Below are 57,671 nucleotides of genomic sequence, written 5' to 3' on the forward strand. Positions count from 1 at the left end.
GGCTGCAACACATACACCGCACCCTGTTCGGCGATATCTACGACTGGGCTGGTGAGCTGCGCAGCGTCAACATCCAGAAAGGCGACACCCTGTTCTGCACCCCGGAACGCATCCCGCCGGAAGCGACGAAAATCATCCAGTCCATGGAACAGGCCAACTGGTATGTCGGTGCGAGCCAGGCCGAACTGGTGCAGTTGATTGCCGAGGCTTATGGCGACCTCAATGTCATCCACCCTTTTCGTGAAGGCAACGGCCGGGCGCAGCGGATTTTATTCGAGCAGATCATTGTGAATGCCGGTTTTTCAGTGAACTGGTGGCTGGTGAAACACGCGGCGTGGATACCGGCGAACATTGATGCGGTGGCGTGTGATTATCGGGGGCTGGAGGCGATTTTTGAGCGGTGTATCAGTAAACCAGTCAGTGCTTGATCGAATCACCACCTGTTAAACCATCTGTTTATTGCTCGAAATAACGCTCACTTCTAAGGTTTGGCCCATCGCTGCCAATTCAGCGATCGGGTTTGGTCACTCGAAAACAGCACACATAAGTGCCACTACCTGCCTTGCGAACGTCTATCGTCTCGTAATGCACTGCTATGGCGGCTGTGTGTGGGACGTCTTCGGACGTGTCGGAGTGCTGTTTCCGGCTGGCCAACCCGCGCACAGTCCGCCACCCACCGTTTGGCCACGGTGATGTCGGTTACCTAACAGCAAACCGAGTACCTTCAAATGCAAATACCTGAAACGATGGATCGCTATCGTCAGCTACGCACCAATTTCACCGACACTCACCCTCTCATCATCGACACCGAAGCCACCGCCGAAGACATCCAGTCCGCCGCACACCAGCGCATCCGCGCTGCCTCCGACTTACTGGAAACCTTCACCTGCCTGACCTACGAACACGCTGACCTCAACGATATTTCCCACATCATTAACGCCTTGTACCTGCTCGTGCAGGATGGCTGTGATCTGCTGGAAGCGGCGCAACACGTTCAACTGCAACCGGCAGCCGATAACCCACCACAACCAAGCCAGCCACTGAGCTAAACCTGTGGGAGCTGGCTTGCCTGCGATAGCGGTATATCAGGCTATATTTCTGCACCTGACACACCGCAATCGCGGGCGAGCCCGACTCCCACATTGAATGGGTGTTGACCAAAAAATCACTGTCAAACCGAAAATGTCGGACAGCCCTGTGGGAAGCCGCTAAATACAGCGTAGTCCTCTTCCTAAACTGCTTAAAACAACTGCTCCGCCCTCTACATAACCCCCCTTCGCATGACCGAAACTAGCGCCCTCTCAACTGCCCCGGCAAAAATCCGTGAACCTCGAAAGGACTCAATACATCGGCCACTACGGCGTCACCTTCATAGTGATTCGCCTTACCGTTTTACCCACCCACAAGCACGTTTTGGCAAACCTTTGTTTGTTAGAATCGGGGACTTCGGCAAACGAAGTCCGCTATCGACTGGTGGATCTCTACGAAAAGATGTTCGCCCGTGATTTGCCTTGCAAGATGACAGTCGCGATCTCCAAACCCCTGAGCCGACAACAAGCTGATCTGCTCAACGAGCGCGGGTCCATCGTCACCTTACTGTTGGCTGGGGCCTTCAGCGTTCCCATTCACCCGCTTTCGAAACCTGTAGCACGCGTTGTCGGCGTCACAGTGGGTCTAATCACCAAAAACATCATTATTGACATGCTCTACCAAGCCGTCAAAGCCAAACGCTGGAACACACAGGCACTCGAAGCAAGGAGATTTCAAGCGTCATGAATATCGTCCTGCAAATAGCCTGTTTCTTCGGTTTTTACCTTGTACTGCATTACCAAATCACTGACGCTATTCTGAGAAAACGCCTTGCAGTCACATGCCTCATAACCGGCCTAGCATTGACGTTCTTATTACCCTACGTGGCAGTAATCCTCAGAATGCCCTTCCTCCCTATCTTCGTATTCTTGATAGGCTTGGCACTCTTCATCACCCGCAACAAATACCGACTAAAACGCAACCCTCTCCCTCACCCACTCCCGCGTGCGCCCACCATGAACCTGGCCCCCAACTTCCCCGAAGACCCCGCGATGCAGCAGCTTCTGCAATTGCTGCACGAAGAAATCGGCCTGCCGAAACACAAGACCCTTCGCCTCGACACCTCAATCAACTTCGACCTTGGTTGCGACCGCGCCGAGGCCAAGCAATTCATGGAGGCGTTGGAGCAGGATTTTGCGGTCGACCTGGGCGACTACGACGCTTATCGTTACTTCCAGCCGCCGGTGTTTGATGTGTTCTTGAAGCACCGCGCCAAAGGGCGTGGCGATAAGGTGCCACTGACTATTGGCATGCTCTACCTGGCCATCAAAACTCACAGCTGGGACACGCAAACCCTGGAAAACCTCAGCTGAACCCAAGAACGCTGAGCGTCAAATGTGGGAGCGGGCTTGCTCGCGAAAGCGGTGGATCAGTGAGAAATACTCTGCCTGACACACCGCTTTCGCGAGCAAGCCCGCTCCCACATGGGTTATGCGCTAACCTGGCGAATCGTTTACATAACGAGGACCTTACATGGACGTAATAATGGGCCTGCTGGCCGCCCTGCTCTGGGGCGGCACGGATTTCCTCGTGGGTCTCAATGCCCGCGCCGTGGGCGTTAAACGCGCGGTGTACTTCGGCCAGGCCCTCGGCTTTTTGATCATGACCGTGCTGCTGGTCATCTTCCCGGCGTTCCTTTTCAAATCCCTGAATACCCCGTTGAGCGTCTGGCTCATGGGCATTACGGCCGCACTGCTCACCGTCTCCGGGGCCCTTGCGCTGTCCAAGGCCTTCGCCCTGGGCAAAGCCGCCATCGTCGCGCCACTGGTGACCTCTTACGGCGTGGTCACCACGCTACTGTCCTGGGCCAGCGGCGAACACATCAGCCTGATCCAGCTCGGTTGCATCGGCCTGTGCGTCATCGGCGTGATCCTCTCCAGCCTTCACAAGGACAACGGCGTGCCCCACAACAACCCGCGCCTGTCCATCGCCTACGCCATGCTTGCAGCAACGCTGTACGGCACCAGTTTCTGGCTGCAGGGCCGCTACACGCTGCCCGCGCTGGGGCCGGTTACCATGTTGTGGCTGGGTTACCTGGTGGGCCTGTGCGTACTGGTGGTGATGGTGCTGAAGATCAAGGACGGCCTGAAGATTCCGCCACTGAAAAACTGCGCCACGTTGACCGGTGCGAGTTTGATGAACCTGGGCGGGTTCTCGGCATTTTCGTGGGGGGCGATGGCCGGGTCGGTGTCGGTGGTGACGGTGATCAGCACGCTGTCGGGCGGAATCGCGGCGATGCTGGGGTTTGTGTTTTTCAAGGAGCGGTTGTCGGCGGTGCAGGTCTTGGGGGTGGCGTTAGTGCTGGTCGGTGCGGTGGTTTTGCACATCGCCGACTAACGCTTGCGCACAAAAAAGCCGCCCACGAGGGGCGGCTTTTTTACAACAACCGAACCTTACAACTTAGGCCCGGCCGCCTTGATCGCATCGCTCACGTCAAACTTTTTGAAGTTCTCGGTGAACAGACCCGCCAGGGCTTTCGCCGCTTCGTCGAAGGCCGCTTTGTCGGCCCAGGTGTTGCGTGGGTTCAACAGGCCAGTCTCAACGCCCGGCACCGTCAATGGCACGTCGAGGTTGATGGTGTCGAGGTGTTCGGTTTCAGCACCGATCAACGCGCCGCTCTGGATCGCTGCGATAACGCCGCGAGTGGTCGGGATGTTGAAGCGCTTGCCAACGCCGTAGCCACCGCCGGTCCAGCCGGTGTTGACCAGGTAGACCTTGGAGCCGAAGCCGCGGATGCGCTTGATCAGCAGCTCAGCGTATTCGCCAGCTGGACGTGGGAAGAACGGCGCGCCGAAGCAGGTGGAGAAGGTCGACTTGATGCCGCTGCCGGAACCCATTTCAGTCGAGCCCACCAGTGCGGTGTAGCCGGACAGGAAGTGGTAGGCCGCTTGTTCTTCGCTGAGGATCGACACTGGGGGCAGTACGCCAGTCAGGTCGCAGGTCAGGAAGATGACTGCGTTTGGCTCGCCGCCCAGGTTCTTCTCGGAACGCTTGGCAACGTGCTCCAGCGGGTAGGCCGCGCGGCTGTTCTGAGTCAGGCTGACATCGGTGTAGTCGGCGTGCTTGGCATCGTCGATCACCACGTTTTCCAGCACGGCGCCGTGCTTGATGGCTTTCCAGATGACGGGCTCGTTCTTCTCGGAGAGGTCGATGCACTTGGCATAGCAACCGCCTTCGATGTTGAACACTACGCCTTCGCCCCAGCCGTGTTCGTCGTCACCGATCAGGTAACGGCTTTCGTCGGCCGACAAGGTAGTTTTACCGGTGCCCGACAGACCGAAGAACAGGGTCACGTCGCCTGCTTCGCCGATGTTGGCGGCGCAGTGCATCGGCAGCACGTCGGCGGCCGGCAGCAGGAAGTTCTGCACCGAGAACATGGCTTTTTTCATTTCACCGGCGTAACGCATGCCGGCGATCAGCACTTTCTTCTGGGCGAAGTTGAGGATGACGCAACCGTCGGAGTTGGTGCCGTCACGCTCTGGCACGCACTCGAAGTTGGCCACGTTAAGCACTTGCCACTCGTCACGACCCGCCGGGTTGTACTGGGCTGGGTTGATGAACAGGCAACGACCGAACAGGTTCTGCCAGGCAGTCTGGGTGGTCATTTTCACGGCCAGGTAGTGGTCTTCTGCAGCCCCTACGTGAACGTGGGAAACGAAATGCTCTTGCGCGTTGTTGAAAGCCTCGACGCGAGCCCACAGGGCATCGAACTTGTCGGCCGGGAACTTGCGGTTGATCGGGCCCCAGGCGATTGCGTCCTGGGTGGAAGGCTCTTCCACGATGAAACGGTCGACCGGAGAACGGCCGGTACGGTGACCGGTTTCTACGACCAGCGCGCCAGTATCGGCAAGCACGCCTTCACCGCGCTGCAGGGCTTCTTTAACCAGATCGTCAACACTCAGATCGGTGTATACGGCGTTATTGGCTTGCGTCATGAGGTTCCCCGTCGGCCTATGGCCGAGTGCTCCAAACGTTTTGTAGTAGAAAGTTGCGCACTACTACCGCGAAAAAAGTGGGCCGGATTATGCCAGAAAAGCCCAAAAAAAGTAGGGCCCTCCCGTCAGAACTGCGCTAATCCGGCGTTTGTCAGGTGATTTACCTGTGCTTAAACGTTTTAGTGGCGGGTGTCAGAAGGGGTATCGATGCCTGCGCCAGCGAATAATTGGGCGACATCGGCGGCATCGAACAGGTAGCGCTGGTTGCAGAACTGGCAGTCGATCTCGATATTGCCGCCGTGCTCCACTACCAGATTCTGCGCATCTTCCAGGCCCAGGCTGACCAAGGCATTGGCCGAGCGCTCACGGGAGCAACTGCAACGGAAGCGCAGGCCCTGTGCGTCGAACAGGCGCACGGCCTCTTCGTGGTAAAGGCGGTGCAGGATGGTTTCGTTGTCCAGGCCCAGCAGCTCTTCAGCGGTCAGGGTACCGGCCAGGGCGGTCAGCTTGCGCCAGCTGTCGGTGCGCTCGTCGTCGTCCTTGATGCGGTCGGCGGGCAGTTGCTGCAGCAACAGGCCACGGGCGCGCTTGCCGTCGGCATTGAGCCAGAACTTGGTGCCGACTTGCTGGGACATCACAAAATAGTTGGTGAAGCAGTCCGACAGGGTCTCGCCGTCGAGGTCGACAATGCCCTGGTAACGCTGGCCTTCCGTCGGGTCAACGGTGATCGCCAGCACGCCGTTGGCCATCAGGTCGGACAGGGTGGCGTCCGGCGCGATCAGGTCGGCGTCGTAACGGGCCAGGCCACGGATTTCACGCTCGCTGGAACATTCGATCATCAGCATCGGCACCGGGCCTTCGGAGCGGGCCTGCAGAATCAGCAAACCGTCGAACTTCATGGTGCCCACCAGCAGCGACGCCGCCGCCATCAACTCTCCGAGCAGTTGCGCGACCGGCTCCGGATAGGGGTGCTTGGCAAGGACTTCGGCATAGCTGCGCTCCAGCGAGACCAGTTCGCCGCGGGCGTCGTTCTCGTCGAAGATGAAGCGTTGGGTGAAGTCGGTATCCGGTAGATCAGTCATAGGTCTGGTATCTGAATTGATGACAAATTAATTACAAGGTTTATAGAATTAAACGCTTTAGCACCATTTTGGTGCGGTTTTCTAGAGCAGTGAGGGACAGTTTATGAACAATCCGGGTTTGTTCCAAGCCAAGTGGAACCTCGGGGGATGGGCCTTTTGCAATCTACTCGCTATCGGGCTGCTGTGTTTTTGGCTGTGGCCCACGGGGCAGATGCTGTGTGTGGTATTCGACGAATGGCTGTTTCATCTGTTCAACGACCCGCTGGCAAGCAATTCAGTGTGGTTGCATGTGTGGGCTGTTGCCAGTTTGCGGCCATTCGACGCGGTAGTCGGGGTGATTTTGCTGATGCTGCTGATACGCGGTGACTGGGTGTTCAAGGCCGTTCAAGTACGCCAGGCATTTTTTGGCTTTTTCGGTATTTTGCTGCTGTTGCTGTTTATCCGCATGCTCTTTTCCAAACTGGTGGCGCAGATGGGCTGGCAGCACAGCAGCCCGTCGATGGTGATCGCTGGCGCGGTTCATATGAGTGACTATTTCCCCGGCCTGGAGAAAACCTGGGAGTTGAAGGACCGTTCCAGCCAGAGCTTCCCGGGCGATCATGCTTCGGTGTTGTTGATCTGGGGCCTGTTCATGACGGTGTTTGCCAAGCGCATCGGCCAGGTGCTGGTGATCTGGGGCCTGGCGCTGTTGTTCATGATGCCGCGATTGGTGGCGGGCGCGCATTGGGGACAGGACGATTACATCGGCGGAGTGCTACTGGCGTTGTTGGCGCTGGGCTGGGGGTATTACACGCCGTTTGCAGCGAAGGTATCGGACGCTTTGTTGCGGCTGACGGCACCGATCTTCGGGTTGCTGGGTAAGCTGCCAGTAGTCGGGCGATTGAGCGTCATACGCACAGCCGCCTGAAGCAGTCGATTCAGGTAGGAGCTGGCTTGCCGGCGATAGCGGCGAGTCAGTGACTGGGAGACTGGCTGACCTGACGCTAGCGCAGGCAAGCCAGCGCCCCCGTTTGATCGCCATGTTGCTGGAGATTTGCACGATCAATCATCATTGCCGCTGCCGCGAAATTTGAACAAATCGCGACGCTGCTTCTTGCTCGGTTTGCCATCCGTGGTCATGCCGGTAGCCCCCGCCTTGCGCATGGCCGCTGCTTTTTCGCGCTTGGCGATGCTGGCTTCGGTTTCGGTGTACAGCGCCTGCGCTTCGGGTGCTCCACGGCGCACGACGGAAAGCGCCTGCACGACGACGGTCTTTTCATCAAAGCCCACACGAATCTGCAGTTCATCACCGACGCGCGGCTCCTTGCCAGGCTTGCAGCGTTCACCGCGATGGTGCACCTTGCCACTCTCAATGGCGGCCTTGGCCAAGGCACGGGTTTTAAAGAAACGCGCGGCCCACAGCCACTTGTCCAAACGGACCTTTTCTTCCTCTTCCTGCTTTTGAGCCACTTGAATTCCTCGCTCTGAAAAATGTCGCAACTTTACCGTTGAAGTCCTTCGACGCATAAACCCCCACGCTCGCCTAAGATACGCCAGGCACCAACCCTGTTTTTGCGAGGATACGCCGTGACCGACTTTCCCACTTCACTCACCTCGCCCAACCAAGGTTGCGTAGGCTGCCAGCAAAGCGAACCCTTGGGTTTTGATTTTTCGTTCGCCTATCAGCCTATCGTAGACCTTCGGGATCATTCGATCTTCGCCCACGAAGCCTTAGTGCGAGGCACCAGCGGCGAAGGGGCGTTGTCAGTGCTGAGTCAGGTCAACGCAAGCAACCGTTATCGCTTCGACCAACGCTGCCGCACCCAGGCGATCGCCGGCGCCTCCGCCTTGGGGATGCAAACCAATCTTTCGATCAATTTCATGCCCAATGCCGTTTACCGACCGGAGCTGTGCATTCGCAGCACCCTTGAGGCGGCCCGCGCGCATAATTTCCCAGTGAATCAGCTGATTTTCGAAACGCTGGAAAGCGAGCATGTAGATAACTATCGCCATTTGACCAATATTCTGCGTGAATACCGCGAATTCGGCTTCAAGACCGCCATCGACGATTTCGGCGCGGGCTATTCGGGGCTGAACCTGCTGGCTGATTTCCAACCTGACTTGATCAAACTCGACATGGCGCTGATTCGCGATGTCGATCAGGATCGTGTCCGCCAGGTAATCGTCCAGGGGATTGTCACAATCTGTGAGCAGTTGGGCGTTACTGTCATTGCCGAAGGTATCGAAAGTGCCGGCGAGCGTGACTTCCTGTCCGACTGCGGAATATTTCTGATGCAGGGTTATTGGTTCGCCAAGCCTGCATTCAAAGCCCTGGCCGAGGTTTCACCCAAGGCCTGGGCGAACTGACCGGTTACCCATATTGAAGACATTTGACCATTTGACCGTTGTCGGTCTGCGTGAGTGGGTGGCGCTTCCCGACCTGGGAGTGGCTGGCCTGCGCGCGAAGATCGACACCGGTGCCAGCACCTCGAGCCTGCACGCGACCGAGATCGAGCCGTTTGAGCGCGACGGAGAGAAGTGGGTGCGCTTTACCGCGCACTTGGGCAGCGTGGTGCAACTGCGTCACCGCCGTTGCGAGGCGCCGCTGGTGACGATGAAAACCATCAAGAGCTCCAACGGCCACGCGCAGGTGCGCTATGTAATCAGCACCACCCTGGCGATGGGTGATCGGGTATGGCGGGTGGAGTTCACCCTCGCCTGCCGCAAGGCCATGCGTTACCGCCTGCTGCTGGGCTCCAAGGCGTTGATTGACGGCCATCTGGTGGTCAATCCCGGCGTCAAGTACGTTCAAGACAAGCCGGTGTTCCCGGTCTCTACTATTTCTGCCCCAGGTGCTGCATGAAGATTGCTGTGCTGTCGCGAAACCCGCGTCTGTATTCCACCCGCCGCCTGGTCGAGGCCGGCACCGAACGTGGCCATGAAATGGTGGTGATCGACACGTTACGTGCCTATATGAACATTGCCAGCCACAAGCCGCAGATCCACTACCGGGGCAAGCCGCTGGAAGGCTTCGATGCGGTGATCCCACGGATCGGCGCCTCGGTGACGTTCTATGGCTGCGCGGTGTTGCGCCAGTTCGAAATGATGGGGGTCTCGCCCCTCAATGAATCGGTGGCCATCGCCCGCTCGCGGGACAAGCTGCGCTCGCTGCAGTTGCTGTCGCGTCGCGGGATCGGCCTGCCGGTGACCGGTTTTGCCCACTCCCCCGATGACATCCCCGACCTGATCGAAATGGTCAACGGCGCGCCACTGGTGATCAAGGTGCTCGAAGGCACCCAGGGCATCGGCGTGGTGCTGTGCGAAACCGCAACCGCAGCCGAGTCGGTGATCGAGGCCTTCATGGGCCTCAAACAGAACATCATGGTGCAGGAATACATCAAGGAAGCCGGCGGTGCGGATATCCGTTGCTTCGTGGTGGGCGACAAGGTGATTGCGGCGATGAAACGCCAGGCCAAGCCAGGGGAATTCCGTTCCAACCTGCACCGTGGCGGCAGTGCCAGCCTGATCAAGATCACCCCGGAAGAACGTATGACTGCGCTGCGGGCAGCCAAGGTGATGGGGTTGAGCGTAGCGGGTGTGGATATCTTGCGTTCCAACCACGGGCCATTGGTGATGGAAGTGAATTCATCGCCGGGCCTGGAAGGGATCGAGACCACCACCGGGAAGGATGTGGCGGGGATCATCATTCAGCATCTGGAGAAGAGTGGTGGGCCGAATATGACCAGGACCAAGGGCAAGGGCTGATACGCAAAAAGCTTTGGTACCCTTTAAAAACAAATGGGGAGCTGGCGAGCCAGCGCCCACATTTGATTTGAGTTGTTTGTCAGACCGCGTCTCTTGGCAGCATCAGGCCAAGCGGCAACCGCACCCGCGCCTCCAGGCCACCCTCTTCCCGGTTGCGCAACTCAACATTGCCGCCATGCATCGAAGCAATCCGACGCACAATAGCCAACCCCAACCCCGTACCTTTACCACCCCTTGCACGGTCGCCACGGGTGAACGGGTTGAAAATACCTTCCAGTTCCGCCGGGTCGATACCCGTACCTCGGTCCATCACACTCAACACCACATAAGGCGCGGTGCTGTCGCCGGACACATACGCGGCCACTTCGACATCCGAACCTGCGTGATGCAAGGCGTTGCCGATCAAGTTGTTCAGCAGACGCTTCATGGATATGCGACGCAACGCAAACGGCTGGATCGGCTCCAGGCGCATGCGCACTTGCTCGCCGTTCTGGTTGTAGGGCGCCACCACTTCACGCACCAGTTCCGTCAGGTCGACCTCTTCGACCACCTCATCACGGCCATCACGGATAAACGCGAGGAACTGGTCAAGAATCGCGTCCATGTCCTCGATATCGCGCACCATGTCATCGGTCAGGTCGGAATGATTGCCCATCAACTCCAGGGACAGGCGCAAGCGCGTCAGCGGTGTGCGCAGGTCATGGGACACTCCCGCCAGCATCAGCTCGCGTTCGCGACCGGCCTGTTCGACATCTTCCGCCATCTGGTTGAAGGCGCCGTACACCTCGGTCATCTCACTGGGCGTGTCGCTGATCGGCAGGCGCACGCTACGCCCTTGTCCCAGTTGGCGGGCGGCAAATACCAGGCGTTTGAGGGGTTGGTTGAGCTGGCGCACAAAAATCCACGCGGACGCCGTTGAAAGCAAACCGATCGCCAGGAACCAGCCCAGCACGTTCCAGATCTTCTGCCCTCGCAGCGGATGCGGGTACAGTGGCACTTTCAGCCAATCCTGCCCCAGGCTAGGCGCACGCACCCATAACGCGGGTGACACATGCATACGCAGCCGCACCTCGGTGTCTTCACCCAGTTCGGCCTGCATCTGGCGTTGGTAAATCTCACTGTAGGGCCAATGCTGCTCGCCTTCCGGCACACCTGCCCCGGCGACGCGAACCAGGGTGGCAGCCTTGGCGATCTTCTCGCGGTTCTCGGGGTCGGCAGCCCAATAGGCGCGCAGTGTCAGGGCAACACCGTGGCTGTATTGTCGATCGACCAGCACGTCTTCGTTCATCAACAGATAAACCAGCGTCAGCGCCTTGGAAAACAGAACGACGATCAGCACCAGCCAAAGGGTGCGGGAAAAGAAACTTTGCGGGAACCACAGCGGGGTTTTCATAGGAGACAGCTAGACACCTTGCAAGAACGAGCGGCGCTCGCAGAATTGCAGACGCCGGGCATCCCGTCGACCCTCATGGAGTCAAACGCCAGGATGCCCGCCCCTGCAAATCATCGGTCACTTGGTTGCAGTGCCATCCGGCACAAACACATAACCCACGCCCCACACCGTCTGGATGTAACGCGGCTTGGACGGGTCCGGCTCGATCATTCGGCGCAGACGGGAGATCTGCACGTCGATGGAGCGCTCCAGGGCGTCCCATTCCCGGCCACGGGCCAGGTTCATAAGCTTGTCGCGGGTCAGCGGCTGGCGAGCATTCATCACCAAGGCCTTGAGCACAGCGAATTCGCCGGTGGTGAGCATGTGCACTTCTTCGCCACGCTTGAGCTCACGGGTCGCCAGCGACAGTTCGTAGTCGCCAAAAGTGACGCTTTCGTCTTCGCTGCCCGGCGCACCCGGAACCGGAGCTGCCTGGCGACGGAGTACGGCTTTGACCCGGGCCATCAACTCGTCAGGGTTGAACGGCTTGGCCAGGTAGTCATCAGCACCCAGTTCAAGGCCCTTGATGCGGCTCAGCTCATCGCCCTTGGCGGTAAGCATGATGATTGGAATCTGATTGTTCGCGCCGCGCAGGCGTTTGCAGGCGGTGAGGCCGTCTTCGCCGGGCAACATCAGGTCGAGCACGACCAGATTGAATACTTCGCGCCCCAACAGGCGGTCCATCTGCTCGGTATTCGGCACCGCGCGTGCACGGTAGCCCTTGGAGTTGAAAAAACGCTCCAGCAGGCTGCTCAGCCCCGGATCGTCGTCAACGATGAGAATTTTTTCGCCTTCAGCAGTTTGTGCAGTGCTGCTCATTAGATGCTCCTCTTATCTCGGCGCGCATTATGGCGTAGCTGCCGTTATACGCACCGTGTGCATTGTTAGCAGATTTTTCCTCCACCGCCAGCGAACCCGCGTCCTACAACCACTGGCGCAGTACCCCCCAAGGGCAGAACGCTGGTTATAATGCGGCGCCTTCGTGCAGGGCACTGTCAGACTTTACTGTTTACTGCCTCAGCAGTTTTTTCAGCGGCGGGCAGCAATTTCCCGATTTCGCGGGTCAATAGGCAGCCTATCGACCCAGGCAGCGGCGCCGGTAGGGCCGCTCAACCAGCCTCGCAACGCCTTGTTTTCCGGGCCTGCGAGCTGCTTTCAGAATTTCAGGTGGTTTTATGGACAGCATCAACAGCCGCATTGCCGAGGAACTCGGTGTACGCCCACAACAGGTCGAAGCGGCCGTCGCTCTACTGGATGAAGGCTCCACGGTGCCTTTCATCGCCCGCTACCGTAAAGAAGTGACCGGCAGCCTCGACGACATCCAATTGCGTCACCTGGAAGAGCGCCTGCGTTACCTGCGAGAACTCGACGAACGGCGCATCAGCATCCTCGCCAGCATCGAGGAGCAAGGCAAGTTGACGCCGCAATTGGAACGCGACATCAAGCTCGCCGACACCAAGACTCGCCTCGAAGACCTTTACCTGCCGTACAAACAGAAACGCCGCACCAAGGGCCAGATCGCCCTGGAAGCCGGCCTGGGCGACCTGGCTGACGGCCTGTTCAACGACCCGTCGCTGACCCCGGAAACCGAAGCCGCACGCTTTATCGACGCCGAAAAAGGTGTCGCCGACGTCAAGGCTGCCCTCGAAGGCGCCAAATATATCCTCATGGAGCGTTTCGCCGAAAACGCCAGCCTGCTGGAAAAACTGCGCTCCTACCTCAAGCAGGAAGCCATCCTCAGCGCCCGCGTCATCGCCGGCAAAGAGGAAGAAGGCGCCAAGTTCCGCGATTACTTCGAACACGATGAACCGCTGAAAAGTATGCCGTCCCACCGTGCACTCGCCATTTTCCGTGGTCGCAACGAAGGCATTCTCAGTTCCGCGCTGAAAGTCGGCGACGAGCTGCCGGGCACCATGCACCCGTGCGAAGGCATGATCGGTCAACAATTCGGCATCCAGAATCAGAACCGTCCTGCGGACAAGTGGCTCGGTGAAGTCGTGCGCTGGACCTGGAAGGTCAAGCTCTACACCCACCTGGAAACCGACCTGCTCGGCGAGCTGCGCGACGGCGCCGAAACCGAGGCGATCAACGTCTTCGCCCACAACCTGCACGACTTGCTGCTGGCCGCGCCAGCCGGCCCGCGCGCCACACTGGGCCTCGACCCGGGCCTGCGCACCGGTTGCAAGGTTGCCGTGGTCGACGCCACGGGCAAGCTGCTGGACCACGCCACCGTGTACCCGCATGTGCCGCACAACAAGTGGGACCAGACCCTGGCGATCCTGGCCGCGCTGTGCGCCAAGCACGCCGTGGACCTGATCGCCATCGGCAACGGCACCGCCAGCCGTGAAACCGACAAGCTGGCCGCCGAACTGATCAAAAAATACCCAGCCATGAAGATGACCAAAGTCATGGTCTCCGAGGCCGGCGCTTCGGTGTACTCGGCCTCGGAGCTGGCCTCCAAGGAATTCCCGGACCTCGACGTATCGATCCGTGGCGCGGTTTCCATTGCTCGCCGCCTGCAAGACCCGCTGGCCGAGTTGGTGAAAATCGACCCTAAATCCATTGGTGTCGGCCAATACCAGCACGACGTGTCGCAGCTGAAACTGGCACGCGGCCTGGATGCGGTGGTGGAAGACTGCGTAAACGCCGTGGGTGTGGACGTGAACACTGCCTCCGTGGCGCTGCTGGCGCGCATCTCCGGCCTCAACACCACCCTGGCGCAGAACATCGTTACCCACCGCGACGAGAATGGCGCGTTCAAAACCCGTGCGGCACTGAAAAAAGTCGCACGCCTGGGTGAAAAAACCTTTGAACAGGCCGCTGGCTTCCTACGCGTGATGAACGGCGATAACCCGCTGGATGCCTCCGCAGTTCACCCGGAAGCCTACCCGCTGGTGCAGCGCATTGCCGCCGAGACCGACCGCGACATCCGCTCGCTGATCGGCGACGCCGCGTTCCTCAAGCGCCTGGACCCGAAGAAGTACACCGACGAAACCTTCGGCGTGCCGACCATCACCGACATTCTGCAAGAGCTGGAAAAACCAGGCCGCGACCCGCGTCCCGGGTTCAAGACGGCCGAGTTCCAGGACGGCGTCGAAGACCTCAAGGACTTGCAACTGGGCATGATCCTCGAAGGTGTGGTGACCAACGTGACCAACTTCGGTGCCTTTGTGGACATCGGCGTGCATCAGGACGGTTTGGTGCATATCTCTGCGCTTTCGGAGAAGTTCATCAAGGACCCTCGCGAAGCGGTGAAAGCCGGTGACGTGGTGAAGGTCAAGGTCATGGAAGTCGATATCCCGCGCAAACGCGTCGGCCTGTCGATGCGCATGAGCGACACCCCCGGCGAGAAAATCGACGGCGCCCGTGGTGCACGCCCAGGCTCGGCGCCGCGCCCGTCGCAGAACAACGCGCCGCGCAAGGAAACCGCCACGGCCGCGCCGAGCAACAACGCCATGGCGTCACTGTTCGCCAATGCCAAGCAGTTGAAGAAACGTTGATGGAAATTCCAGCCGGTTTGACCCAGAGCGCCTTCAGCGAGCTGATCGGCTGCCGCCTGCAACGCCTTGAAGAAGGCGTTGCCGAGGTGGCCCTGACCCTGGAGCCGCACCTGCGCAACCGCGCGGGCAAGCTCCATGGCGGGGCGATTTTCAGTTTGGTCGATATCACCATGGGGCTGGCCTGCTCCAGTTCCCATGGTTTCGACCAGCAGAGTGCAACCATCGAGTGCAAAATCAACTACATCCGCGCCGTGTCTGACGGCGACGTGCTGTGCACCAGCCGGGTGATTCACGCCGGTCGACGCACGTTGGTGGTCGAGGCGGACGTGTACCAGGACGACAAACTGGTCGCAAAAGCACAAGGCACCTTCGCTGTCCTCTAGCTCCCCGCCCTCGATTTGAGTTAATTTCGGCGCTGCGACAACAGCGTCGGAATTTTCTTGCTGCGCTATAGCCCAATTCATGGAGTGAAGTAGGCTTTTTCAAAAGCGGGTCAAATCGACTCAAAACCAGGCGATAACGCCAGTTTTAACTTCACCCTTGTAGACCGTCCTGCCCACCCCCATATTGGGGCGACTGACGCGTGAAGGAATCCAACTTGAGCGAACTTCTCAACCGCCGCCTGGCCTTGCTCGGCAAGCGCGAACACCTCTCCCTGCTAGAGCAGTGCTTGCACGGCATCGAGCGCGAATGCCTGCGCGTCACGGATGAGGGTCGCCTGGCACAAACGCCGCACCCTGAAGCCCTGGGCGCTGCGTTGACCAACGAATTGATCACCACCGACTACTCGGAATCGCTGCTGGAGTTCATCACTCCCGCCCTGCCCAACCCGGCCGATACCCTGAGCAGCCTGGACAAGATCCATCGTTTTGCCTACAGCAAACTCGGCAACGAGTACCTGTGGAGCCCTTCGATGCCGTGCCCGTTGCCGGCCGAGGAAGATATTCCGATTGCCTACTACGGCACCTCGAATATCGGACAACTCAAGTACGTGTACCGCAAGGGCCTGGCCCTGCGTTACGGCAAGACCATGCAGTGCATCGCCGGCATTCACTACAACTTTTCCCTGCCGGAACAGTTGTGGCCGTTGCTCAAGGAGACTGAAGGTTTCGTCGGCACCGACCGCGACTACCAGTCCACCGCGTATATCGCGCTGATCCGTAACTTCCGTCGCTACAGCTGGCTGTTGATGTACCTGTTTGGTGCCTCACCGGCACTGGACGCCGGCTTCCTGCGCGGTCGCTCGCACCAGCTGGAGGCGTTGGACGCCGACACGCTGTACCTGCCCTACGCCACCAGCCTGCGCATGAGCGACCTGGGTTACCAGAGCAACGCCCAGGCGGGCCTGACGCCGTGCTACAACGATCTGAGCAGCTACACCGACAGCCTGCGTGAAGCGGTGGCAACGCCCTACGCACCTTACGTCGAAGTCGGCACCCATAAGGACGGTGAGTGGGTTCAGCTCAACACCAACATCCTGCAGATCGAAAACGAGTACTACTCCAACATTCGCCCCAAGCGCGTGACCTACACCGGCGAACGGCCGATCCAGGCGCTGATGGCCCGTGGCATTCAGTACATCGAAGTGCGTTGCCTGGACATCAACCCGTTCCTGCCGATGGGTATCGACCTGCCGGAATCGCGCTTCCTCGACGCGTTCCTGCTGTACTGCGCGTTGAACGACAGCCCGCTGTTCGCCAACAACGAGTGCGGCAATGCCACCTCCAACTTCCTCAGTGTGGTCAAGGAAGGTCGTCGCCCAGGCCTGCAGTTGCAGCGTCAGGGCCAGCCCGTGGACATGAAGGAATGGGCCACGGAGCTGCTGGAGCAGATTGCGCCGTTGGCCGCGTTGCTTGACGAGAGCCACGGTATCCAGGAACACAGCCAGGCACTGGACGCTCAGTTGGCGAAGGTCAAAGACCCCTCTCTGACGCCATCGGCCCAGGTACTGGCGGCGATGGCCGAGCGCAAAGAGAGTTTTGCGCAGTTCTCCCTGCACCAAAGCGAGGTGCATGCCGCGTACTTCCGTAAAGAGCCGTTGCCGGCTGCAGAGCAGGCACGTTTTGAGGAACTGGCGCGTACGTCGCTGGCGCAACAGGCGGAACTGGAGCAGAACGAAGTGGGCGACTTTGATGTGTTTGTCGGGTCGTACCAGGCGAGCATCCTGGCGATCAGCAACTAAAAAGCCGAGCTCAATCCCTCATGGGAATGGGCTTTATGTGGGAGGGGGCTTGCTCCCGATAGCGGATTATCAGTCATCTATCATTGACTGGCCCACCGCCATCGGAAGCAAGCCCCTCCCGCATTTGCCCGCTTTTGACTGAAGAGCGTCTTTCACCTTTCTCCTCATAAGCTAATTCGAAAATGTTATTTATTTTCGGATTCTTAGATCATTTAGTCTCCTCACTCGCCGACCCTCGGCCGCCTGATTGAGGAGCTTCCCCTTGAAACTGCATTTCCCTCTCCGCCTCCTGGCGGCGTTGTCCCTGGCCGGTGCCAGCCTGTTTGCACAGGCGGCGGATGTGACCATCGCTTACCAGACCACCGTGGACCCGGCCAAAGTCGCCCAGGCCGACGGCGCGTATGAAAAAGCCACCCATGCCAAGATCGACTGGCGCAAATTCGACAATGGCGCCGACATCATCGCCGCCATCGCCTCCGGCGACGTGCAGATCGGCTACCTCGGTTCCAGCCCGCTGACCGCTGCCGTCACCCGCAAAGTACCGGTGGAAACCTTCCTCGTGGCCACCCAGATCGGCGGCGCCGAAGCCCTGGTGGCGCGCAATGGTTCGGGGATCAAGAGCCCGCAGGACCTGGTCGGCAAAAAAATCGCCGTGCCGTTCGTATCCACCGGCCACTACAGCCTGTTGGCCGCGCTGAAGCACTGGAACATCGACCCGTCGAAAGTCACGATCCTCAACCTCGCGCCACCGGCGATCATCGCCGCCTGGAAGCGCGGTGATATCGACGCGACCTACGTTTGGGACCCCGCCCTGGGCGTGGCCAAGGAAAACGGCAAGGTGCTGATCACCTCCGGCGAATTGGCCAAGTTCGGCGCGCCGACCTTCGATGCGTGGATCGTGCGTAAAGACTTCGCCGAGAAACACCCGGAAATCGTCAGCGCCTTCGCCAAAGTCACGTTGGATGCCTACGCCGCGTATCGCAAAGACCCACAAGCCTGGCTCGCCGACACAGGCAACGTCGACAAACTGGTGAAGCTCTCCGGCGCCAAGGCCAGCGATATCCCGCTGCTGCTGCAAGGCAACGTTTACCCGCTGGCCGCTGACCAGGTGACGCTGCTGGGCGCACCGACCACCAAAGCGGTGACCGATACCGCCGCGTTCCTCAAGGAACAAGGCAAGGTCGACGCCGTGCTGCCGGACTACGCGCCTTACATCAGCGCCAAGTTCATCACTCACTGATTCGGGAGTTCATTGCGATGGCCTTGCTACAACTGGAGCGCATCAGCGCACAGTACCCAGGCGCCACAGAACCGGTACTGTCTGACATCTCACTCGACCTTGGGCCTCAGCAATTGCTGGTGGCTCTCGGGCCGTCCGGTAGTGGCAAGACCTCGCTATTGAACCTGATTGCCGGTTTCGTCGAACCTTCTGCCGGGCGCATCACCCTCGATGGCGTGCCAGTCAAAGGCCCCAGCGCCGAACGTGGCGTGGTGTTCCAGGACGACGCCCTGCTGCCGTGGCAGGACGTGCTGGCCAACGTTGGCTTCGGTCTCGAACTGGCCGGCGTACCCAAGGCGCAACGTGAAGTGCGCGCCCGGGAGATGCTCGCCCTGGTCGACCTCGCCGGTTTCGACAGCCGCCGCATCTGGCAACTCTCCGGCGGCCAGAAGCAGCGTGTGGGCCTGGCCCGCGCCCTGGCGGCCGACCCTCGCGTGTTGCTGATGGATGAACCCTTCGGCGCGCTGGATGCCTTCACGCGCGAACAGATGCAGGAGTTGCTGCTGCAAGTCTGGCGGCGCACGGCCAAACCGGTATTCCTGATTACTCACGACATCGAAGAAGCGGTCTTTCTCGCCACCGATTTGATCCTGTTGGCGCCCAACCCGGGCCAGATAGTCGAACGCCTGCACCTGGACTTCGGCCAACGCTACGCCGCCGGTGAATCGGCCCGGGCGATCAAGTCCGACCCGCGCTTTATCGAAACCCGTGAGCACGTGCTGGGCAAAGTGTTCTCCCAACGGCAGGTGTCCGCATGAGCAGCTACGAACTCCCCGCCACGGCCGCGAAGCCCGTGGCTCACGCGGTTATCCCGGTACGCCGCAGCCTGAGCATGCGTTGGATCAGCGTGCTGACGCTGGTCACCTTGCTGGCGATCTGGTGGGCCGTGACCGCTACCGGTTTGATCGAACCCTTGTTCCTGCCACCACCGTCTGCCGTGCTGCAAAAAGGCTGGCTGCTGGCGACCACGGGCTACATGGACTCCACATTGTGGCAGCACCTGGGCGCGAGCTTGAGCCGTATCGGCCTGGGCCTGGGCTTTGCGGTGCTGACCGCCGTGCCGGTCGGCATTGCCATCGGCTCCAACCGAATTGCCCGCGGCATTCTCGACCCATTGATCGAGTTCTACCGGCCGATTCCGCCGTTGGCCTACTTGCCGTTAATTGTGATCTGGTGCGGCATCGGCGAACTGTCCAAGGTGCTGCTGATTTACCTGGCGATCTTCGCGCCCATCGCCATCGCCACCGCGACCGGCGTGCGCACGGTCGACCCGGCCAAGCTGCGTGCCGCGCAGTCGTTGGGCGCGACCCGTGCCCAGTTGATTCGCCATGTGATCCTGCCGAGCGCCCTGCCCGACATCCTCACGGGTGTGCGCATCGGCCTGGGTGTGGGCTGGTCGACGTTGGTCGCCGCCGAGCTGATCGCCGCCACCAGCGGCCTGGGCTTTATGGTGCAGTCGGCGGCGCAGTTTCTGGTCACTGACGTGGTGGTGCTGGGGATTCTGGTGATCGCCTTGATCGCCTTCGCCATGGAAATGGGCCTGCGTGCCCTGCAACGCAAATGGGTGCCTTGGCATGGCCAGGCACACTGAGTGAGAACAGCATGAGCAGCCTGACCGTTACCCCATTAAGCACCGCCCTGGGCGCCCAGATCAGTGGCGTCGATATCACCCAGCCGCTGAATATTGAACAGCGCAACGCCATCGAACAGGCGTTGCTTACCCACTCGGTGCTGTTCTTCCGCGACCAAGCCATCACGCCGCAGCAACAGGCACGCTTCGCGGCCAATTTTGGTGACCTGCATATTCACCCGATCTACCCCAACGTGCCGGAACAGCCCGAAGTGCTGATCCTCGACACCGCGGTGACCGATGTGCGTGATAACGCCGTGTGGCATACCGACGTGACCTTCCTGCCCACCCCTGCCCTCGGTGCGGTGCTCAGCGCCAAGCTGCTGCCGGCGTTTGGCGGCGACACGTTGTGGGCCAGTGGCATTGCGGCGTACGAGGCGTTGTCGGCACCGCTCAAGCGCCTGCTCGATGGCCTGACGGCGACTCACGATTTCACTAAATCCTTCCCGCTGGAACGCTTTGGCAATACGGCTGAAGACTTGGCGCGCTGGGAAGAAACCCGCAAGAAGAACCCGCCGCTGTCGCACCCGGTGGTGCGTACACACCCGGTGAGCGGGCGTAAGTCGCTGTTTGTCAGTGATGGGTTTACCACCCGGATCAACGAACTGGAACCGGCGGAAAGCGAGGCGATTTTGAAACTGCTGTTCGCCCACGCAACACGGCCGGAATTCACCATTCGGTGGCGCTGGCAGGAGAATGACGTGGCCTTCTGGGATAACCGCGTAACCCAGCATTACGCGGTGGATGACTACCGGCCGCAGCGGAGGGTGATGCATCGGGCGACGATTCTGGGCGATGTGCCGTTCTAAGCCAAGCACGCCATCAGCATCACTGAAGATCAAAATGTGTGGGCTGGCTTGCCTGGGATAGCGCCGGGTCAGCCGATACAGTCATCGACTGACGCACCGTCATCGCGGGCAAGCCCGGCTCCCACAGGAACCGCGCACGCCGGCTGATTTCGCCACACAGAAGATCAAAATGTGGGAGCTGGCTTGCCTGCGATAGCGCCGGGTCAGCCAACACATTCATCGACTGACACACCGCCATCGCGGGCAAGACCGGCTCCCACAGGAACCAGGCACATCGGCTGACTTCGCCACACAGAAGATCAAAATGTGGGAGCTGGCTTGCCTGCGATAGCGCCGGGTCAGCCGATACAGTCATCGACCGACACACCGCCATCGCGGGCAAGCCCGGCTCCCACAGGAACCGCGCACGCCGGCTGATTTCGCCACACAGAAAATCAAAAATGTGGGAGCTGGCTTGCCTGCGATAGCGCCGGGTCAGCCAATACACTCATCGACTGACACACCGCCATCGCGGGCAAGCCCGGCTCCCACAGGAACCGCGCACGCCGGATGATTTCGCCACACAGAAGAGCAAAAATGTGGGAGCTGGCTTGCCTGCGATAGCGCCGGGTCAGCCGATACACTCATCGACTGACACACCGCCATCGCGGGCAAGCCCGGCTCCCACAGGAACCGCGCACGCCGGCTGACTTCGCCACACAGAAGATCAAAAATGTGGGAGCTGGCTTGCCTGCGATAGCGCCGGGTCAGCCAACACATTCATCGACTGACACACCGCCATCGCGGGCAAGCCCGGCTCCCACAGGAACCGCGCACACCGGATGATTTCGCCCCACAGAAGATCAAAAATGTGGGAGCTGGTTTACCTGCGATAGCGCCGGGTCAGCCAACACATTCATCGACTGACACACCGCCATCGCGGGCAAGCCCGGCTCCCACAGTGACTGAGTCGTAGCGTGTGAATTTGCCACGCTGAAGACCAAAAAATGTGGGAGCGGGCTTGCTCGCGAAAGCGGTGGGCCAGTCACCTATGTACTGACTGATACGCGCATTCGCGAGCAAGCCTGCTCCCACATTTGATTTACAGCGTGGCGAATAAATTTGGCAATTCAGATCACTGTGGAAGCCAGGCTTTGCCGCTCCCACAGTGACCGGGTTATGCCAGTTTATTCAGCGGTGGATGGCTTCTCCCAAAGGTTAATCCCACCTTCCAGCGCAAACCGATCAATCTCCGCCAGTTCTTCGGCACTGAAGCTCAAGTTCTTCAACGCCCCGACGTTCTCGATGATTTGCTCTGGCCGGCTCGCACCGATCAGCGCACTGGTCACCCGTGGGTCACGCAGGGTCCAGGCCAATGCCAATTGCGCCAGGCTCTGGCCACGGCGCTTGGCGATTTCATTCAACGCGCGCACGTGGGCGATGTTGGCTTCGGACAAGTGCTTGGCCTGCAACGAGCCGCCACCCGGGCGATTGACCCGCGCATCCGCCGGTACGCCGTTGAGGTACTTGTCGGTCAGCAAACCCTGGGCCAGCGGCGTGAACGCGATCACTCCGGCGCCAAGTTCTTCGGTGGTGTCCAGCAGGTCTTTTTCCACCCAGCGGTTGAGCAGGTTGTACGCCGGCTGATGGATCAGCAACGGTACTTTCCACTCCTTGAGCAGCGCCGCGATTTCGCGGGTTTTCACGCCGGAATAAGACGAGATACCGATGTACAACGCCTTGCCTTGTTGCACGGCCGTGGCCAGGGCGCTGGCGGTTTCTTCCAGCGGGGTGTCGGCGTCGAAACGGTGCGAGTAAAAAATATCCACGTAGTCAACGCCCAGGCGCTGCAGGCTCTGATCCAGGCTCGCCAGCACGTATTTGCGCGAGCCGCCGCCCTGGCCGTAGGGGCCGGGCCACATGTCCCAACCAGCTTTGCTGGAGATGATCAGTTCGTCGCGGTAATGCTTGAAGTCTTCGCGCAGCAAACGGCCGAAGTTGATCTCGGCGCTGCCATAAGGCGGGCCGTAGTTGTTGGCCAGGTCGAAGTGGTTGATACCCAGGTCGAACGCGGTGCGCAGCAAGGCGCGCTGGGTGTCGATCGGGGTGCTGTCGCCAAAGTTGTGCCACAGCCCCAGGGACAGTGCAGGCAGCACCAATCCACTGCGGCCTACGCGGCGATACGGAATAGATTCATAGCGGTTTTCGGCAGCAATGTAAGTCATCGAATCCTCTCTTGAACTTGGGACAAATAAGGCCCAGGAATAACGATATTCCCAGGCCTTTTAAGCAGCTGAATCGCTTAAGTCTGCCCTTCCGTTTTACAGCAATTTCCTACCAGAGTGGAACGACATAGCTGACATAGAAGCGGTTTTCATCTTGCACGGTAGCGCCGGTAATGTCCGGACTCGCATGCGCGTTTTTCCAGGTCACGCCCAGGCCTTTGAGGGTGCCGGTCGGTACTTGGTAAGCCACGGCAATGTTGCGTTCCCATTCGCTGGTATCGCCCTGGGCCGTGCGGATGTCATCGCCATGGGCGTAGGCGGCGGAGAAGGTCAGGCCGGTGAGGCCGAGCTTGCCGAAGTCATATTTGTACTGAGCCAGCCAGGTGCGTTCGCCGGCGTGCTGGAATTTGTTCAACTGCATGTTGGTCAGCGCCGGGGTGTCGGCACCTGAACCCGGGCCTTGGCGTGCGTCACCGCTGTTCAGGCCGGCGTCGAGGTAAGGGAAGTCGCTGTCGCCGCTGTTTTTCTGGATACCGAGGCCGACGGTGTGGCCGTCCAGGCTGTAACTCTCAAGCAAGCTGGCGGTGGTTTGGTTGATGCGGCCTTTGCTGGTGCCATCGCCGTAGAGGCCAGCACCGGCAAAGTCTTTATCGCCATCGGCGTTAGCCCCCACACCCAGGCTGCGGAACACGCGCACGTCGGTGTCGATTGCGCCCACAGACAAGGCGTCATGACGCTTGGCGCCGAGGAAGAACTGCTGGTAGTAATCCTCAAGGTTGGAGTACCACAGGCTGACGGTAGTGTTCTGTATACCGGTGTAATCGGCACCACCGAACAAGAAGCGATCGCTCTCTTTGGTGCCACCTGCGGTAATCATCCCCTGGTCGCCGGTTTCGTTACGGATCTTGGTCTTGAAGATATCGCCGCCGGTGAAGGTGAAGTCGCTGAGGTCCTTGGAGACCAGTTGCACACCGGTGTTGGTCTGCTGGTAAAGGCGGCCGTCGGTGTTGGCCAATACCGGGTTGTTGCCGTAGAGCGTGCCGAGGCGCAGTTCATCTTTGGCGAAGCGCATTTTGAATGTTGGGCTCAGCACGCCGAACTGGTCGGCCGACTTGCCGTCATCCAGCGGGAACATGCTGCCGGGGTAGCGGCCCTGGTGGTCCTTGTCATTCAGGTCGCCACCGGAATCCAGTTTCAAACCGTAGAACGCTTGCAGGTCCAGGCCAAAACCTACCGGGCCTTCGGTGTAGCCGGACTTGAAGTTGAACTCGAAACCCTGGCCCCAATCGCGCACGCTGTGGGCCTTGGCGCTGCTGTTCACCACATCACGCCCTTGCTGGTTGAGGTAGCGGTTGAGCAAGGTCACATCGGCGTGGCTGTCGTCGATAAAATCGGCATGGGCGGACAGCATAAAGCTCGCCATGGCGGCACCCACCATAGGGCTTATTAACGTCTTCATTGTTACCGGTCTCCGTCACTGTTCTGAAATGAAAGCGTCAAACGCTTCACACAATTACGCAGTGGCCAGATGACAGTTCCGCGTCAAAACGCGGTGTTCACCAATGAAATTAAATTTAAGAAAGCCCCGTGGGACGGGGCTTTGCGGGCTTTTTTGCGGGAGTTGGCTTGCCCGCGAGGCAGGCAACTCGGTGTATCTCAAACACCGAGCTGATGCGGTCGCGGACAAGCCCGCCCCCACAGGGGACTAGCGCACCAGGTGCAAAAACTGCAGGTGTCGCTCGTACTGGTCGAGGATGTCGTTGATGATCTGCTCCTTGGTGTAGCCCACCAGATCGTAGTCCTGGCTGCCCTCACTCAGGTGCACTTCCGCCCGGTAATAGCGACGGTTGTTGATCTCTTTCGACCCCATGCCGCCCCGGGCAAACGACGGCGTGAAGTAGCCGCGCATCTGCACTTGGTAGACGAATGGGTGCTCCTCGCCATGGCCGATTTCCAGGCTGACACTGTCATTGGACGGGTCAGGCTGAGTGACCACGTTCAAGCCTTTCTCGACAAATACCGCCGTCACTTCCTCGATCGCCGGGCGCACCGTTGATTCAAGGAAGCGGTACACCTCATCCCGCGAAGGGAAGTGCACGGCCTGGCTCAAACGCTGGCGCCAGCCGCCTCGGCCCTTGCGTGAGGCCGATACGGGTGCCAATGAATGCAACTGAGCAATCTGCTTCTGCGATTCGAGATGGAAAGCCTTGTGCAGCCCCCACATCATCAACAGCAGGATCAGCGAGAACGGCAACGAGGTCAGTACCACTGCGGATTTCAGCGAGTCGATACTGCCGGCAAATAGCAAGGCACTGGTGACCAGCGCGGTCATTGCGCCCCAGAACACACGCAGCCACTTCGGCCCGTCTTCATCGGCATTGCCGCCTTTGGACGACAGGGTCGACAGCACCACGGTGCCGGAGTCGGCCGAGGTGACGAAGAACACGAAGCTGATAAACACCGTGACGGCGATCACGGTCTTGCTCCACGGATAGGTTTCCAGCAGCAAGTAGAGGCTCATCGACGGGTCGTCGATGGCCGACTGGCCGAGGGCGGTCAACCCGTGGTTGAGTACCTGGTCGATGGCGCTGTTGCCGAAGATCGACATCCACGCCAGGGTAAAGCCCAGCGGAATCAGCAGTACGCCAAACACGAATTCGCGGATGGTACGGCCGCGGGAAATGCGCGCGATAAACAGGCCCACGAATGGCGACCATGCAATCCACCAGGCCCAGTAGAACACCGTCCAACCGCCCAGCCAGTCACTGGGTTTGTCGTAGGCGTACACATCGAAGCTCTTGGTCGGCAACGCGCCGAGGTAGTCACCGATGTTCTGGATCAGCGTGTTGAGCAAGTGCTGGGTGGGCCCGGCGAACAACACAAACAGCAGCAGCGCGCAGGCCAGCAGCATGTTGATGTCGGACATCACCCGCACACCCTTGTCGACACCGGCCACGGCCACGAGGATCGCCGCGCCCATCATCAGGGTGATCAGGCCGACCTGAATCCACTGGGTGTGGGCAACGCCGAACAGGTAGTCGAGCCCTGAGTTGAGGTGCAGCACACCAAAGCCCATGTCGGCACCCAGGCCGAACACCGTGGCGATGATGCCGAAGCCATCCACCGCGTAACCGATGGGGCCATTGATGCGCTTGCCGATCAGCGGGTACAGCGCCGAGCGTAGCGCCAGCGGCAGGTTATGCCGGTAGGCGAAATACGCCAGGGCCATGCCGACAAAGGCGAACACGCCCCAGCCGTGCAAGCCCCAGTGCAGAAACAGGATCTGCATGGCCTGGCGGGCGGCGTCGGCGTTCATCGGTGCGCCCTGGGGCGGTTGCACCAGGTGCGTCAGCGGCTCCGAGACGCAAAAGAAAAACAGCGTGATGCTGATCCCGGCGGCAAACAGCATGCCGGCCCAGGACAAGTAACTGAATTCGGGCTCGTCGTGGTCGGCACCGAGTTTTATCTTGCCGTAGCCTGATAGCGCGGTGACCACCACGAAGACCAGATACAGGGTCATCGCCAGCATGTAGTACCAGCCGACCGTATTGGCCGCCCAGTTTTGCGCCGCCAGCAGCCAGGCACCGGCCTGTTGCGGGATAGCGATGACCGTGATGCCGAACAGCAGGATGAAGCTTGCGGCAAAGTAGAAAACGGGCGCATTCATGCGCACCAGGCCGCTGGGTGGGGTGGACGATGCACTCATGAACGATGCACCCCGAAGGTGTGGGATGTGGCTGTAAATAACGGACTCAGCAAAGGTAAGCCTCCTGTTGTGAGCGGGCAGCGAACCACCGGGTTTAACTTGAACGAACATTCAAGTTAAACATGGATAGGCGGTTTTGGACTAATCGCAAGGCTGAGCGGTAGATAGTTCCTACACTAGCTCAAGGATTGGTATGACGGCTGGTGATGGCAAAACGTTCAGCGATCATTGAGTGAAAATCTACCCAAAGCTGGAATGCAGTCCACTGTGGGAGCTGGCTTGTCTGCAATAGCGGTGGTCAGACATACCGCCATCGCAGGCAAGCCAGCTCCCACAGGGGTTCAGTGACAAGCTCTGGCTCAGTCGCTACTTCTGCGCCCCATCCTCATGCTGCAGATTCGCCTGCGTTATGTTCGCCCCGGCCGGCACGCTGCGGGTCAGCCACACATTGCCGCCAATCGTCGAGCCCTTGCCGATGGTGATGCGCCCCAGGATCGTCGCCCCGGCATAGATCACCACATCGTCCTCAACAATCGGATGGCGTGGATGGCCCTTCTGCAATTGCCCATCCTCATCCGCCGGGAAGCGCTTGGCGCCCAACGTCACGGCCTGGTAGATACGCACGCGCTCGCCGATGATCGCGGTTTCGCCAATCACCACGCCCGTGCCATGGTCGATAAAGAAACTCGGGCCAATCTGCGCGCCCGGGTGAATGTCGATGCCGGTCGCCGAGTGAGCAATCTCCGCGCTGATCCGCGCCAACAACGGCAAGCCGGCGCGATACAAATGGTGCGCCAGGCGATGGTGAATCACCGCCAGAATTCCCGGATAGCACAGCAGCACTTCATCCACACTGCGCGCGGCCGGGTCGCCGTGATAGGCGGCCAGCACGTCGGTGTCCAACAGGCTGCGCAGGGACGGCAAGGCCAGGGCGAAATCCTGGATCAGGCGGATGGCCAGTGCGTCGACCTCACCATCGTCTTGGCCGCCTTGGCGGGCGGCATAACGCAGCTCCAGGCGCGCCTGGCCGAGCAAGGCATTCAAGGCGACGTCGAGGGTATGGCCGACGTAAAAATCTTCGCTTTCTTCACGCAGGTCCACCGGCCCCAGGCGCATTGGAAATAACGCACCACACAGCGCTTCGAGAATCTGCGCCACCGCCTCGCGCGACGGCAACTCGCGGCCGCCATGCTCGCCACTCAAGCGGCCATTGCGCGTGCGCCACTGGTCCCGGGCGCTGCGCAGCTGGCCGACGATGGTCTGCAATTGCCAATGACTGGAACGCTCACTCACGGTAGGACCTTTGGTAGTGGGAAGCTGCAAGCTACACGCGGCAAGTAAATGCGGCTTGGCTTTTACTTGAGGCTTATCACTTGGAGCTGGTAGCTGAAATTTTCGCCTACTTTACTTCATGCCAAGGAAGCAGCCTTAAGAACCAATCATGCCGAGCAAATAACCAAAGCTTATAAGCGATTGGCGGGTTGCCCGTTGAAAAGTGCCTGCCTATAGTCGCCCCATCACTTAGCCACTGTGCGTAGCCATGATCAAACAACAGCTCGACCGTTTTAACCGCCTGGAACTGCTGGGCGGCGCCACTGCCCTGGAAAAACTCGAGCGGCTGTCGGCCTGGCTGGGCAGGGATATCTACGTCAAACGCGATGACACCACGCCGCTGGCCATGGGCGGCAACAAGCTGCGCAAACTTGAATACCTGGCGGCCGATGCCCTCGCGCAGGGTGCCGACACACTGGTGACCGCCGGTGCCATTCAGTCCAACCATGTACGCCAAACCGCCGCGCTGGCCGCCAAGCTCGGCCTGGGTTGCGTTGCACTGCTGGAAAACCCCACCGGCACCGAAGACCCCAATTACCTGGGCAACGGCAACCGCCTGCTGCTGGAGCTGTTCGACGCCAACGTCGAATTGGTCGAGAACCTCGACAACGTCGACGACCAGCTCAACGCCCTCGCCGACCGCCTGCGCAGCAACGGCAAGAAGCCGTACCTGGTGCCGATCGGCGGCTCCAATGCCCTGGGTGCCTTGGGTTATGTGCGCGCCGGGCTGGAGCTGGCCGGGCAGATCGAAGACAGCGGGATTGAATTCTCCGCCGTTGTGCTGGCCTCGGGCAGCGCGGGTACCCACAGCGGCCTGGCGCTGGCATTGAGTGAAGTGCTGCCGAATTTGCCGGTCATCGGCGTCACCGTGTCACGCACCGATGAAGCCCAGCGCCCGAAAGTACAAGGCCTGGCCGAACGCACCGCCGAGTTGCTCGGCATGGAAATCCCCGAAGCATTCAAAGTCATTCTGTGGGACGAATATTTCGGCCCGCGCTACGGCGAACCGAACGCCGGCACCCTGGCCGCGGTCAAGCTATTGGCCAGCCAGGAAGGCCTGCTGCTGGACCCGGTCTACACGGGCAAGGCCATGGCCGGCTTGCTCGATGGTATCGGGCGTCAGCGGTTTGAGGACGGTCCGATTATTTTCCTGCATACCGGCGGGGCGCCGGCGTTGTTTGCCTATGGCGCAGCGTTTAACTGAACGAATACAGATCGAAAGGTGGGAGCGGGCTTGCCCGCGATAGCGGTGTATCAGTGAACATATTTGCAAACTGACACTGCGCTATCGCGGGCAAGCCCGCTCCCACATTAGACCAACGATATATTCCTCAATCGAATAACAAATTATATTTATATTATTTTCAAGTCTTAAAAACTCGCTTTATAGTCGCGCCGAAGGCGAAGACGCGCTTCGCGCTTTAAGGCAGGATACGACTACCGCGTCACCTGCTTCGCTCAACATAAAAACACAGGGGCTCTTCATGACTATTTCTGTATTGCGTCGCACATTGCTGGTTGGCACATTGGGCCTGACTCTTGGGGCCGGTTGGTTGGGCCAGGCAGTTGCCGGCGAGCAACTGGACACCATCAAGAAGGCGGGCGAGATCAAGATCGGCCTGGAAGGCACCTACCCGCCCTTCAGCTTTGTCGATGAAAGCGGCAAGCTCAGCGGTTTCGAAGTCGAGCTGTCCGAAGCGCTGGCCAAGGAGCTGGGCGTCAAGGTCAAGCTGCAAGCCACGCCGTGGGACGGCATCCTCGCCGCCCTGGAATCCAAGCGCCTGGACGCCGTGGTCAACCAGGTGACCATCTCCGAAGAGCGCAAGAAAAAGTATGACTTCTCCAAGCCCTACACCGTTTCCGGTATCCAGGCGCTGGTGCTGAAGAAAAACGTCGACACCATCAAAACCGCCGACGACCTGGCCGGCAAGAAAGTCGGTGTAGGCCTGGGCACCAACTACGAGCAATGGCTCAAGGACAACCAACCCAAAGCCATCATCAAGACTTACAACGATGACCCAACCAAGTTCCAGGACCTGCGCATCGGCCGCATCGACGCCATCCTGATCGACCGCCTGGCAGCCCTGGAATACGCCAAAAAAGCCCCGGACACTGCCGCTGCTGGCGATGCCTTCTCCCGTCAGGAAGCCGGTATTGCCCTGCGCAAAGGCGAGCCTGAACTGCTCGACGCCGTGAACAAGGCTCTCGACAAGCTGCGCGCCGACGGCACCTTGAAGAAGCTGTCCGAGAAATACTTCAACGCTGACGTCACTCAATAATGGAAGCCGGTTTCCAACTCGCGCTGGACTCCGCGCCCTTTCTGCTCAAGGGCGCGTATTACACGGTGATTCTTAGCCTCGGCGGAATGTTTTTCGGCTTGCTGCTGGGCTTCGGCCTGGCCTTGATGCGCTTGTCGCGCTTCAAGCTATTGAGCTGGACTGCCCGTGTCTACGTGTCGTTCTTTCGCGGCACGCCCTTGCTGGTGCAGCTGTTCCTGATCTACTACGGCTTACCGCAAGTGGGCATCGAGCTGGATCCGATCCCGGCCGCCATGATCGGCTTTTCGCTGAACATGGCCGCCTATGCCTGTGAAATCCTGCGCGCCGCGATCAGCTCCATCGAGCGCGGCCAGTGGGAGGCGGCTGCCAGTATCGGCATGACCCGCGCGCAGACCCTGCGCCGGGCCATCCTGCCGCAGGCCATGCGCACGGCCTTGCCGCCGCTGGGCAACAGCTTTATTTCGCTGGTCAAGGACACGGCGCTGGCCGCCACCATCCAGGTGCCCGAGCTGTTCCGCCAGGCTCAGTTGGTGTCTGCGCGCACCTTCGAAATCTTCACCATGTACCTCTCCGCCGCCCTGATCTACTGGATCCTGGCAAGCATCCTGGCGCATTTTCAAAATCGCCTGGAAGACCGGGTCAACCGGCATGACCTGGAGTCTTGAAGCATGATCGTGGTTGAAAAACTGACCAAACAATTCAAGGGTCAGGTGGTGCTCAACGGGATCGACCTTGAGGTCAAGGAAGGCGAAGTCGTCGCCATCATTGGCCCCAGCGGTTCCGGTAAAACCACCTTCCTGCGCTGCCTGAATTTCCTCGAAGAACCCACCAGTGGTCGCATCAAGGTGGGTGACATCGAGATCGACAGCAGCAAACCGCTTAACCAGCAACAAGGCCTGGTGCGGCGTTTGCGCCAGCACGTGGGTTTTGTGTTCCAGAACTTCAATCTGTTCCCCCACCGCACCGCGCTGGAAAACGTCATCGAAGGCCCGATCGTGGTCAAGAAGATGCCGCGCGAAGCGGCGATCGCATTGGGCCGCAAGCTGCTGGCCAGGGTCGGCCTGGCGGGTAAGGAAGATGCGTACCCGCGCCGCTTGTCCGGTGGCCAGCAACAGCGCGTAGCGATTGCCCGTGCATTGGCCATGGAGCCGGAGGTGATTCTGTTTGACGAACCCACCTCGGCCCTCGACCCGGAGCTGGTCGGCGAAGTGCTGGCGACCATCCGCAGCCTGGCCGAAGAAAACCGCACCATGGTCATTGTCACCCACGAAATGAGCTTCGCCCGGGATGTGGCCAACCGGGTGATCTTCTTCGACAAAGGCGTGATCGTGGAACAGGGCGAAGCCAAGGCATTGTTTGCCAACCCCAAGGAAGAACGGACCAAGCAGTTCCTGAGCAAATTTTTAGCCCACTGACAGTCCGTGTGGGGGCTGGCTTGCCTGCGACAGCATCACCGCGGTGTGACGGATAAACCAGGGTGCCTGCATCGCAGGCAAGCCAGTTCCCACATGACAGTGTTCCTACATAAAATCCTCATTCCAATCAGTAAAAGTCCCCGCGACACCCTGCTTAAAATCCCCCTCCCCGTCAGCTTGTTCTGAATCTGCGCCAACCCGCCGTTTAGCCCTTTGCCGCCATTGACGGCCGCTGGCCAACCCTCTTATCTAGCGCCCAGAGGATTGGATCCTATCCCGGCTATTCACTGAATCGTTCCTTTCGGCACCCTGCGCACAACCGCGCCACGGGTGCCGGAACGATTGCTGCTGGCTGCATCAAGGAGATTACGTATGACGCGCACCGCAACCCAGAACCTGCTCGCCGCCCCGACCCTGCCCCAGGCTAATCGGCACGGCATCAACGCCTTCGCCGCCGCCCACTTGCAGGTAGATATCGCGCCCTTCCCCGGCATGGAGGAAGGCGACCTGATCGAACTGTTCTGGAACAACTGCTTCGCCGACTCGCGTCGGATTACCGCGTGCAAGGTCGGCACATCGACCCGCCTGCGCGTCCCGGAAAGTTTTATCCAGGATGGCACGGCACGGGTTCACTACCAGGTCCTGCACGTCGGCCACGGCCCGGCACGCTCGGCCATCACCCAGGTGGGGGTGAAGACCTGCTATCCGGGTGGCCTGCCGTCTGCGCTCTCGGGCGACGAAAACCAGAACCTCGCCCCCGTGTGCCTGCCCGAAACCATTCGACGTCACGGCGTCAACAGCAGCCAGGTACGACGAGGTATCCCGCTGACCATCGAGCCTTACCTGAACATGGCCACGGGCGACGCCATTACCTTGCGCTGGGGGGACGCGCGCCTCGACCTGCCGCAAATCCAGGCCGAAGGCGTCGGCCTGCCGGTACAGGTGTGGGTGCCTTCGGCGGTGATTGTCGACGCGGGCGACGACAGCCGCCTGGACGTGACGTACTGCATTCTCGATCGCGTCGGCAATAATTCGCGCTGGGCACCGATGCGCACCTTGAACATCGCCGCCGGCGTGCCACAGGCGCCGACCCGCCCGGCCAGGGCCGCGTCGACTTATCAACCGCGCCAGCCCGGTTCTCCCTGCGAGCCTGGGTGACAGCCCTTCTATGCATATTCCTAAAAGTTAGTTTATTAAAAAATTTAACACGCTTAGGGTATATGCACCGGACCACCGGACATCTCTGATTTTTCTGTTTTATTTCATTGAATGCGAGGTCGGTATGGTCAGAATTACCCCGGTGCATAACGCCAGGCATTACGTGCAGCCAAGGAGCGGCGCTGATGTCTAACTTGGCTCTAACACCCCCCCAGAGTGATCTGGACGTAGCCCCATTGCTGTTGCCGGCCGCTGTGCTGCGCAACGACGCCGAGGCGTTGAGCGCCGCGTTTGAGCTGGCCCAGGCTGCGCGCCTGCAAGCGGCCAAGCGCGACCAGCAGCGCAAGCTGCCATGGGCGCAGCTCGAGCAGTTCACCCGCAGCGGGCTCGGCAGTATTTCCATTCCCCGTGAATACGGCGGCCCACAGGTATCGTTCGTGACCCTGGCTGAAGTCTTCGCGATCATCAGCGCGGCGGACCCGGCCCTCGGGCAGATTCCACAGAACCATTTCGGCATCCTGTACCTGTTGCAGGGCACCGCCACCGAACGCCAGAAAAAGCAGCTGTTCCAAAGCGTCCTCGACGGTTGGCGCATCGGCAATGGCGGCCCGGAACGCGGCACCAAAAACACACTGGAGCTTAAAGCGCGCCTCACCGCCGAAGGCGACGGCTACGTGGTCAGCGGCCAGAAGTTCTACTCCACCGGCGCTTTGTTCGCCCATTGGGTCGCAGTAAAAGCATTGAATGATGACGGCAAACAGGTCATGGCATTTGTACGCCGTGGCACTGAAGGGCTGCGCATCGTCGATGACTGGTCGGGCTTTGGCCAACGCACCACGGCCAGCGGCACGGTGCTGCTTGATCGCGTGTCGGTGGACGCAGAGCTGGTGATTGAAAACTGGCGTCTGGGCGAAAGCCCAAACATTCAGGGCGCCATCTCGCAACTGATCCAGGCCGCCATCGACGCCGGCATCGCCCGGGGCGCCCTCGACGACACCATCGCCTTCGTGCGTGAACGCTCGCGCCCGTGGATCGACGCCAAGGTCGAGCGCGCCAGCGATGACCTGTATGTGATTGCCGATATCGGCAAGCTGAAAATCGAACTGCACGCCGCCGAAGCACTGCTGCGCAAGGCCGGCAAGGTGCTGGACGAGGTCAGCGCGGCGCCAATCACCGCGCAATCCGCCGCCAGGGCATCGATTGCCGTGGCCGAGGCGAAAGTGCTGACCACCGAAGTGTCGCTGCTGGTCAGCGAAAAGCTCTTCGAGCTGGCCGGCAGCCGCGCCACCCTCGCCGAATTCAACCTCGACCGCCACTGGCGCAACGCCCGCGTGCATACCCTGCACGACCCGGTGCGTTGGAAGTATCACGCCATCGGCGCCTATCGCTTGAACGGCACCTTACCTGCTCGTCACTCCTGGATTTAACCGACCAGAACACTTTTCCACGAGCTTCTGGAGAACACCTATGACTTTCTCTACAAACGTCGCGGTTATCACCAGCGACGAACAAGCCCTCATTGTCGCCAGCGACCTTGCGGAAGACTTCCGCCGCGACAGCGCCCAGCGCGACCGTGAGCGCCGCCTGCCCTTGCCCGAACTGGACGTGTTCTCCCGCTCCGGCCTGTGGGGCATAAGCGTGCCGAAGGAACACGGCGGTGCCGGCGTCTCCAATGTCACCCTGGCCAAGGTCATTGCGCTGATCGCCCAAGCCGACGCTTCATTGGGCCAGATCCCGCAAAACCATTTCTATGCCCTTGAAGTGCTGCGCGTCAACGGCAGCCCCGCGCAGCAGCAACGCCTGTACGCCGAAGTGCTCGCCGGCCAGCGTTTCGGCAACGCCCTGGCGGAGCTGGGCACAAAGACCGCTCACGACCGCGTGACCTCTATCACCCGCGACGGCGACGGTTTTCGCATCAGCGGCCGCAAGTTCTACGCCACCGGCGCAATCTACGCCCAACGCATCCCGACGTCGGTGGTGGATGAGCACGGCGTGCAGCAACTGGCGTTTGTGCGCCGCGACAGCGAAGGCCTGACGGTGATTGACGACTGGAGTGGCTTCGGCCAGCGCACCACCGGCAGCGGCTCCGTCGTGTTCGATAACGTGTGGGTCGCCGCCCAGGACGTGATCCCGTTCCAGAGCGCTTTCGAGCGCCCGACCACCGTCGGCCCACTGGCACAGATTCTTCACGCCGCCATCGACACCGGCATCGCGCGCGCCGCCTTCGAAGATGCGCTGCACTTTGTGCGCACCAAGACCCGCCCGTGGATCGACGCCGGCAACGACAAGGCCACCGAAGACCCGCTCACCCTGAAGAGCTTCGGCCACCTGAGCATTCGCCTGCACGCCACCGAAGCTTTGCTGGAGCGCTCCGGCGAAGTTCTCGACCGCGCCCAGGCCGACAGCACTGCCGAGACCGTCGCGGCGGCCTCCATCGCCGTCGCCGAAGTGCGCGCCCTGAGCACGGAAATTTCCCTGGCCGCCGGCAGCACCCTGTTCGAACTGGCCGGCAGCCAGGCGACCCTGGCCGAACACGGCCTCGACCGCCACTGGCGCAACGCCCGCGTGCACACCCTGCATGACCCGGTGCGCTGGAAGTACCACGCGGTGGGCAATTACTACCTCAACGATGAAAACCCGCCACTGCGGGGGACCATCTGATGAGCCTGCCGGTAAAAACAAAGAAAAAAATCCTGCTCAATGCCTTCAACATGAACTGCATCGGGCATATCAACCACGGCCTGTGGACGCATCCACGGGACACCTCGACGCAGTATAAAACCGTCGAGTACTGGACCGAACTGGCGCAGACCCTGGAGCGTGGGTTGTTCGACGGCCTGTTCATCGCCGACATCGTCGGCGTGTACGACGTTTACCAGAACTCTATCGACGTGCCGCTCAAGGAGTCGATCCAACTGCCGGTCAACGACCCGCTGCTGCTGGTCTCGGCCATGGCGGCGGTGACTAAAAACCTCGGCTTCGGCCTCACCGCCAACCTCACCTACGAGCCGCCGTACCTGTTCGCCCGGCGCATGTCCACGCTCGATCACCTGAGCCGTGGCCGGGTCGGCTGGAACATCGTCACCGGTTACCTCGACAGCGCTGCCAAGGCCATGGGCCTCACGGAACAGGTCGAGCATGACCGGCGCTACGACCAGGCCGACGAATACCTTGAGGTGCTGTACAAACTCTGGGAAGGCAGCTGGGAAGACGACGCGGTCATCAATGATCCGCAGCAAAGGGTCTACGCGCAGCCGGGCAAGGTGCACAAGGTCGAGCACCATGGCGAGTTCTATCAGGTGGAGGGTTATCACCTGTGCGAGCCGTCGCCACAGCGCACGCCGGTGCTGTTCCAGGCCGGCAGTTCGGACCGTGGCCTGCTGTTCGCCGGGCGACATGCCGAGTGCGTGTTCATCAGCGGGCAGAACAAGGCGGCGACCAAGGTCCAGGTGGACAAGGTACGCGCCAGCGCCGTCGAAGCCGGACGCAACCCGGATGACATCAAGGTGTTCATGGGCCTCAACGTGATTGTTGGCGCCACGCAAGAGCTGGCCTGGGCCAAGCACGCCGAGTACCTGAGCTACGCCAGCCCTGAAGCCGGCGTGGCGCATTTTTCGGCGTCGACGGCGATTGATTTTTCCCAATACGCGATCGATGAACCGATCCAGTACGTGAAAAGCAACGCGATTCAGTCGGCCACCAAGAACCTGCAAAACAACGACTGGACCCGGCGCAAATTGCTCGAGCAACACGCCCTCGGCGGTCGCTACATCACCTTGGTCGGCTCGCCCGAGCACGTGGCTGATGAGCTGGAGTCCTGGATCAGCGAGACCGGGCTGGATGGCTTCAACCTGACGCGCATTGTGACGCCGGAAAGCTATGTCGACTTTATCGACCTGGTGGTGCCGGAGTTGCAGCGGCGCGGGTCGTACAAGACCGCTTACGAGACCGGCACCTTGCGCGAAAAAGTCTTCCAGGGCACGGCTCGTCTACCTGAACAACACACCGGTTCCACCTACCGACACTGAATTAGAAGTGTGGGAGCTGGCTTGCCTGCGATAGCGGTGGGCCAGCAAAGAAAATATCCCTGACAGACCGCTATCGCAGGCAAGCCAGCTCCCACAGTTGACCACATTGTTCTTACAGACACCTTATGACTGGAAACCGATCATGAAAAAGACACTGCTCACTCACCCAGTCAAAGCACTGGCCCTGGCCCTCGGTTTATTCAGCTCGGCGGTGTTTGCTGCCGATGCGCCGCTGAAAGTCGGCACCACCGCCGCGTTCGCGATCCCGCTGGAAGCCGCCGTGGCAGAAGCCGGCAAGCAAGGCCTGAAAGTCGAGCTAGTGGAATTCACCGACTGGATCGCCCCCAATGTCAGCCTGGCCGCCGGCGATATCGACGTGAACTACTTCCAACACATCCCGTTCCTGGAAAACGCCAAGGCCGCCGCCGGCTTCAAGCTGGAGCCGTATGCGCCAGGCATCATCAACAACGTCGGGCTGTATTCGAAGAAGTACAAAAGCTTTAACGACCTGCCCCAAGGGGCCAGCGTGGCGATTGCCAACGACCCGATCAACAGTGGTCGCGGCCTGCAACTGCTGGCCAAGGCCGGCTTGATCACGCTGAAGCCGGGTGTGGGCTACAAGGCCACCGAAGAAGACATCATCGCCAACCCGAAGAAGATCAAAATCCTGCAGGTAGAAGCCGTGCAACTGGTGCGCGCCTATGACGACGCCGACCTGGTGCAGGGTTATCCGGCGTATATCCGCCTGTCCAAGACCTTCGATGCCGAGTCGGCGCTGCTGTTCGACGGCCTCGACCACCCGGAATACGTGATCCAGTTTGTCGTCCAGCCCAAGAGCAAAACCGATCCGCGTGTGATCAAGTTCGTCGACATCTACCAGCACTCGCCGGTGGTGCGCGCAGCCCTGGATAAATCCCTCGGCAAGCTCTACCAAGTCGGCTGGGAAGGCTGAATATGAGCGCCGCCAACACACAACTGCGCGACCTGGGTTTACCGCCCAGGGACGCCGAGCAGACAGAACTGCACCCCGACTTGAACCGCGCCCATGTGCGTTTTATCAACCTGGGCAAAACCTATGACGGCACCGTGCATGCCTTGCAAGGCATCGATCTGGCGATCCAGCGCGGTGAAGTGTTCGGCATCATCGGCCGCAGCGGCGCCGGCAAGTCCTCGCTGATCCGAACCATCAATCGCCTGGAGCAACCCAGCAGCGGCCGGGTGCTGATTGATCAGGTGGACATCGGTGAGTACGACGAAGACCGTCTGGTGGCGTTGCGTCGGCGTATCGGCATGATCTTCCAGCACTTCAACCTGATGTCGGCCAAGACCGTGTGGCAGAACGTCGAGTTGCCGCTGAAAGTAGCCGGAGTGCCCAAGCTGCAACGCGAGCAAAAGGTCCGCGAACTGCTGGAACTGGTGGGCCTCAAGGACAAGCACAAGGCCTACCCGGCGCAGCTCTCCGGCGGGCAGAAACAGCGCGTGGGCATCGCCCGCTCGCTGGTGCACGACCCGCAGATTCTGCTGTGCGACGAAGCCACCTCGGCGCTCGACCCGGAAACCACGCAATCGATCCTCGGCCTGCTGCGTGAAATCAACCGGCGCCTGGGGCTGACCATTGTGTTGATCACCCATGAAATGGCGGTGATTCGCGAAATCTGCGACCGCGTGGTGGTGCTGGAACACGGCCGCATCGTGGAGCAAGGCCCGGTGTGGCAAGTGTTCGGCAACCCGCAGCACGAGGTCAGCAAAACCCTGCTGGCACCGTTGCAACACGGGCTGCCGGATGAGCTGCAACGCCGCTTGCAGCTCACCCGGACATCCGCCGACGCGGCACTGGTGCTGCGCTTGCAGTTCACCGGCAGCGCCAGCGACGAACCCGACCTGGCCGCGTTGTTCAACGCCCTCGGCGGGCGCGTGCGCTTGCTGCAAGGCGGTGTGGAACGAATTCAGGGCCATGCCCTGGGGCAGTTGCTGCTGGCGGTGAATGGCTCGCCCCACAACGCCGAAGAACTGCGCAATCGCGCCGGGCGTTGGGCGCAACAGGTGGAGGTGCTGGGCTATGTGGTTTGATCGTTTATTGCAGGGCGCCATCGACACCTTGTTGATGGTCGGCGTGTCGTCACTGATTGCGTTGCTGGTGGGCATTCCGCTGGCGGTGTTTCTGGTCACCAGCGATAAGGGCGGGATCTACCAGGCACCCGCGCTGAACCGAGTGCTGGGGGCGTTCGTCAATCTGTTCCGCTCCATTCCGTTTTTGATCCTGATGGTGGCGCTGATCCCGTTTACCCGGCTGATCGTCGGCACCACCTATGGTGTATGGGCGGCCGTGGTGCCGCTGACCATCGCCGCCACGCCATTCTTTGCACGAATCGCCGAGGTCAGTTTGCGTGAAGTCGACCACGGTTTGATCGAAGCCGCACAAGCCATGGGCTGCCGACGCTGGCACATCATCTGGCACGTGCTGTTACCGGAAGCGCTGCCGGGAATCGTCGGCGGATTTACGATTACGCTGGTGACGATGATCAACTCCTCGGCCATGGCTGGCGCAATCGGCGCAGGCGGCCTGGGTGATATTGCCTACCGCTATGGCTACCAGCGGTTTGATACGCAGATCATGCTGACGGTGATCGTGCTGCTGGTGATTCTGGTGGCCGTGATTCAGCTGGGTGGCGATCGCCTGGCGCGGGTGCTCAACAAGCGGTGAGGTATAGTCGGGCTATCTCAGTACCCGGTATACCCCGTCATGACCCTTAAGCCCGACGACCTCGACCAGATCACATCCACCACGCTCGGCCACTACAACCAGGTGGCCGAAGACTTCCGTGAAGGCACCCGCGATCACGATGTGAGCCAGAACATCGACGCCTTGCTGCGGCATATCCTGGGCACGCCACCGTTTACCCTGCTGGATTTCGGCTGCGGGCCGGGGCGGGATCTGCAGACGTTTACACGCATGGGGCACATTGCAGTGGGGCTTGATGGCTCCGAACGTTTTGCGCAGATGGCCCGCGAAGACAGTGGTTGTGAGGTGTTGCAACAGGATTTCCTGAAGCTGGATTTGCCTGCCGGGCGATTTGATGGGGTGTTTGCCAATGCGGTGTTGTTTCATATTCCCAAGCAGGAATTACCGCGCATTCTCAAACAGCTGCATGGCGCCTTGAAACAGGGCGGCGTGCTGTTCAGCTCCAACCCTCGCGGTGAAAACCAGGAAGGCTGGAATGGGCCTCGGTACGGGTCTTACCACGACCTGGAGGCATGGCAAGGTTTGCTGACGGCGGCCGGGTTTGTGGAGCTGGAGCATTACTACCGGCCAGCCGGGCTGCCACGGGAACAGCAGCCTTGGCTGGCGAGCGTGTGGCGCAAATTATAGATTTTTGTTGCCTGGGCTGACGCCTTCGCGAGCAAGCCCGCTCCCACATTTTGAAATGCATTCCCCCGTGGGAGCTGGCTTGCCTGCGATAGCGGTTTGACCGGCAGCGCTACTGCACCTGATACACCACCGGTTTTTCCCCCACCAACATTGCCGTCACACTGCGTGCGGGGTAGCCCTGGTTCTCCTCGGCAGCAAAATTCACCACTAACCGCGTGCCATCGGCAAACGTGGTCTGCTGCACCTGCTTGTCCGCCGTCAGCCAGCGAAAATCGGTCATCGCCTGAGTCGCCAGGCGTTGATGCAACGGCCGGAAAAACCGGTCCTGACGCTGGATCACCGGCAGCCGCTCCTTAAGCGTCGCCGCGCTCAGGTGATACAGCGGCGGCACGTTGTACAGCAGTTGAGTCAGCTCGTTTGCAGCCCGCACATTGCTCAGCTTCAGGCTATCGAACAGCCAGTGGTGGGTGGTGATGACCGAACCGTGGAACACCGCCTGATACAACGGCAAACGCATCGTCGGCTCGAAGTACACCGTACGAAACGGCTCCTTCAACGGCACGGGCTTGAAGAACACCGCGGGTTGCTCCGGCGGGTACCAGTTGCCCACGTAATAGGGCGACTGCTTGTCCTGAGTCATCGCGTCGTCACCCCAGCCGATCACGGGTGTCTGCATCCCATGGGCGAACAGGATGCCCTGTGCCGTGATTGCGTTGCCGTCTTCGGAGCCGGCGGGCAGCTTGAGCGCGGTGTTGATCCAGCGAGACGCGTCGATATTGCCCTCGGCGTTTTGCGCCTGGGTCATTGGGGCGCCGGTACGATAGCTATCGAAGACCATGCTGGTGGCATAGGCATCAAGGAACCAGGCGTTGAAACCTGCCTTGGCGTGCACGGCCTTCACTCGGGCTTCCAGCAACGGCCGTACGCAGCGCGGATCGGTGTAGTGGCCCGATTGCTGGAAGCCGGTCTTGAGCTTGCCGTCCTTCAACACGATGGCACAGTCGCGGTAAGCCTTGCTGCCCAGGTGGGCGGTGGTCCAGTCCGGGTTTTCGATGGTGGATAACGCCGTTTCATAGGAATCGTACGGTGCCATGAGGTAACCGGCGTTGACGCCCGCCTGAATCGCTTCGGGATGCCACAGGCCACCTTCCCAACCGTCGCCCAAGGCCAGCAGCAGGCGTGGGAGCCCAGCGTCTTGCAGCGACTTCAGGGTCTTGGCCGAGAGCGTGCTGCCCCAGGTTTCAGGGCCGTCACGCAGCGCGCCGCTGAACGCCGTCGCCAGCTCACGGCGCAGTGCGCCATAGCCATCAGCGAGCTTGAGCATGTCCGGCTCCTCGGTAGCCTGCCAGGTTTGCCGGGCCTTTTTATTGATTGCCGCGTTGAGGCCACGCAACAGCACCGTCTTTTGATAGCGGTCCAACGCAGCGGACTGCGCCAGCACTTGCGTGGCCTCTTTATCCAGCAAGCCCTTGAGTTCGTGGCCGCGCAGCACTTTCACCAGCAGCGGCCAATCACGCACATCATCCGCCCCCAACAGCTCATTACCCCACAGATAGACATGGCTGGCCCGCAGCAGCTTTTGCGCTTCAGGCGTTTGCCGCAGCTTGTCCGTCAACGGTTCATAACGCCCCTGCTCCACCAGCCACTGGCGATAGCGCTTGGCACCGGCCAATGGGTCGGCGTCGCCCAGGTGCAGGCGCAGGGTCATCGGCGCGCTGGGGTCCAGTGCCGTGAATGCATGGGATGCCAGCAGCGCCAGGCCCTTTCCGTCGGCTTGCCACAACAGACGATTGTTATAGGGGTTGGTCAGCAACCAGCTCAGCGTGAAGCGCCCGTGATCCACGCCCCATAACGGCAGGCTCAGATCCTGCGTGGTGTTGAGCTCACCCTGTTCGAGCAAAAACGCGTTCCAGACGGGGTTACCCGCCGGCACGTAGTGCCCTTCGGCCAAGGGCCACATCAACCCTTGGCCCATGGCCTCGGCGGGTTGGCGCAGCAGGGGCAATTCACCCGGCTCGCGGGCGCTGATGGTCAAGGCAAGGTCACGCTGCTCAAGGCGAGCCGTCAGACGATAGGCGCCGCTGTCCCATTGCCAGGTGGCCTGTTCAGCCTCTGCCTGCATATCGCTGACAACATGCGCCGCCACGCCGCTGGAGGCTTGCACAAGCGCCTCACCCGCCGGCGTAACGCGCAGCGCCAACGTGGCGGGATCGAGTTCCACGCGCCACAGGGCGTTTTCCAGCACCGTACCCGCAAACGTCAGCGGAGACAGCAACAGGCAACAAACCAACACAAGAGGGCGCATGGCACAGGTCTTCCAAACGGGATCGGGCCCGAAGGGTAAAACACTTGGCGCCGGGCAAATGTAGGGAAAGTGTTTCCAGGAGCCTTCCTACACCCTCGCAGGAAGGCCCCGATGGTCAGGCCTGATGGTCTTTCGGCTCGCGAATTTTGTACCAGGCCACGTAAAGCGCCGGCAGGAACAGCAACGTCAGCAACGTGGCGATAATGATGCCGCCAATCATCGCGTACGCCATCGGCCCCCAGAACACTTCCCGCGCAATCGGGATCATGCCCAGACTCGCCGCCGCCGCAGTCAGCAGGATCGGTCGGCGACGGTGCTCGGTGGCTTCCACCACCGCATCCCACGGCGTGTAGCCGTCGCGCTCGTAGGCGTCGATCTGCGTCACCAGAATCACCGAGTTGCGGATGATGATGCCGATCAGCGCGAGGATGCCGAGGATCGCCACAAACCCCATAGGCGTGCCCGTGGGGATCAGTGCCAGCACCACACCAATCAGGCCGAGCGGCGCGACACTCGCCACCAGGAACATCTTCTGCACGCTGTGCAACTGGATCATCAGGAAGGTGGCCATCAAAAACAGCATCAACGGCACCACTTTGGCAATCGGGCCCTGGGCCTTGCCGCTTTCTTCCACAGTGCCGCCGGTGGCGACCTTGTAACCCACCGGCAAACCGGCGCTGAATTTCTCGATCGTCGGCGCCAGCTGTTTAACCAGGTCGGTCGGCTGCATCTCATCGCGCACCGATGCCTTGATCGTGATCGTCGGCTTGCGGTCGCGGCGCCATACCAACGGTTGTTCAAGCTCATAGCGCACGGTGGCAAAGGCCAGCAGTGGAATCGAGGTGCCGTTGGGTGTGACGATCTGCAGGTTCTGCAAGGTTTCCGGCGTGCCGCGTTCGGCATCTTCGGCGCGGCCGACCACGTTGATCAGGTAGATATCGTCGTGCACCTGGGTGACCGAGGCGCCGCTGACCACGCTGTTCATCAACTGCGCCACGTCTTCCGACGACAGCCCCAGTTGCCGCGCCTTGTCCTGGGCGATGTCCACGCGCAGCACTTTGCCCGGCTCGTTCCAGTCGTAGATGATCTCGCCCAAGTGGGTGTTCTGATCCAGCAACGTTGCCAGCTCGATGGCGTGTTTGCGCACCTGGTCAATGTCTTTACCGGAGACCCGATACTGAATAGGCCGCCCCACGGGTGGGCCCATTTCCAGCGGCTGCACATAACTGGAGATGCCGACAAAGTCATCACGCAGGCGCTTTTGCAGGCGCGCAATCAAGGCGCCGCGCTCCTCCAGGCCTTTGCTGACGATGACCAACTGGGCGTAGTACGGGTTTTCCAATTGCTGGTCGAGGGGCAGGTAGAAACGAATCGCGCCCTGGCCGATATAGGTGCTCCAGCGGGCAATGTCCGGGTCATCCTTGATGATGGCTTCCAGGCGGTCGACCGCTTTGCGTGTTTCGTTGATCGAGGCGTTTTGCGGCAGGTTGAGGTCGACGAGGATTTCCGGGCGGTCCGACGACGGGAAAAACTGGTTCTGCACAAACTGCATGGAGAACACCGACGCCACAAACAGCCCCACGGTGATGCCGATGGCCCACCAGCGGTTGCGCATCGCCCACAGCATGCCGCCGTTGAAGGCGCGGCCGATGCGCCCTGGCTCGGCGTTATGCGGTTTCACATTGGCACTGAGGATATGCACCCCAATCACCGGTGCAAACAGCACCGCCACCACCCACGACACCAGCATCGCCACGGCAATCACCGCAAACAGGGTGAAGGTGTACTCGCCCGCCGAACTGGCATTGAGGCCGATCGGCACGAAACCGGCCACGGTGACCAAGGTGCCGGTGAGCATCGGGAAGGCCGTCGAGGTGTAGGCGTACGTCGCCGCCTGCTCCTTGGTTTCGCCTTTCTCCAGGCGCGTGATCATCATCTCCACGGTGATCATCGCATCGTCCACCAGCAGGCCAAGGGCGATGATCAACGCGCCCAGCGACACCCGCTGCATGGTGATGCCGCTGTACTCCATAAACACGAACACCAGCGCCAGCACCAACGGGATCGAGCACGCCACCACCAACCCGGCACGCATACCGAGGCTGATAAAGCTCACCACCAAGACGATGATGACCGCTTCAAACAATGCGCTGGTAAAGCCGCCGACAGCCTCCTCGACCACTTCCGCCTGGTCGGACACTTTGTGCACGCCGACGCCCACCGGCAGGTCGGCGGTCAGCTCATCCATGCGCGTGTGCAGGGCCTTGCCGAACGACTGGATATTGCCGCCCTTCTGCATGGCGATGGCCAAACCGATCGCCGGCTTGCCGTTAAAGCGGAACATCGGCCGCGCCGGGTCGACATAGCCACGGCTGATGTCGGCAATGTCCGCCAAACGGTAGAAGCGGTCATTGAGCCGCAGGTTGACGTTGGCCAAATCTTTCTCCGAGGCGAATTGCCCGGAAGTGCGCACAGAAATCCGCTCCGGCCCGGCCTCGATCACCCCGGCGGGGGTCACGGCGTTCTGTGATTGCAGGCTCTGCACGACCTGGCGCTGATCAATCCCCAGTGCCGCGAGTTTGCGCGTGGAGAAATTCAGGTAAATCACTTCGTCCTGCTGGCCGATCATCTCGACCTTGCCCAACCCCGGCACCGAACGGATCTCGGCACGCACCTGTTCCACGTAATCGCGCAACTGGCGCATCGAAAGGCCGTCGCCGGTAAAGGCATACACCGAACCAAACACGTCACCGAACTCATCGTTGAACGACGGCCCCTGCAAACCCTGCGGGAACGTGCCGCGAATATCGTCGATCTTCTTGCGCACCTGGTACCAGATATCCGGGATGGCCTTGGCGCTGGTGGTGTCCTTGAGGAACACGAATACCGTGGATTCGCCCGGCCGCGTGTAGCTTTTCACGTAGTCGAGGGAGTCGAGCTCTTCGAGTTTTTTCTCGATGCGGTCGGTGACCTGCTTGAGGGTTTCTTCCTGGGTCGCGCCGGGCCAGCGGGTCTGGATCACCATGGTCTTGATGGTGAACGACGGGTCCTCCTCACGGCCAAGGTTCATGTACGAGAACACGCCCATCAGCAGCGCGACGAACATCAGGTACCAGACGAAGGACTGATGCTTGAGGGCCCAGTCGGATAAGTTGAAGCTCCCTTTCATCGCGGGCTGTCCTCGTCGATTTTGACTTTTTGCCCGGGTTTCAGGCTGTTCACACCGGCGGTGACGATGCGTTCGCCGGGTTTGACGCCACCATTGAGCAAGGCGCTGGCGGCGTCGCGGCTGATCACGGTGACGTCACGCGGTTGCACGGTCTGGCGTTGGGTGTCGAGCAGCCAGATGCGGGTTTTGCCGTCGACTTCCTGCAAAGCGCTGACGGGCACTTCGATACGTGGCGAAATGGCAGTGCTCAAGGTCACGCTGATCGCGGTGCCCAGGCGAAACGCAGGCGGCGTCTCGGCCAGGGTAAGGCGTGCGCGCCGGGTGCGCGTGGCGCTTTGGGCCTGGGGCTCGATCTCGCGCACGATGGCGGTGGTGTTGACGCTTGGGTCGAGTTGCCCGGCGACCAGAAACACCACATCGGCGGGCAAGCGCTCGGCAAGGCCGGCGGGCAGGTCGATGACCGCTTCCTTGATATCCGGGCGGGCCAGGGTCACCACTTGCTGACCGGCGCTGACCACTTGGCCGGCCTCGGCATTCCACGCGGTGACAATACCGGCGTGGTCAGTGCGCAGTTCGGCGTAATTGAGCTGGTCTTTGGCCTGGTTGACCGAGGCCTTGGCCTGATCGAGGGTGGCCTGGGTGGTTTTAAGGTCGGTCTGGGCCACGTCCAACTGGGCCTGGGCGCCGACGCCACGGTTGAACAACGCCTGTTGGCGGCGGGCGTTGGCCTGGGCATTGATAAATTGCGCCTGCACACGGGCGAGGTCGCCTTGGGCGGCGCGCAACTGGTTCTGCTGGTCGGTGGGGTCGAGAACGGCGAGCAAGGCGCCCTTCTCCACCTCGGCACCCACATCCACGGCGCGACGGGCAATACGACCGGGCACGCGGAACCCCAGATTGCTTTCATAACGGGCCTGGATCGTACCGGCGAAGCGGCCGAGGTTTTCCTGGTCTTCGGCTTTCACTTCCATCGATAACACCGGGCGCACGGGTTCGGGCGGCGGTTCTTTCTTGGAGCAGGCGACCAGCAACAGGCTGGCGGCGAGTAGAGCCATCAATCGCTTCATGGCTGGGCTCCTGGCTGGGCGATCTCGACAAGCATGCCGGGGTGCAGCAATTGCCCACCGGCCACCACGACTTTTTCGCCGCCTTTAAGGCCCTCGCCAATGATCACTTTGCCGGTCAGGTAACGCGCCACGCTGACCTTGTGCAACTGCGCCTTGCCGTCGCCATCGATCAGCCACACAGCGGGCTCGTTGAGGTCTTTGGTCAACGCAGACCAGGGCAGCTCGATACTGGCCTTGGCCGGGCCATTCGCAGTGGCGCTCACCACCGAACCCAGCTGCATGCCTTTGGGCAGGTCCTGCAGGGCAATCTTGACTTGCACGGTGCCGGTATTGGCTGCCACCGCGGGCGTGACTTCACGGACTTTACCCACTGCCTTGACGCTTGGGTTATCCAGGAGGCTGACGGTAATCGGCACGTCGGGCGGCGGCTCCACCAGCAAGGATTCATACACGTTGAACACCGCATCGCGCTCACCATCACGGGCCAGGCTGAAAATCGGCACGGTGGCCTGCACCACCTGGCCGACCTCGGCCTGGCGCGCGGTAATCACGCCGGGGGCATCGGCGATCAACGCGCTATAGCCGAGTTGCTCGCGGGCGTTGGCCAGTTGGGCTTGCGCCGCCGCCAGCGCGCTTTGGCTGCTGCGCAGCGCGGCCTGGGCGGCGTCGTATTCGCTGCGGCTGGTGTAGCCCTTGGGCAACAGCTTTTCCTGGCGCACGAAGGCGGCGGCGGTTTGTTTGACCCGCGCCTGTTCGGCCACGACCTGGGCCTGGGCGGAATCGACGTGGGTCTGCAAATCCTTGGGATCAAGCTTGGCCAGCACTTGCTTGGCAGTCACGCGGTCGCCGACGTCGACCATGCGCTGGATGATCTTGCCACCCACGCGAAAGGACAAATCGGTTTGTACGCGGGCCTGGATGTCACCGGTCAGCGTGACCGCCGCGGCAAAATCCGCCGACTGGACGGCCTGCACAAATACCCGTGAATGCGCCTTGGGTTCGGTCTTTTCCTGACCACAGCCGCTCAGCAGCGCCAACAGGCCAAGGCTGAGTACAACTCTTGAAGTGCGACCGCCCATGCAGGCTCCTTTTGCGTGACGCGATGTGCCAATTTGTATGCGACTGTGAGCTTAGATCAGGGTTCCTTATCTGCAGGGAGGAACCCATACTCCAAGGGTTCCCATGCAGACTGAATGCACATGCTGAAAACCCTCGCAGTAGCCAATTATCGCTCAATCAATAAGTTGGTGGTGCCCCTGGACCGACTGAATCTGGTCACCGGCCCCAATGGCAGCGGTAAGTCCAACCTGTACCGCGCGCTACGGCTACTGGCGGAAACCGCCCAAGGCGGGGTGATCAATGCGCTGGCCCGTGAAGGCGGGTTGGATTCGACCTTCTGGGCCGGGCCGGAAACCATCAGCCGGCGCATGCGCAATGGCGAGGTGCCAGTAGAGCCCATGGTGCGCCAAGGCGTCAAACGCCTGCGCCTGGGGTTTGCCGGGGAGGATTTCAGCTATGCGATCTCCCTGGGTCTTCCGGAAAAAACCCAGTCGTATTTTTCCCTGGATCCGGAAGTGAAGAAGGAATGCATCTGGGCTGGCCACATCTACCGCCCGGCCAGCCTGCTGGTGCAGCGTTCCGGGCCGATGGTGCGAGCACGCGAGGGGCGTGCCTGGGATGTGTTGGCTCAGCACACGCCGAATTACCACAGCCTGTTCGACCAGGTCGGCAGCCTGCGCGGCTCGCCGGAGGTGTTGCTGCTGCGCGAAAGCATCCGTGGCTGGCGTTTTTATGATCACTTTCGCAGCGATGTGGATGCGCCCGTGCGCCAGCCACAACTGGGCACGCGCACGCCGGTGTTGCATCACGACGGGCGCGACCTGGCCGCCGCGTTGCAGACCATCCGCGAGATTGGCGACCCCGAGGCGTTGCAGCGCGCGGTGAGCGATGCGTTCCCCGGTGCGCGCTTGAATATCCAACCGCTGCAAGGCGGGCGTTTCGCGCTTGAGTTTTATCAGGAAGGTTTGCTGCGGCCGCTGTCGGCCGCGGAGTTGTCGGACGGCACCTTGCGTTATCTGCTGCTGGTCGCGGCGCTGCTGACACCACGGCCGCCCACGATGATGGTGCTGAACGAGCCGGAAACCAGCCTGCACCCGGATTTGCTGCCGGCGCTGGCGCGCTTGATTATCCAGGCGTCACAGCAGTGCCAGGTGTGGGTGGTGTCCCATGCCAGCCGGCTGATTGCGGCGTTGCAGCAGGATGACGGGTGTAATTCGATTGTGCTGGAGAAGGTGCTGGGCGAGACGCGGATTGTGGGGCAAGGGATTTTGGATGCGCCGGCGTGGCATTGGCCGGAATAAATGGTGACTGTGGCGACCTCATCGCGGGCAAGCCCGCTCCCACCTTTGGATCTGCGTCTATCAGATTGGCCGCACTCTGCCCGCTACATAAGCCAGTACCACAAGACCACCTAGCGCCGCCAAACCCCTGTGGGAGCGGGCTTGCTCGCGAAAGCGGTAGACCAGTCGACTTTTCCAGCGACTGACACACCGCCTTCGCGAGCAAGCCCGCTCCCACCTTTGGATCTGCGTCTATCAGATTGGCCGCGCTCTGCCCGCTACATAAGCCAGTACCACAAGACCACCCAGCGCCGCCAAGCCCCTGTGGGAGCGGGTTTGCTCGCGAAAGCGGTAGACCAGTCGATTTTTCCAGCGACTGACACACCGCCTTCGCGAGCAAGCCCGCTCCCACCTTTGGATCTGCGTCTATCAGATTGGCCGCACTCTGCCCGCTACATAAGCCAGTACCACAAGACCACCCAGCGCCGCCAAACCTCTGTGGAAGCGGGCTTGCCCGCGATAGCGGTAAATCAGTCGATATTGCCAGTGACTGACACACCGCCTTCGCGGGCAAGCCCGCTCCCACCTTTGGATCTTCGTCTGTCAGATTGGCCGCGCTCTGCCCGCTACATAAGCCAGTACCACAAGACCACCTAGCGCCGCCAAACCCCTGTGGGAGCTGGCTTGCCTGCGATAGCGGTGTAACCGTCAGCGAAGGATCAGCCCTGCCACTTCCCGCCTTCAACAATCACACTCTCAGGCTTGGTGTCATCGCTCAGCTCTTTACGCACGTATTGGTCATACAGCTTGAGCAAAAACTTCTCTTCACCCAACTTCGCCAACTCGGTATTCACCCAGTCACGCAGTTCGACATTGCCCTTCTTCACCGCTGGCGCAATCGGCGCTTCATCACCGAGTTTCTGTTCCAGTACGCGGTAGCCCGGGTTCTGCTTGGCCCAGCTGAACAGCACCAGGTTGTCCTGTGCATACGCGTCCCCACGACCGGCCGACAACGCTTGCAGTGACTCGGAGTTTTTCTCGAACTTGAGCAGTTTCCAGTCCGGGTGGTTCTTGGTCAGCCAGATATCGGCAGTGGTGCCCGTGGTGACGATGGTGGTGCGGGTGGCCAGGTCATCCAGGCTTTTCACCGAGCTGTCCTGCGGCACCAGCGCCTGTACCGCGACTTTCAGGTTGGGGTTGGTGAAGTCCACCGCTTCCTTGCGCTCCGGGGTCACGGTCATGTTGGCGAGGATCAGGTCGACTTTGTCACTTTGCAGAAACGGTATACGGCTGGCCGGCTCGACGGCGACGAATTCGACTTTGTTTTCATCGCCCAGCAGGTCCTTGGCGAATTGGCGGCCGATGTCGGTATCGAAGCCGACGTAGCGACCGGCTTCGTTCACAAAGCCGAACGGCGGCTTGTCGGTAAACACGCCGACGATCAGCTTGTCGCGCGCCTTGATCTTGTCGATGTAGCTCACAGCGGCGGCGGGTTTCGCGGGCGCTTCGGCCTTCTTATCGCAGCCGGCCAGCAATGCGACGGCGAGCAGTGGCAGTAATAACTTGGCAGTTTTCATATCAGCTCCAGTTCCTTGGTCTTTTTGGGCAGTGTTGAAACAAAGGAGAACTTCTCCAGGAACTGCTGCGCGCGTGCGGTTTGCGGGTTCGTAAAGAATTCCTCGGGGGTGTTTTGTTCGAGGATGCGACCGGCCTCCATAAACACCACGCGGTCGGCGACGGCGCGGGCGAAGGCCATTTCGTGGGTGACGATCAGCAGGGTCATGCCATCGCGGGCCAAGCCCTGGATCACCTCCAGCACCTCCTTGACCATCTCTGGGTCGAGGGCGGCGGTGACTTCGTCAAACAGCATGACCTGGGGGTTCATGCACAACGAGCGGACGATGGCGATGCGTTGTTGCTGGCCACCGGAAAGCTGACGCGGATAGGCATCGCGCTTGTCGGCCAGGCCCACGCGCTCCAGCAGTTTTTCTGCCTGCTCGCGGGCTTCGCGTGGGTCGCGTTTTTGCACTTTCAGCGGGCCGAGCAGGATGTTGTCGAGCACGCTCATGTGCGGGAACAAATGGTAGCTCTGGAACACCATGCCTACGTCCTGGCGCACTTGGCGCCAGTCCGTGTGTTTGTCCAACAGCTCCTTGCCGGCAAAGCGCAGGCTGCCGCTGTGTGCCACTTCAAGGCCGTTAAGGCAGCGCAACAAAGTGCTTTTACCGCAGCCGCTGGGGCCGAGGATCACCACTACTTCGCCGCTTTGTACCCTCAAGTCGATGCCGTTGAGCACCTGCTGCTCACCGAAGAATTTGTTGAAACCCTGGAACTCGATCAATGCGCTCATGCTTGGGCCCAGCGCCGTTCCAGCACCTTGGAGGCGGCCGACAACGGGTAGCAGATAAAGAAGAAAAACAGGAACAGCGCGCCGTAGATCAGTACCGACTCATAGGTGCGCTCGATGATTTGCTGACCGACCTTGATCACATCCACCACACCGATCAGCACGGCCAGGGAACTGGTCTTGATGATCCGCGTGTAGACGTTGATGGTCGGCGGCGTCATGCGCTTGAGGGCCTGGGGCAACAGGACATAGCCGTATAACTGCGGGTCGGACAACCCAATCGACAAGCCGGCTTCACGCTGGCCACGCGGCAGCGAATGCAACGCGCCGCGCACCACCTCGCCGACCTCGCTGGCGCCCCATAGCGACAGCACCAGCACCGCGCACCAGAAGCTCGGGATGCTCAGGCCGAAGAAAATCGGCAGGCCGAAAAACAACAGGTACAACCACACCAGCACCGGAATCGCCCGGAACAGTTCCAGGTAGACCCGCAGCACGAGGTTGATCATCTGGTTATTCAGCGTGCGTAACACGCCGTACAGCACGCCACCGACAGTGCTGAAAACGATGCTCAAAAAAGAAATCGACAGGGTTTGCGCAGCGCCCTTGCCCAATTGCGGCAACGACACCCACAACAGCTCAAGACCCGAACTGGCCATGCTGGAGCCTCCTTTCCAGGCGGCTGAGCAGCAGCGACAGCGGCAAGAACAACAGCACGCAAATCAGCGTCAGCACGGCGAGCATTTCGTAGGTCTTGTAGTAGAGCGCGATGTAACTCTTGGTGGTGTAGAGAATCTCCGGCACCGCCACGGCAGACACCACGGTGGTCTCCTTGAGCAGGAAGATGAAATTGGCGAACAGCGCCGGCAGGCTGAGAATGCCGGCCTGGGGCAGGATCACATGGCGCAGCAATTGCCAGTCGGACAGGCCGATGGATTTGCCCGACTCGATCTGCGCCAGCGGCACGGCTTCCACACCGGCGCGCAGCACTTCGGTGAGGTAGGCGCCGCCGAGGAAGGTCATGGTGATAATGGCCGCCCAGAACCCGGAAATATTGAAACCCAGGGCGGGCAAGGCGAAGTACACGAAAAACAGTTGGATGAGCAGCGGCGTGTTACGCGCCAACTCCACATACAGCGCCACCAGGCGTGACAGGTAGGGCGTGCGAAACACCAGCAGCGCGGCGTTGATCAGCGCCACCAGCAAGGAGGTGGCAATGGCGATCAAGCCCACTTGCAGCGTCACCCCCACGGCGTTGAGAAACGCCGGCAAGGTGCTGAGGATAAAAGCGAAATCGAAAGTCATTGTGAGTCCATGACGCTGCAAGGGTAATGCAGCGAGCGCAGTCCGTTCCGGCGTGGGTAACGTCGGGTAGCGCGAACTTTAAAGGTATAAAAAGCAAAATTTAAATACCTAAATAGCATATTGATATCACCCAAAAAGATAACCACCGGATTCGCGGGTTTGGCCGGTGGCGGCTATGGTCTTCGGGTCGAGGGAAGGCTGTTTTTTCGAGGGAATGAGCAATGAACGAAGTGAAACCGATGGATCCGCAGGAGCTGGTGAAGTGGTTGGTGGCGTTGCGCAGGGCGATCAATAGCCGTGTGCTCTGAAACGCTGAAGGTCCAATGTGGGAGCGGGCTTGCTCGCGAATGCGGTGTATCAGACAGAGCATCTGTAACTGACAGACCGCTATCGCAGGCAAGCCAGCTCCCACAGTTCTTGCCCGTATTTCCAGGCCAATAAAAAAACGCCGACGCTGTAGAAGCCGTCGGCGTTCAAACCTTGAAGGGGGTTTTGTTTACATCAGAACGCAGGCACTACCGCGCCGTTGTACTTCTTCTCGATGAAGGCTTTGACTTCCGGGCTGGTCAGCGCCTTGGCCAGTTTCTGGATAGCGTCGCTGTCCTTGTTGTCTGGACGTGCGACCAGGAAGTTCACGTAAGGCGACTTGGCATCTTCGATGATCAGCGCGTCTTTCGCCGGGTTCAGGCCAGCTTCCAGGGCGTAGTTGGTGTTGATCACGTCCAGGTCAACCTGGTCCAGCACGCGTGGCAGCAGGGCCGATTCCAGCTCTTTGAATTTCAGGTGTTTTGGGTTCGAAGCGATGTCTTTAGGCGTGGACAGTGCATTGGTCGGGTCTTTCAGCGTAATCAGACCGTTCTTTTGCAGCAGCAGCAGGGCGCGACCACTGTTGGAGCCTTCGTTCGGGATGGCCACGGTAGCGCCGTCTTTAAGCTCGGAAATATTCTTGATCTTCTTCGAGTAACCGCCGATGGGTTCAACGTGCACGCCGATCACAGTGACCAGGTTGGTGCCCTTGCCCTTGTTGAAGTTTTCCAGGTACGGCAGGGTCTGGAAGTAGTTGGCGTCCAGGCGCTTCTCGGCAACCTGTGTATTGGGTTGTACATAGTCAGTGAAAACCTTGATCTCCAGGTCCACGCCTTCTTTGGCCAGGGTCGGCTTGACCAGCTCAAGGATCTCGGCGTGCGGGATCGGGGTGGCGGCAACGACCAGTTTCTCGTTGGCCTGGGCGAAGCTTGCAGTCAGGGCAGCCGCCAGTGCGGTAAACAACAGAACCTTTTTCATGCAGTGTCCTTATCGAAATTCCGGGGCGTCTCTGACGACCGTTTTTTTGTGGTGTGCCAGCGAAGTGCTATCGCGGCGTGGGATGGACAATACCTAGATTTTTTATTCCCGAACAATATCTTTTATTCACGTTGATATTCCATTTTGTTCATGTAGGAATTTGAGCAAGGTTTGTTGCTCAGCGGGGCTGGCGCTGGCGAAAATTCGTTGCAACTGCTCCAACGGCGAGCCCGCCACCGGCAAATTCAGATGCTCGGGCAAAATTTCATCGCCACTGCTCACCAGCAGCGCGAAGTGAATAACGTTTTCCAGCTCGCGGGTGTTGCCCGGCCAACTGTGGTGTTCCAGCACGCGTTGGGCGGCGTCGCTGATCAGCGGCACCGGCAGGTCAAGGCGCTGGCTGTAGATGCCGAGGAAGTATTCGGCCAGGGACAGAATGTCGCCAACACGCTCGCGCAAAGCCGGCAGGTCCAGTTGGCCCTCGCTCAAGTAGTGGAACAAACGCTCATGAAATTTCCCGGCGGCCACGGCCTGGGCCAGGTCGATGCTGGTAGCCGCGACCAGCCGCACATCCACCGGGCTGGGCTGGTGGGCGCCGACACGGGTGACCTCATGGTTCTCCAGGGCGGCGAGCAATTTCACCTGGATTGGCAGCGGTAAGTCGCCGATCTCGTCCAGATACAAGGTGCCGCCGTTGGCCGAACCAAACCACCCCGCCCGACTGCTGGCCGCACCGCTGTGGCTGCCGGCGGCATAGCCGAACAGTTCGGCATCGGCATAGGTAGGGCTGATCGCGCCGCAATTGACCGAAACAAACAGCCCGGCGCGGTCGCTGCCCCGGTGGATATGCCGCGCCAACAGCTCTTTACCGCTACCGGTCTCGCCACGAATCAGTACGGGCAAGGCACGCGGCGCGAGGCTTTCCAACTCTTCGCGCAGTTGCCGCGAACGGGGGTCGACGAACACCAATGCCTTGGCGCGAATGCTCAGCGGGCTCTTTTCGGCGTCGGGGAAGGTCAGCAGTGGCTGGCCGAAGGTTTCATGACTCATGGCAGGCTCCCGCCCCAAATCCACTCAGGGACGGGGCGTTGAAAAAAGATCAGGCAGTGCGCCGGGCGTGATGCTCGAGGCGGCTCTGGAGGCGATACAAATAGGCGAAACCCTGCTCCCAACGCTGGTGGCCGGACTTCACATTGATATGCCCGGCACCGGACAGAATGCCGGCTTCGGCGCCCCAGTGACGTGCCAGTTCCAGAGCCCTGGGGGCGCTGACGGCACTGTCGTTGTCGGAACTGACCACCTGGCTGGGAAACGGCAACAGGTCGGTCGGGATCGGCGCGAAGTTGCGCAAGGCCGGTGAACAGGCCGGACGTTCGACATCCGCCGGGGCCACCAGCAAGGCACCACGCACCTGACGCAAAAAATGCACCGGCGCAGTGGCCGCCCAATGGGCGACGGTGATGCACCCCAGGCTATGGGCGATCAGGATTACGGGGGTGCTGTCGGCGGCGATGGCCTCGGCCAGCGCGGCCACCCAGTCTTCGCGACGCGGCGTCAGCCAATCGGCCTGCTCCACACGCGCACTGTTGGGCAGGCTGTTTTGCCAATGACTTTGCCAATGATCTTCTGGCGATCCTTGCCAGCCCGGCACGATCAGATAACGAATCGACTCGCTGTGCATGGGTGTGCCCTCCTGCAGCGTTTAACGTTGCTGACCAGTATAGGGACGCGGTTTATATTCGTTAAGGAATAAGAAGCTATTTATTAATAACCAAAATATCAAATTCAAAAAGGATCGAAATGTGGGAGCTGGCTTGCCTGCTCCCACATTGATCGGGTTACTCAGTGAGACTTTCGGTGTTGGGTAAATCCCAGGCAAAAAAAAGGCCGCACCCTGCCAAGGAGACGGCCCAAAAATCGTCGATACTTTTGAAACTAACGGGCGGTAATCACCGACAGCTTGGTAATGCCCGCGCGTTCGATAGACGCCATGGCTCGCGCCACTTCGCCATAGTTCACGCCATCGTCCGCCTGCAGTTGCACCCGCACATCGGGGTCCTTGGCCTTGGCCGCCTGCAGGTTGAATTCCAGCAGGTCCGGCTGGATTTCGTCCTTGTTGATAAACAGTTTGCCGGCGCCGTCGATGCTCACCACCAGCGGGTCTTTCTGCTCCACCGGGGCCACGGCCTGGGTCTTGGGCAGGTTGATCGGAATCGCATTGGTCAGCAGCGGCGCAGTGACGATAAACACCACCAGCAGCACCAGCATCACGTCCACCAGCGGCGTTACGTTGATTTCGCTCAGCACCTCATCACTGTCTTGCGTGGAGAAGGCCATCTCAGGACGCCTCCTTCACTTTTTGCGGGTTACCGGCCGCGCTTTTGGTCAGCGCAGGGTGCAGCAGCACGCGGAAGGAGTTCTTCTGCGCCAGGCTGTAAAAGTCGTGGGCAAAGTCATCCAGGTCGGCTGCCGTCAGCTTCAGGCGGCGCAGGAAGTAGTTGTAGACCAACACTGCCGGCACGGCGACGGCGATACCGACGCCGGTGGCAACCAGCGCCGCACCAATCGGGCCGGCCACAGTTTCCAGGCTGGCGGAACCGGCGGCGCTGATCCCCTTCAGCGCTTCCATGATCCCCCACACAGTGCCGAACAGACCGATAAACGGCGAGGTGCTGCCGATACTCGCGACCACGGCCAGGCCGGTTTCCAGGGAGCGACGCTCCCGTACGATTTGCTGGCGCAGAGCACGCTCGAGACGATCCTGGTGGTTGATGGCCTGGCTCAAGTCCGCAGCGTGTGGCGCGTCACCGACCTGGATCGCGGCATAACCGGCCTGGGCCACACGGGCCGCGGCGCCGGGTTGGGTTTCGGCCAGTTCAGCGGCAGAGTCGAGACTCGACGCCGCCCAGAACTGATTATGGAATTTGCGATCCTGCGCCTTGAGGCGACCGAACTGCACGCCCTTGAGCAGGGCAAAGCCCCAGGTGGCGACCGAAAAGGCCACCAGCAGCCAGATCACCGCGCTTTCGATGGATTCAACGGGAGATGCCAATGCCATGATGTTTTCCCTCTGTGCAGGTCGCGACGTGTCCAACACACCGCAGCCGAATAGTTAGTGAATCTTGAAATCGATCGGCACGCTGACCCAGCCGTCCTGGGCCACATCGCCTTGCTTGGCCGGTACGAAGCTCCAACGCTTCACCGCCGTCAGGGCGGCGTCGTCGAGTGGTTGGCGACCGCTGCTTTTCTGGATCTGGATCTCGCCCGGCTTACCGCTGGCCAACACGTGCACCCGCAACAACACCGTGCCTTCCCAACCGCGACGCTGGGCCAGCGACGGATACTCCGGCGCCGGGTTCTTCAGGTACGCGGCGTTGGCAGAAGCGGGTGTCACCGGTGCCGGCGCAGCAGCCGGTGCGGGAGGCGCTGGAGGCGCGGGCGTCGGTGGCACGGCCGGCGGCTCAACCGCTTTGGGTACGGGCTTGGGCTCAGGCTTTGGCACTGGCTTGGGTTTCGGTTTAAGCACCGGTTTGGGCGGCGCCGGCCTGGCGGCCAGCTCATCCACTAACGGCGGCGGTGGCTCGACTAAGGGCGGTGGCGGCACAGGCGGTGGCGGTTCAACCACCGGCGGCGCCGGCTGGGAAAATTCGATGGTCATCGGCGGGATTTCCGGCGGCACAA

General features: G+C 60.5%; 53 protein-coding genes (2 of these 53 only partly in view). 29 read left to right on the forward strand and 24 right to left on the reverse strand.

Features of this window, described 5'->3' with window-relative positions; translation table 11 throughout:
• The 5 genes from ACI77D_RS01985 to ACI77D_RS02005 all read left to right on the forward strand — a co-directional run.
• Window positions 1-428, forward strand: partial view of a putative adenosine monophosphate-protein transferase Fic gene (locus tag ACI77D_RS01985; RefSeq protein ID WP_407015949.1) — the 3' portion only. 172 nt of this gene lie to the left of the window's left edge; 428 of the gene's 600 nt are visible here — the last part of the coding sequence; its start codon lies off the left edge, out of view; it ends in the stop codon at window positions 426-428.
• 300 nt (window positions 429-728) lie between these two features.
• The gene (locus tag ACI77D_RS01990; RefSeq protein WP_064450202.1) at window positions 729-1,049 is read left to right on the forward strand and encodes a hypothetical protein; all 321 of its coding nucleotides are present in this window, start codon (window positions 729-731) and stop codon (window positions 1,047-1,049) included.
• Window positions 1,050-1,323: 274 nt separating this feature from the next.
• Complete coding sequence (locus ACI77D_RS01995; RefSeq protein ID WP_407015950.1) at window positions 1,324-1,776, forward strand: hypothetical protein; 453 nt, start codon at window positions 1,324-1,326, stop codon at window positions 1,774-1,776.
• 269 nt (window positions 1,777-2,045) lie between these two features.
• Window positions 2,046-2,402 carry a DUF1493 family protein gene (locus ACI77D_RS02000; RefSeq protein ID WP_064450201.1) on the forward strand — a complete coding sequence of 119 codons (357 nt, stop codon included), beginning with the start codon at window positions 2,046-2,048 and terminating at the stop codon, window positions 2,400-2,402.
• 160 nt (window positions 2,403-2,562) lie between these two features.
• A complete protein-coding gene (locus tag ACI77D_RS02005) occupies window positions 2,563-3,426 on the forward strand; it encodes an EamA family transporter (protein WP_407015951.1) in 864 nt (287 codons plus the stop codon).
• A gap of 56 nt (window positions 3,427-3,482) precedes the next feature.
• On the opposite strand, the gene ACI77D_RS02010 is transcribed toward ACI77D_RS02005, so the two are convergent.
• Together ACI77D_RS02010 and hslO are read right to left on the reverse strand one after the other, a co-directional pair.
• Entirely contained in the window at window positions 3,483-5,024 is a 1,542-nt protein-coding gene (locus ACI77D_RS02010; RefSeq protein ID WP_407015952.1) for a phosphoenolpyruvate carboxykinase, read from the reverse strand.
• Window positions 5,025-5,203: 179 nt separating this feature from the next.
• Entirely contained in the window at window positions 5,204-6,106 is a 903-nt protein-coding gene (hslO, locus tag ACI77D_RS02015; RefSeq protein WP_064450197.1) for an Hsp33 family molecular chaperone HslO, read from the reverse strand.
• A gap of 103 nt (window positions 6,107-6,209) precedes the next feature.
• Here hslO and ACI77D_RS02020 point away from each other — a divergent pair, with 103 nt between their 5' ends.
• The gene (locus tag ACI77D_RS02020) at window positions 6,210-7,013 is read left to right on the forward strand and encodes a phosphatase PAP2 family protein (protein WP_064450196.1); all 804 of its coding nucleotides are present in this window, start codon (window positions 6,210-6,212) and stop codon (window positions 7,011-7,013) included.
• Between the two features lie 134 nt (window positions 7,014-7,147).
• Here the strand turns inward: ACI77D_RS02020 and ACI77D_RS02025 are convergent, their stop codons facing one another.
• The gene (locus ACI77D_RS02025; protein ID WP_064450195.1) at window positions 7,148-7,555 is read right to left on the reverse strand and encodes an RNA-binding S4 domain-containing protein; all 408 of its coding nucleotides are present in this window, start codon (window positions 7,553-7,555) and stop codon (window positions 7,148-7,150) included.
• A gap of 117 nt (window positions 7,556-7,672) precedes the next feature.
• Here ACI77D_RS02025 and ACI77D_RS02030 point away from each other — a divergent pair, with 117 nt between their 5' ends.
• Genes ACI77D_RS02030 through rimK form a run of 3 tightly spaced genes read left to right on the forward strand, consistent with a single transcriptional unit; the run spans window position 7,673 to window position 9,850 of the window.
• A complete protein-coding gene (locus ACI77D_RS02030; RefSeq protein WP_064450194.1) occupies window positions 7,673-8,452 on the forward strand; it encodes an EAL domain-containing protein in 780 nt (259 codons plus the stop codon).
• A gap of 46 nt (window positions 8,453-8,498) precedes the next feature.
• Window positions 8,499-8,948: an ATP-dependent zinc protease gene (locus ACI77D_RS02035; RefSeq protein WP_407015987.1), complete on the forward strand. Its 450-nt coding sequence runs from the start codon at window positions 8,499-8,501 to the stop codon at window positions 8,946-8,948.
• Window positions 8,945-9,850, forward strand: coding sequence for a 30S ribosomal protein S6--L-glutamate ligase (gene rimK / locus ACI77D_RS02040; protein WP_003213178.1), 906 nt, complete (start codon window positions 8,945-8,947; stop codon window positions 9,848-9,850). Before ACI77D_RS02035 ends, rimK begins: the two co-directional genes overlap by 4 nt.
• Window positions 9,851-9,929: 79 nt before the next feature.
• Here the strand turns inward: rimK and ACI77D_RS02045 are convergent, their stop codons facing one another.
• Together ACI77D_RS02045 and ompR are read right to left on the reverse strand one after the other, a co-directional pair.
• A complete protein-coding gene (locus ACI77D_RS02045) occupies window positions 9,930-11,243 on the reverse strand; it encodes an ATP-binding protein (protein WP_064450192.1) in 1,314 nt (437 codons plus the stop codon).
• A 117-nt stretch (window positions 11,244-11,360) separates the two neighbouring features.
• Complete coding sequence (gene ompR, locus ACI77D_RS02050) at window positions 11,361-12,101, reverse strand: two-component system response regulator OmpR (RefSeq protein ID WP_053255745.1); 741 nt, start codon at window positions 12,099-12,101, stop codon at window positions 11,361-11,363.
• A 356-nt stretch (window positions 12,102-12,457) separates the two neighbouring features.
• Between ompR and ACI77D_RS02055 the strand changes: the two genes are divergently transcribed.
• The 7 genes from ACI77D_RS02055 to tauD all read left to right on the forward strand — a co-directional run bounded on the left by ACI77D_RS02055 (window position 12,458) and on the right by tauD (window position 20,682).
• Window positions 12,458-14,782 carry a Tex family protein gene (locus ACI77D_RS02055; RefSeq protein WP_221293652.1) on the forward strand — a complete coding sequence of 775 codons (2,325 nt, stop codon included), beginning with the start codon at window positions 12,458-12,460 and terminating at the stop codon, window positions 14,780-14,782.
• Window positions 14,782-15,165, forward strand: coding sequence for a PaaI family thioesterase (locus tag ACI77D_RS02060; RefSeq protein WP_221293651.1), 384 nt, complete (start codon window positions 14,782-14,784; stop codon window positions 15,163-15,165). The genes ACI77D_RS02055 and ACI77D_RS02060 overlap by 1 nt, the downstream gene beginning before the upstream one ends.
• A 215-nt stretch (window positions 15,166-15,380) precedes the next feature.
• Entirely contained in the window at window positions 15,381-16,964 is a 1,584-nt protein-coding gene (gene gshA / locus ACI77D_RS02065; RefSeq protein WP_064450189.1) for a glutamate--cysteine ligase, read from the forward strand.
• 262 nt (window positions 16,965-17,226) lie between these two features.
• On the forward strand, window positions 17,227-18,204 hold the full coding sequence (tauA, locus tag ACI77D_RS02070) for a taurine ABC transporter substrate-binding protein (protein WP_407015953.1): 978 nt from the start codon (window positions 17,227-17,229) through the stop codon (window positions 18,202-18,204).
• A 17-nt stretch (window positions 18,205-18,221) separates the two neighbouring features.
• Window positions 18,222-19,001 (forward strand): taurine ABC transporter ATP-binding subunit, encoded by a 780-nt coding sequence (gene tauB / locus ACI77D_RS02075; protein ID WP_064450187.1) that lies wholly within the window; start codon window positions 18,222-18,224, stop codon window positions 18,999-19,001.
• Entirely contained in the window at window positions 18,998-19,834 is an 837-nt protein-coding gene (gene tauC / locus ACI77D_RS02080; protein ID WP_407015954.1) for a taurine ABC transporter permease TauC, read from the forward strand. Before tauB ends, tauC begins: the two co-directional genes overlap by 4 nt.
• Before the next feature lie 11 nt (window positions 19,835-19,845).
• A complete protein-coding gene (gene tauD / locus ACI77D_RS02085) occupies window positions 19,846-20,682 on the forward strand; it encodes a taurine dioxygenase (protein WP_407015955.1) in 837 nt (278 codons plus the stop codon).
• A gap of 19 nt (window positions 20,683-20,701) precedes the next feature.
• Here the strand turns inward: tauD and ACI77D_RS02090 are convergent, their stop codons facing one another.
• The 5 genes from ACI77D_RS02090 to epsC all read right to left on the reverse strand — a co-directional run bounded on the left by ACI77D_RS02090 (window position 20,702) and on the right by epsC (window position 27,885).
• On the reverse strand, window positions 20,702-21,169 hold the full coding sequence (locus ACI77D_RS02090) for a hypothetical protein (RefSeq protein ID WP_407015956.1): 468 nt from the start codon (window positions 21,167-21,169) through the stop codon (window positions 20,702-20,704).
• Between the two features lie 679 nt (window positions 21,170-21,848).
• Window positions 21,849-22,886, reverse strand: coding sequence for an L-glyceraldehyde 3-phosphate reductase (gene mgrA / locus ACI77D_RS02095; RefSeq protein ID WP_064450185.1), 1,038 nt, complete (start codon window positions 22,884-22,886; stop codon window positions 21,849-21,851).
• Window positions 22,887-22,995: 109 nt separating this feature from the next.
• Complete coding sequence (locus tag ACI77D_RS02100) at window positions 22,996-24,324, reverse strand: OprD family outer membrane porin (protein ID WP_082895808.1); 1,329 nt, start codon at window positions 24,322-24,324, stop codon at window positions 22,996-22,998.
• A 267-nt stretch (window positions 24,325-24,591) separates the two neighbouring features.
• Window positions 24,592-26,553, reverse strand: a complete 1,962-nt coding sequence (gene betT / locus ACI77D_RS02105; RefSeq protein ID WP_167353715.1) for a choline transporter BetT — start codon at window positions 26,551-26,553, stop codon at window positions 24,592-24,594.
• Between the two features lie 405 nt (window positions 26,554-26,958).
• Complete coding sequence (gene epsC / locus ACI77D_RS02110; RefSeq protein ID WP_128589417.1) at window positions 26,959-27,885, reverse strand: serine O-acetyltransferase EpsC; 927 nt, start codon at window positions 27,883-27,885, stop codon at window positions 26,959-26,961.
• Window positions 27,886-28,132: 247 nt separating this feature from the next.
• On the opposite strand from epsC, the gene ACI77D_RS02115 reads away from it, so the two are divergent.
• The 12 genes from ACI77D_RS02115 to ACI77D_RS02170 all read left to right on the forward strand — a co-directional run bounded on the left by ACI77D_RS02115 (window position 28,133) and on the right by ACI77D_RS02170 (window position 40,174).
• Window positions 28,133-29,128 (forward strand): D-cysteine desulfhydrase, encoded by a 996-nt coding sequence (locus ACI77D_RS02115; RefSeq protein WP_064450181.1) that lies wholly within the window; start codon window positions 28,133-28,135, stop codon window positions 29,126-29,128.
• Window positions 29,129-29,408: 280 nt separating this feature from the next.
• Window positions 29,409-30,203 carry a cystine ABC transporter substrate-binding protein gene (gene tcyJ, locus ACI77D_RS02120; protein WP_064450180.1) on the forward strand — a complete coding sequence of 265 codons (795 nt, stop codon included), beginning with the start codon at window positions 29,409-29,411 and terminating at the stop codon, window positions 30,201-30,203.
• Window positions 30,203-30,868, forward strand: coding sequence for a cystine ABC transporter permease (gene tcyL, locus ACI77D_RS02125; protein ID WP_017135731.1), 666 nt, complete (start codon window positions 30,203-30,205; stop codon window positions 30,866-30,868). Before tcyJ ends, tcyL begins: the two co-directional genes overlap by 1 nt.
• A gap of 3 nt (window positions 30,869-30,871) precedes the next feature.
• Window positions 30,872-31,618, forward strand: a complete 747-nt coding sequence (gene tcyN, locus ACI77D_RS02130) for an L-cystine ABC transporter ATP-binding protein TcyN (protein ID WP_128589413.1) — start codon at window positions 30,872-30,874, stop codon at window positions 31,616-31,618.
• A 372-nt stretch (window positions 31,619-31,990) separates the two neighbouring features.
• Window positions 31,991-32,776 (forward strand): hypothetical protein, encoded by a 786-nt coding sequence (locus ACI77D_RS02135; protein WP_407015957.1) that lies wholly within the window; start codon window positions 31,991-31,993, stop codon window positions 32,774-32,776.
• A gap of 185 nt (window positions 32,777-32,961) precedes the next feature.
• On the forward strand, window positions 32,962-34,203 hold the full coding sequence (locus ACI77D_RS02140) for an SfnB family sulfur acquisition oxidoreductase (protein WP_407015958.1): 1,242 nt from the start codon (window positions 32,962-32,964) through the stop codon (window positions 34,201-34,203).
• A gap of 40 nt (window positions 34,204-34,243) precedes the next feature.
• The gene (locus tag ACI77D_RS02145) at window positions 34,244-35,437 is read left to right on the forward strand and encodes an SfnB family sulfur acquisition oxidoreductase (protein WP_407015959.1); all 1,194 of its coding nucleotides are present in this window, start codon (window positions 34,244-34,246) and stop codon (window positions 35,435-35,437) included.
• Window positions 35,437-36,804 (forward strand): LLM class flavin-dependent oxidoreductase, encoded by a 1,368-nt coding sequence (locus ACI77D_RS02150; protein WP_064450175.1) that lies wholly within the window; start codon window positions 35,437-35,439, stop codon window positions 36,802-36,804. The genes ACI77D_RS02145 and ACI77D_RS02150 overlap by 1 nt, the downstream gene beginning before the upstream one ends.
• A gap of 142 nt (window positions 36,805-36,946) precedes the next feature.
• On the forward strand, window positions 36,947-37,756 hold the full coding sequence (locus tag ACI77D_RS02155; protein ID WP_064450174.1) for a MetQ/NlpA family ABC transporter substrate-binding protein: 810 nt from the start codon (window positions 36,947-36,949) through the stop codon (window positions 37,754-37,756).
• Between the two features lie 2 nt (window positions 37,757-37,758).
• Window positions 37,759-38,874 carry a methionine ABC transporter ATP-binding protein gene (locus ACI77D_RS02160; RefSeq protein ID WP_262666762.1) on the forward strand — a complete coding sequence of 372 codons (1,116 nt, stop codon included), beginning with the start codon at window positions 37,759-37,761 and terminating at the stop codon, window positions 38,872-38,874.
• Window positions 38,864-39,508 (forward strand): methionine ABC transporter permease, encoded by a 645-nt coding sequence (locus ACI77D_RS02165; RefSeq protein ID WP_071482532.1) that lies wholly within the window; start codon window positions 38,864-38,866, stop codon window positions 39,506-39,508. The genes ACI77D_RS02160 and ACI77D_RS02165 overlap by 11 nt, the downstream gene beginning before the upstream one ends.
• 39 nt (window positions 39,509-39,547) lie before the next feature.
• Window positions 39,548-40,174, forward strand: coding sequence for a bifunctional 2-polyprenyl-6-hydroxyphenol methylase/3-demethylubiquinol 3-O-methyltransferase UbiG (locus tag ACI77D_RS02170; protein ID WP_064450171.1), 627 nt, complete (start codon window positions 39,548-39,550; stop codon window positions 40,172-40,174).
• Between the two features lie 109 nt (window positions 40,175-40,283).
• On the opposite strand, the gene ACI77D_RS02175 is transcribed toward ACI77D_RS02170, so the two are convergent.
• From ACI77D_RS02175 to ACI77D_RS02190, 4 genes are all read right to left on the reverse strand, one after another.
• The gene (locus ACI77D_RS02175; protein ID WP_407015960.1) at window positions 40,284-42,479 is read right to left on the reverse strand and encodes a glycoside hydrolase; all 2,196 of its coding nucleotides are present in this window, start codon (window positions 42,477-42,479) and stop codon (window positions 40,284-40,286) included.
• Between the two features lie 115 nt (window positions 42,480-42,594).
• Entirely contained in the window at window positions 42,595-45,648 is a 3,054-nt protein-coding gene (locus ACI77D_RS02180) for an efflux RND transporter permease subunit (RefSeq protein ID WP_407015961.1), read from the reverse strand.
• On the reverse strand, window positions 45,645-46,715 hold the full coding sequence (locus tag ACI77D_RS02185) for an efflux RND transporter periplasmic adaptor subunit (RefSeq protein ID WP_407015962.1): 1,071 nt from the start codon (window positions 46,713-46,715) through the stop codon (window positions 45,645-45,647). Before ACI77D_RS02185 ends, ACI77D_RS02180 begins: the two co-directional genes overlap by 4 nt.
• The gene (locus tag ACI77D_RS02190; protein ID WP_407015963.1) at window positions 46,712-47,794 is read right to left on the reverse strand and encodes an efflux RND transporter periplasmic adaptor subunit; all 1,083 of its coding nucleotides are present in this window, start codon (window positions 47,792-47,794) and stop codon (window positions 46,712-46,714) included. The genes ACI77D_RS02185 and ACI77D_RS02190 overlap by 4 nt, the downstream gene beginning before the upstream one ends.
• A gap of 120 nt (window positions 47,795-47,914) precedes the next feature.
• On the opposite strand from ACI77D_RS02190, the gene ACI77D_RS02195 reads away from it, so the two are divergent.
• Window positions 47,915-49,075 (forward strand): AAA family ATPase, encoded by a 1,161-nt coding sequence (locus tag ACI77D_RS02195; protein WP_064454835.1) that lies wholly within the window; start codon window positions 47,915-47,917, stop codon window positions 49,073-49,075.
• 698 nt (window positions 49,076-49,773) lie between these two features.
• On the opposite strand, the gene ACI77D_RS02200 is transcribed toward ACI77D_RS02195, so the two are convergent.
• The 10 genes from ACI77D_RS02200 to ACI77D_RS02245 form a co-directional block, all read right to left on the reverse strand.
• Window positions 49,774-50,631, reverse strand: coding sequence for a transporter substrate-binding domain-containing protein (locus ACI77D_RS02200; RefSeq protein ID WP_064450166.1), 858 nt, complete (start codon window positions 50,629-50,631; stop codon window positions 49,774-49,776).
• Window positions 50,628-51,404 carry an amino acid ABC transporter ATP-binding protein gene (locus ACI77D_RS02205; RefSeq protein ID WP_221293640.1) on the reverse strand — a complete coding sequence of 259 codons (777 nt, stop codon included), beginning with the start codon at window positions 51,402-51,404 and terminating at the stop codon, window positions 50,628-50,630. The genes ACI77D_RS02200 and ACI77D_RS02205 overlap by 4 nt, the downstream gene beginning before the upstream one ends.
• Window positions 51,401-52,060, reverse strand: coding sequence for an amino acid ABC transporter permease (locus ACI77D_RS02210; RefSeq protein ID WP_221293639.1), 660 nt, complete (start codon window positions 52,058-52,060; stop codon window positions 51,401-51,403). Before ACI77D_RS02210 ends, ACI77D_RS02205 begins: the two co-directional genes overlap by 4 nt.
• Window positions 52,041-52,706: an amino acid ABC transporter permease gene (locus ACI77D_RS02215; protein ID WP_064450163.1), complete on the reverse strand. Its 666-nt coding sequence runs from the start codon at window positions 52,704-52,706 to the stop codon at window positions 52,041-52,043. Before ACI77D_RS02215 ends, ACI77D_RS02210 begins: the two co-directional genes overlap by 20 nt.
• Before the next feature lie 501 nt (window positions 52,707-53,207).
• The gene (locus ACI77D_RS02220) at window positions 53,208-53,990 is read right to left on the reverse strand and encodes a MetQ/NlpA family ABC transporter substrate-binding protein (RefSeq protein ID WP_064450162.1); all 783 of its coding nucleotides are present in this window, start codon (window positions 53,988-53,990) and stop codon (window positions 53,208-53,210) included.
• A 126-nt stretch (window positions 53,991-54,116) separates the two neighbouring features.
• Complete coding sequence (locus ACI77D_RS02225; RefSeq protein WP_407015964.1) at window positions 54,117-55,040, reverse strand: sigma 54-interacting transcriptional regulator; 924 nt, start codon at window positions 55,038-55,040, stop codon at window positions 54,117-54,119.
• Window positions 55,041-55,089: 49 nt separating this feature from the next.
• The gene (locus tag ACI77D_RS02230) at window positions 55,090-55,671 is read right to left on the reverse strand and encodes an alpha/beta hydrolase (RefSeq protein ID WP_221293638.1); all 582 of its coding nucleotides are present in this window, start codon (window positions 55,669-55,671) and stop codon (window positions 55,090-55,092) included.
• Window positions 55,672-55,925: 254 nt separating this feature from the next.
• Entirely contained in the window at window positions 55,926-56,327 is a 402-nt protein-coding gene (locus tag ACI77D_RS02235) for a biopolymer transporter ExbD (RefSeq protein ID WP_060755558.1), read from the reverse strand.
• Window position 56,328: 1 nt separating this feature from the next.
• A complete protein-coding gene (locus tag ACI77D_RS02240; RefSeq protein WP_156526313.1) occupies window positions 56,329-57,051 on the reverse strand; it encodes a MotA/TolQ/ExbB proton channel family protein in 723 nt (240 codons plus the stop codon).
• Window positions 57,052-57,102: 51 nt separating this feature from the next.
• Window positions 57,103-57,671 carry the 3' portion of an energy transducer TonB gene (locus ACI77D_RS02245; protein ID WP_407015965.1) on the reverse strand. The gene runs 238 nt beyond the window's last position, so 569 of the gene's 807 nt are visible here — the last part of the coding sequence; its start codon lies off the right edge, out of view; its stop codon occupies window positions 57,103-57,105.

It is taken from the genome of Pseudomonas sp. O39 (genome assembly GCF_045447295.1).
Classification (GTDB): Bacteria; Pseudomonadota; Gammaproteobacteria; order Pseudomonadales; family Pseudomonadaceae; genus Aquipseudomonas; species Aquipseudomonas antarctica_A.

Coding starts and splice junctions, on each gene's coding strand:
- ACI77D_RS02055 (WP_221293652.1), top strand. CDS start 12,458: ATGGACAGCATCAACAGCCGCATTGCCGAGGAACTCGGTGTACGCCCA.
- ompR (WP_053255745.1), bottom strand. CDS start 12,101: ATGAGCAGCACTGCACAAACTGCTGAAGGCGAAAAAATTCTCATCGTT.
- ACI77D_RS02195 (WP_064454835.1), top strand. CDS start 47,915: ATGCTGAAAACCCTCGCAGTAGCCAATTATCGCTCAATCAATAAGTTG.
- ACI77D_RS02200 (WP_064450166.1), bottom strand. CDS start 50,631: ATGAAAACTGCCAAGTTATTACTGCCACTGCTCGCCGTCGCATTGCTG.
- mgrA (WP_064450185.1), bottom strand. CDS start 22,886: ATGACTTACATTGCTGCCGAAAACCGCTATGAATCTATTCCGTATCGC.
- ACI77D_RS02060 (WP_221293651.1), top strand. CDS start 14,782: ATGGAAATTCCAGCCGGTTTGACCCAGAGCGCCTTCAGCGAGCTGATC.
- tauC (WP_407015954.1), top strand. CDS start 18,998: ATGAGCAGCTACGAACTCCCCGCCACGGCCGCGAAGCCCGTGGCTCAC.
- ACI77D_RS02115 (WP_064450181.1), top strand. CDS start 28,133: ATGATCAAACAACAGCTCGACCGTTTTAACCGCCTGGAACTGCTGGGC.
- ACI77D_RS02170 (WP_064450171.1), top strand. CDS start 39,548: ATGACCCTTAAGCCCGACGACCTCGACCAGATCACATCCACCACGCTC.
- ACI77D_RS02000 (WP_064450201.1), top strand. CDS start 2,046: ATGAACCTGGCCCCCAACTTCCCCGAAGACCCCGCGATGCAGCAGCTT.
- ACI77D_RS02160 (WP_262666762.1), top strand. CDS start 37,759: ATGAGCGCCGCCAACACACAACTGCGCGACCTGGGTTTACCGCCCAGG.
- ACI77D_RS02100 (WP_082895808.1), bottom strand. CDS start 24,324: ATGGTGGGTGCCGCCATGGCGAGCTTTATGCTGTCCGCCCATGCCGAT.
- tcyJ (WP_064450180.1), top strand. CDS start 29,409: ATGACTATTTCTGTATTGCGTCGCACATTGCTGGTTGGCACATTGGGC.
- ACI77D_RS02165 (WP_071482532.1), top strand. CDS start 38,864: ATGTGGTTTGATCGTTTATTGCAGGGCGCCATCGACACCTTGTTGATG.
- ACI77D_RS02205 (WP_221293640.1), bottom strand. CDS start 51,404: ATGAGCGCATTGATCGAGTTCCAGGGTTTCAACAAATTCTTCGGTGAG.
- tauD (WP_407015955.1), top strand. CDS start 19,846: ATGAGCAGCCTGACCGTTACCCCATTAAGCACCGCCCTGGGCGCCCAG.
- ACI77D_RS02215 (WP_064450163.1), bottom strand. CDS start 52,706: ATGACTTTCGATTTCGCTTTTATCCTCAGCACCTTGCCGGCGTTTCTC.
- betT (WP_167353715.1), bottom strand. CDS start 26,553: ATGAATGCGCCCGTTTTCTACTTTGCCGCAAGCTTCATCCTGCTGTTC.
- ACI77D_RS02140 (WP_407015958.1), top strand. CDS start 32,962: ATGTCTAACTTGGCTCTAACACCCCCCCAGAGTGATCTGGACGTAGCC.
- ACI77D_RS01990 (WP_064450202.1), top strand. CDS start 729: ATGCAAATACCTGAAACGATGGATCGCTATCGTCAGCTACGCACCAAT.
- ACI77D_RS02185 (WP_407015962.1), bottom strand. CDS start 46,715: ATGAAGCGATTGATGGCTCTACTCGCCGCCAGCCTGTTGCTGGTCGCC.
- tcyL (WP_017135731.1), top strand. CDS start 30,203: ATGGAAGCCGGTTTCCAACTCGCGCTGGACTCCGCGCCCTTTCTGCTC.
- ACI77D_RS02210 (WP_221293639.1), bottom strand. CDS start 52,060: ATGGCCAGTTCGGGTCTTGAGCTGTTGTGGGTGTCGTTGCCGCAATTG.
- ACI77D_RS02175 (WP_407015960.1), bottom strand. CDS start 42,479: ATGCGCCCTCTTGTGTTGGTTTGTTGCCTGTTGCTGTCTCCGCTGACG.
- ACI77D_RS02135 (WP_407015957.1), top strand. CDS start 31,991: ATGACGCGCACCGCAACCCAGAACCTGCTCGCCGCCCCGACCCTGCCC.
- ACI77D_RS02020 (WP_064450196.1), top strand. CDS start 6,210: ATGAACAATCCGGGTTTGTTCCAAGCCAAGTGGAACCTCGGGGGATGG.
- tauB (WP_064450187.1), top strand. CDS start 18,222: ATGGCCTTGCTACAACTGGAGCGCATCAGCGCACAGTACCCAGGCGCC.
- ACI77D_RS02230 (WP_221293638.1), bottom strand. CDS start 55,671: ATGCACAGCGAGTCGATTCGTTATCTGATCGTGCCGGGCTGGCAAGGA.
- ACI77D_RS02225 (WP_407015964.1), bottom strand. CDS start 55,040: ATGAGTCATGAAACCTTCGGCCAGCCACTGCTGACCTTCCCCGACGCC.
- ACI77D_RS02220 (WP_064450162.1), bottom strand. CDS start 53,990: ATGAAAAAGGTTCTGTTGTTTACCGCACTGGCGGCTGCCCTGACTGCA.
- ACI77D_RS02010 (WP_407015952.1), bottom strand. CDS start 5,024: ATGACGCAAGCCAATAACGCCGTATACACCGATCTGAGTGTTGACGAT.
- ACI77D_RS02045 (WP_064450192.1), bottom strand. CDS start 11,243: ATGAAAACCCCGCTGTGGTTCCCGCAAAGTTTCTTTTCCCGCACCCTT.
- ACI77D_RS02155 (WP_064450174.1), top strand. CDS start 36,947: ATGAAAAAGACACTGCTCACTCACCCAGTCAAAGCACTGGCCCTGGCC.
- ACI77D_RS02005 (WP_407015951.1), top strand. CDS start 2,563: ATGGACGTAATAATGGGCCTGCTGGCCGCCCTGCTCTGGGGCGGCACG.
- ACI77D_RS02180 (WP_407015961.1), bottom strand. CDS start 45,648: ATGAAAGGGAGCTTCAACTTATCCGACTGGGCCCTCAAGCATCAGTCC.
- ACI77D_RS02235 (WP_060755558.1), bottom strand. CDS start 56,327: ATGGCCTTCTCCACGCAAGACAGTGATGAGGTGCTGAGCGAAATCAAC.
- hslO (WP_064450197.1), bottom strand. CDS start 6,106: ATGACTGATCTACCGGATACCGACTTCACCCAACGCTTCATCTTCGAC.
- ACI77D_RS02150 (WP_064450175.1), top strand. CDS start 35,437: ATGAGCCTGCCGGTAAAAACAAAGAAAAAAATCCTGCTCAATGCCTTC.
- rimK (WP_003213178.1), top strand. CDS start 8,945: ATGAAGATTGCTGTGCTGTCGCGAAACCCGCGTCTGTATTCCACCCGC.
- tcyN (WP_128589413.1), top strand. CDS start 30,872: ATGATCGTGGTTGAAAAACTGACCAAACAATTCAAGGGTCAGGTGGTG.
- ACI77D_RS02190 (WP_407015963.1), bottom strand. CDS start 47,794: ATGGGCGGTCGCACTTCAAGAGTTGTACTCAGCCTTGGCCTGTTGGCG.
- ACI77D_RS02145 (WP_407015959.1), top strand. CDS start 34,244: ATGACTTTCTCTACAAACGTCGCGGTTATCACCAGCGACGAACAAGCC.